This window comes from Sphingobacterium sp. DR205, assembly GCF_011064245.1.
GTDB classification, from domain to species: domain Bacteria; phylum Bacteroidota; class Bacteroidia; order Sphingobacteriales; family Sphingobacteriaceae; genus Sphingobacterium; species Sphingobacterium athyrii.
Genome location: NZ_CP049333.1, coordinates 6,286,192 through 6,343,862, shown reverse-complemented (window position 1 = coordinate 6,343,862; position 57,671 = coordinate 6,286,192). Strand labels below are relative to the sequence as shown.

The 57,671-nt window shown below is 40.1% G+C and carries 54 protein-coding genes (2 of these 54 only partly in view); 26 read left to right on the top strand and 28 right to left on the bottom strand.

Features of this window, described 5'->3' with window-relative positions; genetic code table 11:
* The 3 genes in view from G6053_RS27070 to rsmA are tightly spaced (at most 1 nt apart) and all read right to left on the bottom strand, a layout consistent with a single transcriptional unit that may run on beyond the window.
* Positions 1-412 carry the 5' portion of an NAD(P)-dependent oxidoreductase gene (locus G6053_RS27070; RefSeq protein WP_165309154.1) on the bottom strand. It extends 533 nt beyond the left edge of the window, so only the first 412 of its 945 coding nucleotides appear in the window; it begins with the start codon at positions 410-412; its stop codon lies beyond the left edge, outside the window.
* Positions 402-1,580, bottom strand: coding sequence for an FAD-dependent monooxygenase (locus tag G6053_RS27065; protein ID WP_165309153.1), 1,179 nt, complete (start codon positions 1,578-1,580; stop codon positions 402-404). The genes G6053_RS27070 and G6053_RS27065 overlap by 11 nt, the downstream gene beginning before the upstream one ends.
* Before the next feature lies 1 nt (position 1,581).
* Positions 1,582-2,361, bottom strand: a complete 780-nt coding sequence (gene rsmA / locus G6053_RS27060; RefSeq protein WP_104383896.1) for a 16S rRNA (adenine(1518)-N(6)/adenine(1519)-N(6))-dimethyltransferase RsmA — start codon at positions 2,359-2,361, stop codon at positions 1,582-1,584.
* A 174-nt stretch (positions 2,362-2,535) separates the two neighbouring features.
* Between rsmA and pdxA the strand changes: the two genes are divergently transcribed.
* The 4 genes from pdxA (at position 2,536) to miaA (ending at position 6,824) form a co-directional block, all read left to right on the top strand.
* Positions 2,536-3,591, top strand: a complete 1,056-nt coding sequence (pdxA, locus tag G6053_RS27055) for a 4-hydroxythreonine-4-phosphate dehydrogenase PdxA (RefSeq protein WP_108635003.1) — start codon at positions 2,536-2,538, stop codon at positions 3,589-3,591.
* Positions 3,592-3,780: 189 nt separating this feature from the next.
* Positions 3,781-5,214 (top strand): HD domain-containing protein, encoded by a 1,434-nt coding sequence (locus tag G6053_RS27050; protein ID WP_108635004.1) that lies wholly within the window; start codon positions 3,781-3,783, stop codon positions 5,212-5,214.
* A 46-nt stretch (positions 5,215-5,260) separates the two neighbouring features.
* Positions 5,261-5,851, top strand: a complete 591-nt coding sequence (locus G6053_RS27045; RefSeq protein WP_108635005.1) for a hypothetical protein — start codon at positions 5,261-5,263, stop codon at positions 5,849-5,851.
* 46 nt (positions 5,852-5,897) lie between these two features.
* Positions 5,898-6,824: a tRNA (adenosine(37)-N6)-dimethylallyltransferase MiaA gene (gene miaA / locus G6053_RS27040; protein ID WP_165309152.1), complete on the top strand. Its 927-nt coding sequence runs from the start codon at positions 5,898-5,900 to the stop codon at positions 6,822-6,824.
* 69 nt (positions 6,825-6,893) lie between these two features.
* On the opposite strand, the gene G6053_RS27035 is transcribed toward miaA, so the two are convergent.
* Positions 6,894-7,964 carry a branched-chain amino acid aminotransferase gene (locus G6053_RS27035; RefSeq protein WP_165309151.1) on the bottom strand — a complete coding sequence of 357 codons (1,071 nt, stop codon included), beginning with the start codon at positions 7,962-7,964 and terminating at the stop codon, positions 6,894-6,896.
* Between the two features lie 320 nt (positions 7,965-8,284).
* Here G6053_RS27035 and G6053_RS27030 point away from each other — a divergent pair, with 320 nt between their 5' ends.
* Entirely contained in the window at positions 8,285-8,443 is a 159-nt protein-coding gene (locus tag G6053_RS27030; RefSeq protein WP_165309150.1) for a hypothetical protein, read from the top strand.
* A 65-nt stretch (positions 8,444-8,508) separates the two neighbouring features.
* Here the strand turns inward: G6053_RS27030 and G6053_RS27025 are convergent, their stop codons facing one another.
* The 3 genes from G6053_RS27025 to recJ all read right to left on the bottom strand — a co-directional run bounded on the left by G6053_RS27025 (position 8,509) and on the right by recJ (position 12,699).
* The gene (locus G6053_RS27025) at positions 8,509-10,023 is read right to left on the bottom strand and encodes a GH3 auxin-responsive promoter family protein (RefSeq protein ID WP_108635008.1); all 1,515 of its coding nucleotides are present in this window, start codon (positions 10,021-10,023) and stop codon (positions 8,509-8,511) included.
* A gap of 17 nt (positions 10,024-10,040) precedes the next feature.
* On the bottom strand, positions 10,041-10,775 hold the full coding sequence (gene lptB / locus G6053_RS27020) for an LPS export ABC transporter ATP-binding protein (protein WP_108635009.1): 735 nt from the start codon (positions 10,773-10,775) through the stop codon (positions 10,041-10,043).
* Positions 10,776-10,998: 223 nt separating this feature from the next.
* Positions 10,999-12,699 (bottom strand): single-stranded-DNA-specific exonuclease RecJ, encoded by a 1,701-nt coding sequence (gene recJ / locus G6053_RS27015; protein ID WP_165309149.1) that lies wholly within the window; start codon positions 12,697-12,699, stop codon positions 10,999-11,001.
* 114 nt (positions 12,700-12,813) lie between these two features.
* On the opposite strand from recJ, the gene G6053_RS27010 reads away from it, so the two are divergent.
* Entirely contained in the window at positions 12,814-13,593 is a 780-nt protein-coding gene (locus G6053_RS27010; protein ID WP_165309148.1) for an MBL fold metallo-hydrolase, read from the top strand.
* Positions 13,594-13,662: 69 nt separating this feature from the next.
* Here G6053_RS27010 and G6053_RS27005 read toward each other — a convergent pair whose 3' ends face one another.
* Positions 13,663-15,285, bottom strand: a complete 1,623-nt coding sequence (locus G6053_RS27005; RefSeq protein WP_165309147.1) for a RagB/SusD family nutrient uptake outer membrane protein — start codon at positions 15,283-15,285, stop codon at positions 13,663-13,665.
* Positions 15,286-15,298: 13 nt separating this feature from the next.
* A complete protein-coding gene (locus G6053_RS27000; protein ID WP_165309146.1) occupies positions 15,299-18,328 on the bottom strand; it encodes a TonB-dependent receptor in 3,030 nt (1,009 codons plus the stop codon).
* 355 nt (positions 18,329-18,683) lie between these two features.
* Between G6053_RS27000 and G6053_RS26995 the strand changes: the two genes are divergently transcribed.
* Both G6053_RS26995 and G6053_RS26990 read left to right on the top strand, forming a co-directional pair.
* Complete coding sequence (locus G6053_RS26995) at positions 18,684-19,163, top strand: cation:proton antiporter regulatory subunit (protein WP_077438826.1); 480 nt, start codon at positions 18,684-18,686, stop codon at positions 19,161-19,163.
* A 3-nt stretch (positions 19,164-19,166) separates the two neighbouring features.
* Positions 19,167-20,408, top strand: coding sequence for a cation:proton antiporter (locus G6053_RS26990; protein WP_165309145.1), 1,242 nt, complete (start codon positions 19,167-19,169; stop codon positions 20,406-20,408).
* 117 nt (positions 20,409-20,525) lie between these two features.
* On the opposite strand, the gene G6053_RS26985 is transcribed toward G6053_RS26990, so the two are convergent.
* Both G6053_RS26985 and G6053_RS26980 read right to left on the bottom strand, forming a co-directional pair.
* Positions 20,526-20,855 (bottom strand): iron-sulfur cluster assembly protein, encoded by a 330-nt coding sequence (locus G6053_RS26985; RefSeq protein WP_108635015.1) that lies wholly within the window; start codon positions 20,853-20,855, stop codon positions 20,526-20,528.
* Positions 20,852-22,021 (bottom strand): glycosyltransferase family 4 protein, encoded by a 1,170-nt coding sequence (locus G6053_RS26980; protein ID WP_165309144.1) that lies wholly within the window; start codon positions 22,019-22,021, stop codon positions 20,852-20,854. The genes G6053_RS26985 and G6053_RS26980 overlap by 4 nt, the downstream gene beginning before the upstream one ends.
* 110 nt (positions 22,022-22,131) lie before the next feature.
* On the opposite strand from G6053_RS26980, the gene G6053_RS26975 reads away from it, so the two are divergent.
* From G6053_RS26975 to G6053_RS26965, 3 genes are all read left to right on the top strand, one after another.
* Positions 22,132-23,100 (top strand): polyprenyl synthetase family protein, encoded by a 969-nt coding sequence (locus G6053_RS26975; RefSeq protein WP_165309143.1) that lies wholly within the window; start codon positions 22,132-22,134, stop codon positions 23,098-23,100.
* Between the two features lie 83 nt (positions 23,101-23,183).
* Positions 23,184-23,960 (top strand): amidohydrolase, encoded by a 777-nt coding sequence (locus G6053_RS26970; RefSeq protein WP_108635018.1) that lies wholly within the window; start codon positions 23,184-23,186, stop codon positions 23,958-23,960.
* 285 nt (positions 23,961-24,245) lie between these two features.
* Positions 24,246-24,689 carry a MarR family transcriptional regulator gene (locus G6053_RS26965; protein ID WP_108635019.1) on the top strand — a complete coding sequence of 148 codons (444 nt, stop codon included), beginning with the start codon at positions 24,246-24,248 and terminating at the stop codon, positions 24,687-24,689.
* Between the two features lie 138 nt (positions 24,690-24,827).
* Here the strand turns inward: G6053_RS26965 and G6053_RS26960 are convergent, their stop codons facing one another.
* The 4 genes from G6053_RS26960 to G6053_RS26945 all read right to left on the bottom strand — a co-directional run bounded on the left by G6053_RS26960 (position 24,828) and on the right by G6053_RS26945 (position 30,219).
* Positions 24,828-26,384, bottom strand: a complete 1,557-nt coding sequence (locus G6053_RS26960) for an FMN-binding glutamate synthase family protein (RefSeq protein WP_165309142.1) — start codon at positions 26,382-26,384, stop codon at positions 24,828-24,830.
* Between the two features lie 186 nt (positions 26,385-26,570).
* A complete protein-coding gene (locus tag G6053_RS26955) occupies positions 26,571-27,332 on the bottom strand; it encodes a Rossmann-like and DUF2520 domain-containing protein (protein WP_165309141.1) in 762 nt (253 codons plus the stop codon).
* Positions 27,332-29,791, bottom strand: coding sequence for a cytochrome c biogenesis protein CcsA (gene ccsA, locus G6053_RS26950; RefSeq protein WP_165309140.1), 2,460 nt, complete (start codon positions 29,789-29,791; stop codon positions 27,332-27,334). The genes G6053_RS26955 and ccsA overlap by 1 nt, the downstream gene beginning before the upstream one ends.
* 20 nt (positions 29,792-29,811) lie before the next feature.
* Positions 29,812-30,219, bottom strand: a complete 408-nt coding sequence (locus tag G6053_RS26945) for a cytochrome c maturation protein CcmE (RefSeq protein WP_104383916.1) — start codon at positions 30,217-30,219, stop codon at positions 29,812-29,814.
* 457 nt (positions 30,220-30,676) lie between these two features.
* Here G6053_RS26945 and G6053_RS26940 point away from each other — a divergent pair, with 457 nt between their 5' ends.
* Positions 30,677-31,636 carry a lipid A deacylase LpxR family protein gene (locus tag G6053_RS26940; protein WP_108635023.1) on the top strand — a complete coding sequence of 320 codons (960 nt, stop codon included), beginning with the start codon at positions 30,677-30,679 and terminating at the stop codon, positions 31,634-31,636.
* On the opposite strand, the gene G6053_RS26935 is transcribed toward G6053_RS26940, so the two are convergent.
* Positions 31,633-32,892 carry a dicarboxylate/amino acid:cation symporter gene (locus G6053_RS26935; RefSeq protein ID WP_165309139.1) on the bottom strand — a complete coding sequence of 420 codons (1,260 nt, stop codon included), beginning with the start codon at positions 32,890-32,892 and terminating at the stop codon, positions 31,633-31,635. The genes G6053_RS26940 and G6053_RS26935 overlap by 4 nt on opposite strands.
* 211 nt (positions 32,893-33,103) lie before the next feature.
* Between G6053_RS26935 and mnmD the strand changes: the two genes are divergently transcribed.
* Together mnmD and G6053_RS26925 are read left to right on the top strand one after the other, a co-directional pair.
* Entirely contained in the window at positions 33,104-33,784 is a 681-nt protein-coding gene (gene mnmD, locus G6053_RS26930) for a tRNA (5-methylaminomethyl-2-thiouridine)(34)-methyltransferase MnmD (RefSeq protein WP_346774514.1), read from the top strand.
* Positions 33,781-33,993, top strand: coding sequence for a hypothetical protein (locus tag G6053_RS26925; protein ID WP_165309138.1), 213 nt, complete (start codon positions 33,781-33,783; stop codon positions 33,991-33,993). The genes mnmD and G6053_RS26925 overlap by 4 nt, the downstream gene beginning before the upstream one ends.
* A 222-nt stretch (positions 33,994-34,215) precedes the next feature.
* Here the strand turns inward: G6053_RS26925 and G6053_RS26920 are convergent, their stop codons facing one another.
* Positions 34,216-34,632 carry a helix-turn-helix domain-containing protein gene (locus G6053_RS26920; RefSeq protein WP_165309137.1) on the bottom strand — a complete coding sequence of 139 codons (417 nt, stop codon included), beginning with the start codon at positions 34,630-34,632 and terminating at the stop codon, positions 34,216-34,218.
* Between the two features lie 168 nt (positions 34,633-34,800).
* Between G6053_RS26920 and G6053_RS26915 the strand changes: the two genes are divergently transcribed.
* The 3 genes from G6053_RS26915 (at position 34,801) to G6053_RS26905 (ending at position 37,125) form a co-directional block, all read left to right on the top strand.
* Positions 34,801-35,928, top strand: coding sequence for a hypothetical protein (locus tag G6053_RS26915; protein WP_165309136.1), 1,128 nt, complete (start codon positions 34,801-34,803; stop codon positions 35,926-35,928).
* Positions 35,929-35,931: 3 nt separating this feature from the next.
* Entirely contained in the window at positions 35,932-36,732 is an 801-nt protein-coding gene (locus G6053_RS26910; protein ID WP_108635028.1) for a HEPN domain-containing protein, read from the top strand.
* Between the two features lie 135 nt (positions 36,733-36,867).
* Entirely contained in the window at positions 36,868-37,125 is a 258-nt protein-coding gene (locus tag G6053_RS26905; RefSeq protein ID WP_108635029.1) for a hypothetical protein, read from the top strand.
* Positions 37,126-37,214: 89 nt separating this feature from the next.
* Here the strand turns inward: G6053_RS26905 and G6053_RS26900 are convergent, their stop codons facing one another.
* The 5 genes from G6053_RS26900 to G6053_RS26880 all read right to left on the bottom strand — a co-directional run bounded on the left by G6053_RS26900 (position 37,215) and on the right by G6053_RS26880 (position 42,708).
* Entirely contained in the window at positions 37,215-37,955 is a 741-nt protein-coding gene (locus G6053_RS26900; RefSeq protein ID WP_108635030.1) for a hypothetical protein, read from the bottom strand.
* A 539-nt stretch (positions 37,956-38,494) separates the two neighbouring features.
* Positions 38,495-39,184: an SMUG2 DNA glycosylase family protein gene (locus G6053_RS26895; protein ID WP_165309135.1), complete on the bottom strand. Its 690-nt coding sequence runs from the start codon at positions 39,182-39,184 to the stop codon at positions 38,495-38,497.
* Positions 39,185-39,282: 98 nt separating this feature from the next.
* Entirely contained in the window at positions 39,283-39,780 is a 498-nt protein-coding gene (locus G6053_RS26890) for a peptidylprolyl isomerase (RefSeq protein WP_104383926.1), read from the bottom strand.
* Positions 39,781-39,817: 37 nt separating this feature from the next.
* Positions 39,818-41,818 (bottom strand): thioredoxin domain-containing protein, encoded by a 2,001-nt coding sequence (locus G6053_RS26885; RefSeq protein WP_165309134.1) that lies wholly within the window; start codon positions 41,816-41,818, stop codon positions 39,818-39,820.
* A gap of 50 nt (positions 41,819-41,868) precedes the next feature.
* On the bottom strand, positions 41,869-42,708 hold the full coding sequence (locus G6053_RS26880) for a hypothetical protein (RefSeq protein ID WP_108635033.1): 840 nt from the start codon (positions 42,706-42,708) through the stop codon (positions 41,869-41,871).
* A gap of 182 nt (positions 42,709-42,890) precedes the next feature.
* On the opposite strand from G6053_RS26880, the gene G6053_RS26875 reads away from it, so the two are divergent.
* The 4 genes from G6053_RS26875 to G6053_RS26860 are packed head-to-tail and all read left to right on the top strand — an operon-like array spanning position 42,891 to position 47,934.
* Positions 42,891-43,505 carry an RNA polymerase sigma-70 factor gene (locus tag G6053_RS26875; protein ID WP_108635034.1) on the top strand — a complete coding sequence of 205 codons (615 nt, stop codon included), beginning with the start codon at positions 42,891-42,893 and terminating at the stop codon, positions 43,503-43,505.
* A 2-nt stretch (positions 43,506-43,507) separates the two neighbouring features.
* On the top strand, positions 43,508-44,521 hold the full coding sequence (locus tag G6053_RS26870) for a FecR domain-containing protein (protein ID WP_108635035.1): 1,014 nt from the start codon (positions 43,508-43,510) through the stop codon (positions 44,519-44,521).
* An 18-nt stretch (positions 44,522-44,539) separates the two neighbouring features.
* Positions 44,540-47,110 (top strand): TonB-dependent receptor, encoded by a 2,571-nt coding sequence (locus G6053_RS26865; protein ID WP_108635036.1) that lies wholly within the window; start codon positions 44,540-44,542, stop codon positions 47,108-47,110.
* Between the two features lie 5 nt (positions 47,111-47,115).
* Positions 47,116-47,934 carry a DUF4249 family protein gene (locus G6053_RS26860; RefSeq protein ID WP_108635037.1) on the top strand — a complete coding sequence of 273 codons (819 nt, stop codon included), beginning with the start codon at positions 47,116-47,118 and terminating at the stop codon, positions 47,932-47,934.
* A 215-nt stretch (positions 47,935-48,149) separates the two neighbouring features.
* Here G6053_RS26860 and G6053_RS26855 read toward each other — a convergent pair whose 3' ends face one another.
* Positions 48,150-48,641 carry a histidine phosphatase family protein gene (locus G6053_RS26855; RefSeq protein WP_165309133.1) on the bottom strand — a complete coding sequence of 164 codons (492 nt, stop codon included), beginning with the start codon at positions 48,639-48,641 and terminating at the stop codon, positions 48,150-48,152.
* 272 nt (positions 48,642-48,913) lie between these two features.
* On the opposite strand from G6053_RS26855, the gene G6053_RS26850 reads away from it, so the two are divergent.
* The 3 genes from G6053_RS26850 to G6053_RS26840 are packed head-to-tail and all read left to right on the top strand — an operon-like array spanning position 48,914 to position 51,217.
* The gene (locus tag G6053_RS26850) at positions 48,914-49,762 is read left to right on the top strand and encodes a glycosyl transferase (RefSeq protein ID WP_241254851.1); all 849 of its coding nucleotides are present in this window, start codon (positions 48,914-48,916) and stop codon (positions 49,760-49,762) included.
* Positions 49,762-50,163, top strand: coding sequence for an FdtA/QdtA family cupin domain-containing protein (locus tag G6053_RS26845; RefSeq protein ID WP_108635040.1), 402 nt, complete (start codon positions 49,762-49,764; stop codon positions 50,161-50,163). The genes G6053_RS26850 and G6053_RS26845 overlap by 1 nt, the downstream gene beginning before the upstream one ends.
* Positions 50,164-50,170: 7 nt before the next feature.
* On the top strand, positions 50,171-51,217 hold the full coding sequence (locus tag G6053_RS26840) for a DegT/DnrJ/EryC1/StrS family aminotransferase (protein WP_241254850.1): 1,047 nt from the start codon (positions 50,171-50,173) through the stop codon (positions 51,215-51,217).
* 63 nt (positions 51,218-51,280) lie between these two features.
* Here the strand turns inward: G6053_RS26840 and G6053_RS26835 are convergent, their stop codons facing one another.
* The 3 genes from G6053_RS26835 to G6053_RS26825 are packed head-to-tail and all read right to left on the bottom strand — an operon-like array spanning position 51,281 to position 54,334.
* On the bottom strand, positions 51,281-52,138 hold the full coding sequence (locus G6053_RS26835; RefSeq protein ID WP_165309131.1) for an alpha-1,2-fucosyltransferase: 858 nt from the start codon (positions 52,136-52,138) through the stop codon (positions 51,281-51,283).
* 1 nt (position 52,139) lies between these two features.
* The gene (locus tag G6053_RS26830; protein ID WP_165309130.1) at positions 52,140-53,144 is read right to left on the bottom strand and encodes a glycosyltransferase; all 1,005 of its coding nucleotides are present in this window, start codon (positions 53,142-53,144) and stop codon (positions 52,140-52,142) included.
* 11 nt (positions 53,145-53,155) lie between these two features.
* On the bottom strand, positions 53,156-54,334 hold the full coding sequence (locus tag G6053_RS26825) for a glycosyltransferase family 4 protein (protein WP_165309129.1): 1,179 nt from the start codon (positions 54,332-54,334) through the stop codon (positions 53,156-53,158).
* 167 nt (positions 54,335-54,501) lie between these two features.
* On the opposite strand from G6053_RS26825, the gene G6053_RS26820 reads away from it, so the two are divergent.
* Positions 54,502-55,329, top strand: a complete 828-nt coding sequence (locus G6053_RS26820) for a glycosyltransferase family A protein (RefSeq protein WP_165309128.1) — start codon at positions 54,502-54,504, stop codon at positions 55,327-55,329.
* A gap of 33 nt (positions 55,330-55,362) precedes the next feature.
* Here the strand turns inward: G6053_RS26820 and G6053_RS26815 are convergent, their stop codons facing one another.
* The gene (locus tag G6053_RS26815; protein WP_165309127.1) at positions 55,363-56,394 is read right to left on the bottom strand and encodes a hypothetical protein; all 1,032 of its coding nucleotides are present in this window, start codon (positions 56,392-56,394) and stop codon (positions 55,363-55,365) included.
* A 141-nt stretch (positions 56,395-56,535) separates the two neighbouring features.
* On the opposite strand from G6053_RS26815, the gene G6053_RS26810 reads away from it, so the two are divergent.
* Entirely contained in the window at positions 56,536-57,537 is a 1,002-nt protein-coding gene (locus tag G6053_RS26810; protein ID WP_165309126.1) for a hypothetical protein, read from the top strand.
* Positions 57,538-57,547: 10 nt separating this feature from the next.
* On the opposite strand, the gene G6053_RS26805 is transcribed toward G6053_RS26810, so the two are convergent.
* Positions 57,548-57,671, bottom strand: the final stretch of a protein-coding gene (locus G6053_RS26805; protein ID WP_165309125.1) for a hypothetical protein. 908 nt of this gene lie beyond the right edge of the window; the window shows 124 of its 1,032 coding nt (coding positions 909-1,032); its start codon lies beyond the right edge, outside the window; it ends in the stop codon at positions 57,548-57,550.

The following is a 57,671-nucleotide window of genomic DNA, read 5'->3' as shown; positions in this document are numbered from 1 at the left end:
CATAGCCTCGGTTGGCCTCACGCAACCATTGGCCGGCCCGCACTTGTTGATCGCTGCGGTTGAGGTTGTTCATCAGGCTTAACAACATGCCGATCATGTGTTCGCCCACCGCATCCCGGTTACCTTCGTTGGCGGGAATTAATGTAATCTGTCGCTGTGTGGCAATTTCATCATCGATATTATCCATTCCAGCCCCTGCCCGGGCGATGAAACGCAAGTTAGGAGCCAGGTCAAAGAAAGCTTTGTCGACCTGAAATTTAGAGCGGATGACCATGCCTGAATAGTTTGCAATGATTTTTTCAGCTTCTTGGCGGTCAATGTCAGGTTGGTAGTCATAGGGAATCCCTGCCTGTTCAAATTTCTCCAACATAATTTCGTGGATATCGTCGACAATCAAAATATTAGCTTTCATGATTACGGTTGATTTGCATAAAGTCTACTGACAGTAACTTGTTTAACTGTTGTTGCTTGAGTCTATTCGGCATGATTTTCATGATGAAATTGCGCATACCGATTAAAAATGGGTTCTCCCATTGAGCGATCTTCCCGATCTGCCAAGAGGTATTGCTGATATAATTAACACGGTCCAACCGTCGCGCTTCAAATCGGGCGAAGGCCTGCTGGACGGAGGCAGCTGTTTTCAGTTCATCCAATAGTACGGCAACATCCTCTATGGCTTGACAGGCACCTTGTCCTAAATTCGGCGTTGTGGCATGACCGGCATCTCCGAGTAAAAGGATATTGTCAAAAGCAAGCTGTTGTAAGGGAGCAATATCTATAATATCATTCCAGATCAGTTCGGTTGCCTGCGTCTCTGATAGAATAGTTGGGATCGGGTCATGGTAATCCTTGAAATTATTTAGCAGATCCGACGGGGTCCAATTCTTTAAAGCAGGATTTTGTTGTGGGCTGTTGATACAAGCGTACCAATAAATGCGGTCGCCTACAAGCGGTGTCATGCCAAATCTACCCTTTGCACCCCATGTTTCGGTGCTTTTTTTGAGCTGGATGCTACTGTTATCTATTGTTGCGCGCCAGCAGGTGTAGCCTGAATAACGGGGGGTGGATGTGGGGATCAGATGCTGACGTAAAAGTGAATGTACGCCATCGGCAACTAATATTGCGTTACCTACTGCTTGGGTACCATCGGTAAAATGAACATGGATCTGTTCACCTAGTTGATCAAAAGACAGCGCACGCTTGCCAAGATGAACTTGACTGTCAGGAATCTTTGATAGAAGAAATTGATGTAGGTCCGCCCGATGTATGGCGAAATTGTCCTGTTTGTATTTTTTGCTGATTGATCTGGTATCCGGTTCGACCAAAATATTCCCTTTTTGATCCAGGACATTGTAGGATTCAAGATAATGTCCGATTTGGCTGATTTCTTCTTTTAGGCCCAGGTGATCTAATGCCTGCATGGCATTGGCAGCAAGGCCAAATCCTGCTCCTATACCTTTAAGTTCGGATACACTTTCATAAACATGGGCTTCAATACCCAGTTGCTGGAGGCCTATTGCTGTGCATAATCCAGCGATTCCGCCACCGATAATGATAAAAGTGTTATCTGCCGGCTTCATATTAAAGGCAGTTTGCAATCTCGTTTGTCAAGCTGACGAAGTCATCTACGGTCAATCGTTCGGCCCGCAGCTCATACAGCGGATTGTCCGACATTTTATCTTTTGGGACAACACCCGAAAGGGAGTTGCGCAAGGTTTTGCGACGTTGATTGAATCCCGCTTTAACGACCCGCCAAAACAGCTTCTCGTCGCAGGCTAATTGTTCACGGTCATTTCGCGTCATGCGAATGACACCTGACAATACTTTTGGTGGTGGATTAAATGCGCCTGCCTTTACGGTAAAGAGATATTCTACTTTGTAGTATGCCTGTAAGAACACGCTCAGGATACCATATTCTTTACTGCCCGCTTTCGCTGTACAGCGCTCAGCGACCTCTTTTTGAAACATGCCTGTCATCTGAACAACACGTTGACGCTCGTCCAGAATTTTGAAGAGGATCTGAGAAGAAATATTATAGGGAAAATTGCCGATGACAGCCATTTTTTCACCGAAATATTGTGAAAAGTCAAGGTTTAGAAAATCGCCATGGATCAATCTTTTGCCCAATTGTGGGTATTTGTCATCCAGATAGGCGATCGATTCATCGTCAACATCGATCAGATAGGTCTCATATTCTTCTTTCTGTAATAGAAAATCCGAAAGGACACCCATTCCCGGACCGACTTCGAGTACTTGGCTAAAACCCAATTTAGGATCCAATGCTTCTACAATACGTTGTGCGGCATTCTTATCGTTTAAGAAATGCTGTCCTAAATGTTTTTTTGCTCTAACTGTACTCATGATGCAAAATTAGAAATTTAAAAGCTTTATAAAGTAAAAAGTCAAAAGTAAAAATTCAAAAGGACAGAAAGTTTTTAGGCCAGAGGCTTGTTCGCCCAAAATCTTAATACGCATATCTAACTACTCAATACTAAAAAAAAATCCCTATTTTTGAGTCAAAGCATTTAAAAAAGGATGAGTGATAAACTAAAAATCGGAATTACCGTAGGGGATATTAACGGCATTGGACTTGAAGTAATTATTAAGTCATTGGTAGATCAACGTATGTGCGATTTTTTTACGCCGATTGTTTATGGAAATACAAAAGTGGCCTCTTTTCACCGAAAAGCGATAGGAGTAAACGATTTTAGTTTTAACGTAATCAATGATGCTGAACAGGCCCATTCCAAACGGGCGAATATGATCAATTGCTGGCAGGAAGATGTTAAGATCTCCTTGGGTGAGGAAAATGAAATCGGCGGCAAATATGCTTTTTTGTCACTCGAGCGAGCGATAGATGATTTGAAAGCCGGTAAAATTGATGCATTGGTGACCGCACCAATCAACAAACATAATATTCAACAGGAAGGATTTCAATTTCCTGGACATACCGAATATTTGCAGGCAAAAGTTGAAGCTGACGATGTACTGATGTTTATGGTCTGTGATGAGCTGCGCATTGGTGTGGTGACGGGACATATCCCATTACACGATGTGGCTACGAATATTACGGAAGAGGCAATTTTGAAAAAGCTCGTTCTGATGAACGAATCTTTAAAAAAGGATTTCTGGGTTGAGAAACCGAAAATAGCCGTTTTGGGACTTAACCCACATGCTGGCGATCACGGGATTATCGGGACGGAAGACGACCAGATAATTCGACCAACGGTTGAAAAAGCAAATGAACAGGGGATTTTCTGTTTTGGTCCTTATCCTGCAGATGGTTTCTTTGCAAAGGGTGCTTATGAGAAATTTGATGCCGTACTGGCCATGTACCACGATCAGGGGCTGATTCCTTTCAAACATATCGCCAAGGGGGGCGGTGTAAATTATACTGCTGGATTACCCATTGTGCGTACTTCGCCGGATCATGGTACAGGCTACGATATCGCAGGGAAAAACCTGGCCTCACCGAGCTCATTTGTCGAGGCAATTTTTACTGCGGTCCATATTGTGAAACGTCGCCGGGAACAAGCTGAATTATTGAAGAATCCATTGGCCTTCCGCAAATTGTCCAAAGACCGGGATTAGGCCTGTAATAGTTGCTGATTTTTTTGATCTATAGCGGTTATGTGTCAAGTTAAGCAGATGACGAGAATCATATTGTCATTAAGGGGACTATAATGATCAAAATCTCAATTCTAATAGCTCAATACCTAATACTAAAAAAAAGTATTACTTTTGCAAACTGTTTGGTTTTTTAAACCCACTGTTCTAACTATGTGCGATAATTTACAACATCCAATATTTTCTATCATCAGGGAGCTCGCCGAGCAGACAAACACAACATGTTATGTCATCGGAGGTTATGTGCGCGACTATATTATGCAGCGCCCATTCAAAAATGATGTGGATATTGTTGTGGTGGGAAGTGGTATTGAATTTGCAACTTTACTCGGTGAGAAACTTCATGCTAAAGTTGCGGTCTATAAGAATTTTGGAACCGCGATGTTGGTTTTTGAGGGGCTTAACGTGGAATTTGTGGGGGCAAGGAAGGAATCCTACCGTGCAAATTCCAGAAAACCGATCGTAGAGGATGGGACCTTGAGCGATGATCAGAATCGTCGTGATTTTACCATCAATGCTATGGCATTTTCACTGAATAAGGCCGATTATGGAACCTTGGTGGATCCATTTGATGGTGTACAGGATCTCGAACACCGTGTTATCCGGACACCCCTCGATCCAATTGAAACATTCTCGGATGATCCATTACGTATGATGCGTGCGATCCGTTTCGCAACGCAACTAAATTTTAAGATCGATATTGAGGCTATTAAAGCGATAACGGAGACTAAGGAACGTATCAGGATCATTTCGAAAGAACGGATTATCGACGAAATCAATAAGATTATTCTTTCAGCTAAGCCTTCGGTGGGATTTAAATATCTTTTTGATACCGGCCTGTTGGAATTAATTTTCCCCGCCATGTACAACCTGCATGGTGTTGACATTATTGACGGAAAAGGACATAAGGACAATTTTTACCATACATTGGAGGTTTTGGATAATGTATGTGAACTGTCAGATGACCTCTGGTTACGTTGGGCTGCCATCATGCATGATATTGCCAAGCCGGCGACAAAACGTTTCGATAAGAAATTGGGCTGGACGTTTCATGGACATGAAGACCGTGGCGCACGGATGGTGCCGAAGCTTTTTGCCGAACTGAAATTGCCATTGAATGAAAAGATGAAATTTGTACAGAAACTTGTACAATTGCATCTTCGTCCGATAGTGCTGGCACAGGATATTGTCACCGACTCTGCCGTTCGACGTTTACTATTTGAGGCCGATGATGACATCGATGCCCTGATGATGTTGTGTCATGCGGACGTGACAACGAAGAACGAGTTTAAAAAGAAAAAGTACCGCCAGAATTTTGAACTTGTCAAGCAAAAGCTGAAGGACGTTGAAGAACGTGACAAGATTAGAAATTGGCAGCCACCCATCAGTGGCGAAGATATTATGACACTTTTTGGATTGACACCTGGACGTGTTGTCGGACAGTTGAAAAATCTGATCCGCGAAGCTATTTTGGAAGGTGATATCCCCAATTCCCGGATCGAAGCCTATCACTATTTAGTTCGTAAAGCTGGAGACATGGGCTTGGAGGTCAAGCAAGAAATCCCATTGGAAATTTCCAATTCTTAAAATATAGTATTAATTTTAAACTGCTAAAAAGAAGAATACATAAAAGATGGCAATTTATAGATTTAGAGTTACTTTTGAAGATTATGAAGATGTATATCGCGAAATTGATATGCCTTCCAAAAGTACATTTTTAGACATGCATGAGGAAATCCATAAAACGACAGGCTACGCACCAGATGCTTCTTCCTCTTTCTACGTGAGCAATGATCAGTGGAAAAAAGGAACAGAAATTGCTTTTAAACCCACGCAGCGTAAGAAAGATACGGAAGTTTTGTTGATGGAGAATATTCGCCTGAGCAAGTTTATTGATGATCCACACCAAAAATTTTATTACATCTATAACTTTGACCGTCCTTATGATTTTCAGGTGGAACTGATCAAAATTTTGAAGGAGGAAGCAGGTAAAGAGTATCCGGCTTTGTTCAAGTCGGTCGGTCAGGTACCTAAAACCATGACTGCCGCTAATTTCCCTGTAGCCGATGCTGTTGAGGAGGATGAGTATGTTGAGGAGGATGAAACACAATACGGTGTGGATGACGAAGATGAATTGGATGGCTTTGACAGCGAGGATGAAGATGAAGAGGGAGAAGGCGAGGAGGAACGTGAAGAATCTACTGGCTACGAAGACGAATATTAATAGAAAATGCCTTTGGATGCTTATTTGAGCATCTAAAGCACATATTATGGCAAATAAAAAAACACTGATAGCCATTGTAGGTCCGACTGCTGTTGGAAAAACTGCAATGGCTATTTCATTGGCCCAATACTTTAAGACTGAAATCATTTCTGCCGATTCCCGCCAATTCTATCGGGAGATGAGCATCGGTACGGCAAAGCCGGATGCAAAAGAATTGGCCGCTGCTCCACACCACTTTATAAATTCGCATTCCATTAGTCAGGATTATTCTGCGGGCGATTTTGAGCGGGAAGCATTGCTCAGGCTGAATGAACTTTTCAGGCAGCATGATGTCGTTATTATGGTGGGCGGATCCGGACTATTTGTTCGTGCACTCTGTGAAGGATTGGATGACCTTCCCAAAGCCGGGGAGGAGGTGCGTGAAAGACTCAACAACGAAATGGCGCAATTGGGTATTGAAAAGATGAAGGAACGGTTAAATGCAATTGATCCTGTTTATTATCAAGTCGCCGATGTGGACAATCCACAGCGTGTCGTTCGCGCCCTGGAAGTATTTGAGGCAACAGGCAAACCGATGTCCTTTTACCATAAGAAAGATGTCGATAAAAGACCATTTGATATTTTGACGATAGGGTTAAATATGGAGCGTTCCCAATTGTATGCACGGATCAATCTTCGGGTAGATCGTATGATGGAAACTGGTTTGCTGGAGGAGGTAAAATCGTTGATTCCTTTTAGAAGCAAACCAGCTTTGCTGACGGTAGGGTACGCCGAATTGTTCGACTATCTCGACGGAAATATCTCTTTGGGAGATGCTGTGGACAAAATCAAACAGAATTCAAGACGTTACGCAAAGCGTCAGATTACCTGGTTTAAAAAATATGGTGATACTGTTTGGTTCCAGCCTACTGAGACGGGGGACATCATTGATTTTATACAGGCTAAACTTCATGGCAGCAACAAGGAGAATTAATCAAACCTATTTGCACAAAAAAGGGCAATTGGTGATCACCAACTGCCCTTTTTTGTATGTATTATTCCTTTATTTCACCAAGTAGTTCCAGCCAAATGAATCAGCTACTTTACCGTAGCGCAATTCATTCAGGTAATTTAAGACTTTATTGGAGAATTCGCGGCCTTCCACCGGAGGCAAGTTGTAGTCTTGTCCTTCAAAACCGATACGGCTGATGTGTGTTATCGTTGCTGCTGTTCCAGCGGCAAATGCCTCGGTTACTGTTCCCGATTTGATGCCATCGATAAGCTCCTGAACGGATACTTTTCGCTGTTCGGTTTTATATCCCCATTTATCCGCTAACTCCATAATGGTACGACGGGTTACACCATGTAAGATGGTATCACCATGTGGTGTGATAATGGTATCGCCAATACGGAAAATAAGGTTTGCAGTACCGGCTTCTTCAATATATTTGTGTTCGGCTGCGTCAGTCCACATAATTTGATCGTAGCCTTCATCATTAGCCAATTGGGTTGGGTAAAGCGACAATGCATAATTACCGGCATTTTTCGAGAATCCAACACCGCCTTCGGCTGCACGCGTATAGTAAGTTTCAACTTTTAAGCTAATGGGTTTACTATAGTAAGCACCTACCGGTCCCGTAATAATGATAAATTTGTACGATTTGGATGGATGTACACCCAAAGCGGCTTCCGTACCGAACATAAATGGGCGGATATATAAAGAAGAGCCTTCTTTAGCAGGAACCCAATTCCGGTCAATATCCAATAGCTTGCTCAGTCCATCCATGAAGATTTCCTCAGGGACTTCAGGCATCTGAAGACGGGCTGCTGATTTGTTGAATCTTTCCCAGTTTCTATCCGGACGAAAGATACTCACCGTACCATCTGCAAATTTATAGGCTTTAATACCTTCAAATATCGCTTGACCATAATGTAAAGCAGACATCGAAGGACTGATACTGATGTCTCCGTAAGGGACGATGCTGACATCTTTCCATTCACCATCATCATAGTCTGCGACCAGCATGTGGTCGGATAATATCTTTCCGAATTTTAGATTGTCGAAATCTACTTGCGAGAGTCTTGAATTTTGAGTTGGCTCTACGCGAATTGAATAGTTCTCTGTCGCGTTCATCTTATTTTTTATATTACTTAGGCTAAGTTAGGAAAAATTGAAATATAAACCGCACTTTGTCCGGATAATTTCCCGTTTGGCAAAATGCCTTTTATTTCGGACAGTCATTCTCCAAATGACTACACTTTTTATATAAAAATGAAAGATTTGACTTAGAAATTTTTAGAATCAGTCCATTATTAATTAAATGTATTAATTTTATATTAATTAACAATCAGCTTGCATTTATGGCATAAAGTTTGGCAATAAAGAATGCGGCCATCGATGGGCATCTGGTTCGCTTTACGCTATAAAATCACTTATCATAAAATAAACTTAGTATGGAATTGACTCACAGTCTTAACAAAAGCAATGAAGTAACATCGGGTGAAACTCGCGAATTGTTACAGCGTGATGTTGAAATTCAAAAGAAAGGTATTTCTGTGAATTTTATCCTTGGTTTTTTTGTGTTTTTGTATAAAACCGCAATTAAACCCTAAACAAAGAGATTAGCCAAAAATGTATTGGAAAATTTTGGCTAATCTCCACTAGGACAGACCTCCGGTCAATCTTGTAAAATCTTCAGAAGCGGATCGAGATACTCTCTATTATTGCTCAGCCTTGGAACTTTATTCTGTCCACCTAATTTACCCCTAGACTTCATCCATTTATAAAAAGTGTCTGACGGCGCGTTATGGACAATGGGCGATTGGAGTGCCATATTCTTAAAGCGTTTCGCATCGTAATCCGAATTGATTTCCCGCAACTTTGCATCCAATATTTCACAAAAACGGTTAAAATCATTAGGCTGCTGTTCGAATTCGATAACCCATTCGTGTGCGCCAGCTTCTGCTTCCCGAAAATATACCGGGCCCGCGGTATAATCTTTAATTCGGGCATCTGTCAATTTGCTCGCTTCTGCCAATGCTTGTTCGGCATTGTCTACGATTACTTCTTCACCAAATGTATTGATGTATTGTTTTGTGCGGCCTGATATCTGAAAACGGTAAGGTGAGAGCGATGTAAACTTGATCGTATCACCTATCTTATAACGCCATAGTCCAGCGTTGGTGGATATGATCAGCGCATAGTTCTTGCCGATTTCCACTTGATCCAAGCGTAGCGTTGTTGGATTTTCATCATGCATTCTTTCCACCGGAAGGAATTCATAATAGATCCCATAGTCCAGCATCAGCAGCAGATCTTCGGAATCAGATCTGTCTTGTAAACCAAAATATCCCTCTGAGGCATTGTAGTTTTCCAGATAATACATTTTGTCTGAAGGTATCAGCTTGTGAAATTGCTCGCGGTAAGGCTTGAAACTCACGCCACCGTGACCATAAAATTCCAGATTTGGCCATACCTCCAATAAATTATCCTTGCCCGTGATTTCCAAAATACGCTTGGCCATCACTATATTCCAGGTTGGCACACCTGCTAGACTGGTTACATTTTCCTTAATGGTTATTTGAGCTATCTGTTCAATTTTCTCTTCAAAATTGGGATTTAAGGTCACCTCCATATTCGGGGTCCGCTTGAATTCTGCCCAAAAAGGGAGATTACGGATCAGGATCGAGGATAAGTCCCCATAATAAGAGTCGGGACTGAAGTTGTTGATCTGGGAAGAGCCACCGATGACAACCGATTTTCCCGTGAAAACACGGTTTTCGGGTCTATTGTGGCAGTAGATGGTCAACATGTCCTTACCGCCCTGAAAATGACATTCTTCCAAAGCCTCTTCACTGACGGGGATAAATTTGCTACGGTCAGAGGTTGTTCCCGAAGATTTTGCAAACCATTTGATGTCCGAAGGCCACAGAATATTCTGCTCACCTTTGATCATGCGGTCTACATAACCTTTGATATCATCGTAGTCCTGTATAGGGACACGTTCTTTAAATATTTCAGGTGTGAGTATACTGGTGTAATCGTATTTCTTTCCCCATTCTGTTGCCTCTGCGGTAGAAATTAAACTTTGGAACCATTCTTCTTGGACATCGTGTGGATATTTCATAAAAAGTTCGATCTGGTGAATCCTTTTTTTCATGAACCAAGTAAAAATGGAGTTTAATAAGGCCATAGGGTATTCTTTTTGCTTTAAAATTTTTTCCTTCTCAATTCAAAATGACGACCAAGGTAGAATTTTCGCGCGAGCTCATTATCGGCAATCTCTTCAGGTGTGCCGGTCAGCATGATTTTTCCTTCGGTCAAAAGATAAGCTCTATCCGTAATGGATAAAGTTTCCTGTACGTTGTGATCCGTAATTAGGATGCCAATATTGCGCGTTTTGAGTTTGGCAACGATCGTTTGTATTTCCTCTACGGCAATAGGGTCGACCCCTGCAAATGGTTCATCCAAAAGGATAAATGCTGGATTTGCCGCTAATGCCCTAGCGATTTCCGTACGGCGGCGTTCACCCCCCGACAAAAGATCACCTCTGTTTTTACGAACGCGGTGGAGACTAAATTCGGATAACAACTCCTCCAGCTTGGCCATACGTTCTTCTTTGTTGGGATAATGGATCTCCAGTACTGCAAGAATATTATTCTCCACGGATAACTTGCGGAAAACAGAAGCTTCCTGAGCCAAATAACCTATTCCGCGTTGTGCACGTTGGTACATGGCGTCTTGTGTGATTTCTTGATCATCCAAGAATACTTTTCCTTCATTGGGTTTGATCAGACCCACAATCATATAGAAAGAGGTCGTTTTACCGGCACCATTTGGTCCCAATAATCCCACGATTTCTCCTTGCTCAACATGAAAGGACACGTTGTTGACAACCGTGCGTTGCTTATATTTTTTTATGAGATGTTCTGCCTTTAAAATCATCTTCTTGCTTTATCTTGTCACTATAAACTGCTGCTCTATGTGTTCCCTCAAAAAACAGATCAGACTGAATTTGATGCGGAAATCGCTGTTGGAGCATTTTGATGCAAATCTATGGTAAATATATTTAATATCTTCTTAGTATTAAGTATTTAGATCTTAGTATTTAGACCACTGTGGTGCTTTATGCTTAAGAAGCTAACTACACCTTATTCAAATAAAAAAACTAGTATCGTATTCCCTTGATGTTAAGCTGTAAGTTTCTCTTGTTGCGCCACACGTTTTCCTCGATACTATAACAGATATCGAAACTCTGGCCTGAATTGATAAGACTGATATGTTCGGCCAATCCGAAACCGATGCAGTCAAAAGAGGCAGAGTCTTCCTGAACCACGGTCATTTTTAAATGATTTGTACCGACGGGGAAAGCCGAACCTACCGCACTTACCTTTTTGCTCAGGAAAATCGGTGCTTCATTCTGTGGGCCAAATGGTTCAAACTGCTGGAGTATGCGGAAAAACTTTGCGTCGATATCCTTTAGGTGAAGTTTGGCGTCGATCAGGATTTCCTGTGTCAGCATCTCCGGACTGATTCTTCGGGCGACAACCTCTTCAAAGCGATCTTGAAACAGACTTACATTATCAAGAGACATGGTCAGTCCGGCAGCATATTTGTGTCCGCCAAACTGTTCAAGCAGATCGGCGCATTCGTTTAAGGCTTCATATAGGTCAAATCCAATGACTGAACGACAAGATCCTGCAATATGACCATTGGTCTCCGTCAATATAATGGTCGGGCGGTAATATTTTTCGGTCAATCGTGAGGCAACGATACCGATAACACCTTTATGCCAGTCTGCTTTGTATAATACGGTAGATTTTCGGCTTTTGAGCACGACGTTCTCCTCAATCAGCGCCAGCGCCTCCTCGGTTATCTTCAGGTCAAAATCCTTGCGGACATTATTTTGGTCATCGATACTCGAACTGAAATCTTTAGCCTCCTGTAAGGATTTTGAAATTAATAATTTAACAGCATCCTTGGCATGGTCTATCCTTCCGGCGGCATTGATGCGTGGGCCGATCTGGAAGACAATATCATTGACCGTGAAGGTCTTTGTTCTATTATTGGAAAGGTCAATCAGGGCTTTTAGTCCAACACAAGGGTTGGTATTGAGCTTGATTAATCCAAAATGGCTTAAGATTCTGTTCTCTCCGGTGATCGGAACAATGTCTGAAGCGATACTGACCGCGACCAGATCCAAAAACTGATAACAGGCATTGATATCCATGCCATTGGTCAGGATGAAAGCCTGAATGATCTTGAATCCGATGCCACAACCCGAAAGTTCTTTATACGGATAATCACAATCGGCACGTTTTGGATCTAACACGGCAAAAGCCTTTGGAAGTTTTTCTCCCGGCAGATGGTGGTCGCCGATGATAAAGTCTATCCCTTTGCTGTTGGCATACTCAATCTTATCGATGGCCTTTATGCCGCAATCCAATGCGATAATTAAAGTAAATCCATTTGCAGCAGCATAGTCAATACCTTGTGTAGATATACCGTATCCCTCCGCATAACGGTCGGGAATATAAAACTCAAGCTGACTATGGAATTCTCTGAAAAAGCTGTAGACTACGGCAACGGCTGTTGTGCCATCGACATCATAGTCACCATAGATTAGAATTTTTTCTTTGTTGCCAATGGCCTGGATGATTCGGGATATGGCTTTTTCCATATCTTTCATCAAAAATGGATCGTGCAAATCGGACAATTGTGGTCTAAAAAACTGTTTTGCTTCATCAAAACTTCCAATTCCCCTGCTGACGAGCAACTCTGTTAATACAGCGTTGATATTTAATTCCTCGCGCAGTTTGTTGGTTATTTTGACATCAGTTTTAGATTTTAGTACCCACCTTTTTTGCATATCTTTGCACAATATTTTAAGTGTAAATATACGTTTTAAGGCTGGACTTACCTAATTCCTAAACCTGGTATTGACCATCTGTTGCTTAACGTGCATATTCCCAATGTTTTAAATATGGTGCAGGCTTATTCTCTATATGAAGGTTCTTTTTCCGTTGATAAAAGTAGAAAATTCGTTCCCTTTGATCCGGCTGTAGATGATCCGAAAGATCGTCCCGGATCCATGTTTATCCATGTTCATCCTTTTTTGATCAAAACAGAATCAGGTATTGTGATCTGTGATACCGGCCTGGGGCATACGGATGACCAGGGTGTGCTGAAGCTGTACAATAATATTCGCAAATTAGGTTATGAGCCCGATGATGTAAAATATGTATTGATGTCACATCTGCATAAGGATCATGCCGGTGGTATGGTAAAAATGGAAGAAGGCTCGCTCCGTATTGCATTTCCGGAGGCTGAATATATTGTGCAAAGAGGCGAATGGGAGGACGCCTATTCTGGTATCTCCAGTTCCTACCGTACAGAGATTTTTGATGTCGTCCAACGGAGCGGAAACCTTGTGTTGGTGGAGGGGGAAGGAGCGGTAAATACTGAAATCAGCTATGTGCATAATGGCGGACATACACCAAATCACCAGGCATTTCACATCCGTACAGGGGGAGAGCACTATTTTTTCGGAGGCGATGTGTTGCCTGAACCCGAGGAAATTTTTCATAATTACGTGGCTAAATACGATTTTGACGGACGACGCTCGAAAGAGCTCCGACAGCGGTATTGGACAGAGGGGGCTCCAGAAGGCTGGATTTTTCTGTTCTATCACTCAAAAAATATAACCATGGGCCGTAGCCAGCTGCGTTCGGATGGAAGTTACAAGCTTATTGAAGCGGGGTAGAAAAAAAATGATATGTCAATAAAAAGCCTCGTGGAATTTGAATTCCACAAGGCTTTTTTGACGTCAGGTTTAATATCCAGCATTCTGCGGAAAAGCAGCCTCAGTATTGCTGTCGATGACTTCCTGTGGAATAGGCCAAAGAATAAATTCCTTCTTGACAACATCTTTTGACTGAGGATTAAGTGCCTGTACACGGCGTAGGAAAACGTCGGCACCAAAGCGTGCTAATGTCATCCTGCGCATTTCTTCGCCCATAAGCTCCCTCGCACGTTCATCCAATATAAAATCTACATTGATTGCCGAAGCATTGACCGGAGAGGCTTTGGCCCGGGCGCGCACCGCATTGATGGCATCCTTCGCCAGTTCAGGTTTATTGGCGCGCATATATGCTTCCGCCAATAAAAGATAGGTCTCGGCCAATCGTATTTTGACACGGTCTTTCATATTGCCTTCAAATGCAGGGTTTGCCGCTGTTTTTCCATAAAAAAACTTCGTGATTGTAGGAAATACATTGCCAGAAGCAATGATTGCATCGGTCAATACAACCTTCTTACCATAGAGTTCCGGAACAGAAGGATCATTATAATACCAATCCCGTTTGATATTGTAAGGGGAATTTCTGACGTCTTGTTTTTCATAGCTATCCAGCCACCACTGGTACGGACGCACGTGACCGAGGCCCCTTCCTCCGAGTGAGTCGGCAAGGACAAAACCTTTTTGTTGGGAATAAAAAGGAACCCATGCGCGTTTGCTCCAATCTGTATAATTGTCACCGCCTCCCTGCGTATTGTATTCTAATTGAATGGCCCAGATAGTCTCTTGATTGCCAGACGAACGATTCTGATTGTTTTCGATAAACATGTCGTGGAAATAGTCGCCGGGTTTGTCTTTCTCGGCTCCAAAGCGTTGATCGTTTAATTTAAAATAACCACTCTGAACCACTTTGTTAGCTGCTTCCGCAGCCAAATCTGGTTGACCAGCTTCAATATAAGCCTCAGCAAGATAATGCAATGCGGCCCATTTTGTCAATTTCCCTTCTTGAATTGGGCCTGGGTCCTCAGGCAAGTTATCTCCAGCGTATTTAAGGTCCTCGATCATATGCGCCAAGACTTCAGCTTTAGGTGTACGGGTAAAATCGCGGCGCGGTGTTACCGAGACCTTGTCTACCCAGGGCACATCTCCGTAGAGGTTGATCAAATAACGATAGCTGTATGCGCGGAAGAAACGGGCTGTAGCTTCCACACGTTTTGGATCATTCTCTTTATCTGTCCATTGGATTGTATTTTTTGTTAATGCTTCCAGGATAATATTGGCATTTCCAATAAAACCATAGGCATACTTCCAGTAATTACGTACATAAGACGAAGCTGGGTTGAGGCTATAGTTGCTAAAAGGCGCTAAAGTTGCATCAGTTCCTGTGGTTTTGATCGCGACAATGTCTGTACCAACTTGTAAAGCTTCCTGCGGTGTTGCTCCCTGTGAAAATATACTGCCGTTCCAGGTCAGAAATTCCATCCGAGCGTACGAGTATAGACCGTTCAGACCCGTTTCAAAACCTTTGGTATTAATGTAGGTATTGTCAGGCGATTGAAAGCTGCTGGTATCTTCATTTAGAAAATTTTTGCTACAGCCGGTAAAGAATAGGCTAAGGCCAGCTAAAAGTGTATATAAAGTTGTATTTCTTTTTTTCATGATATTTAACTGTTTAGAATTGAACATTTAGCCCCAATGAGAATGTTCTTGCTACCGGATAAGGGTAGGCAATATTTGTTGATGTGGGGTTTCCTGTCGTCGAACTGACACTTAATGCTTCTACATTGTACCCCTTTATTTTGGAGAACGTATAGATATTGCGTGCATTGATAAATGCCCTGACGGACGAAAGATTCAAACGTTCTAGAAAATCGCCTTCAAAGGTATAGCCCAAGCTGAGGTCGCGAATCCGCCAGTACGCTGAATTGATGTAATACGTATGGTTATTGACAGGTGTGTAACCCGGTGACGGTATATCTGTGTTTGGGTTCTCTGGTGTCCAGTAAGGCATATCAGCGAGATAATTTGCGCCATTATTGGGTAGGAAACGCTCGATATTTTTAAAGTCGTCCACTTTTGTGCCGCCAAAAGCACCGTTCATAAATATAGAAAGGGAGAAATTTTTGTAGGTAAAATCATTCCCAATACCGAGGGTATAAGGTGAAATTTTATTTCCCATGACGGTACGGTCGCTGGCATCGATTTTACCATCGTTATTTAAATCAGCTAGTTTAGCATCGCCTGGTTTTGCTTTTGGTTGATAAGAGTTGGCGATATCCTCACCTTCCTGCCATACCCCGATTACTTTGTAATCATAAAAAATGCGTATTGGTTTGCCAATAAGCCAGGCATTGGTCAAATCATCCTTTCCATCTGCCCGCAATTTCGTTATCTTATTGTTGTTGTATGCAAAATTAACCGTTGTATTCCATTGGAAATTGTCATTTTTGGTGGTAACGGCGTTCAAAGTGACTTCAAATCCCTTGTTGGAGGTTTCACCAATATTATTCAAAATGGTATTATAGCCATTCATCACCGGAACTTGCTCGCTCAGCAAAAGATCTGTTGTTTTGGAAGTATAGTAGTCAATTGTTCCAGAAAGACGATTTTTAAGAATGCCAAAATCCAAACCTGCGTTTAAGGAGGATGTCGTTTCCCAGGTCAGGTTGCTTCCTCGTCCATTGAAATTCATCACTAGTCCTTTTACGGGGTCTAGTCCATAGATATAATCCACATTGGTCAATCGGTCATAGGTTTGATAAGGAGATACGGCTTGGTTCCCGTTTTTACCATAAGAAACCCGTAGTTTTAACTGATCAAAGTAATCTTGGACGTTCCCTTCTTTGGAGATTACCCATGCTCCGGCAATCGAAGGAAAGAAGGCATACCTGTTATCAACAGAAAAAGCGCTATAACCGTCCGAACGACCGGTTAATGTCAATAGATAACGATCTTTGAAGGAGTAGTTGATCCGTCCCATATAAGAGATCATCGCTGTATTCTCAAGCTTGGATTCCAATTTCAGATTTTTGGAAGCTGAAGCCATATTGTTGTACCCGGCATCGGAAACGAAATCATCGCCGGTCATTTTAGACGTTTTGAAGTTGGTCTTTTGTGAGGAATAAAGTCCGACCACATTAATTTTATGATCGCCAAAAGTCCGGTCATAAGTCAGTAAATTCTCCCAGGTCCAATCCCAAAAATGTTCATTATAAATCTCTCCCCGACCATTTACACCGCGTCCTGTCAACGTATTTGATCCATAATAGGAGTTTTCATTGATATTTCTGTAGTTCGTGCCGAATGTTGACTTGAAGCTTAACCCTTCAATTGGAAGTTTGACATCTAACCAGGAGTTTGCATATACAGTCCGTCGTGTATTGTCCCATTGACCATTTTCATCGGCAAAAGGGTGACCCCATAATGTTTGGGCATACATCGGATACGTCTCCGCTACACCGTTTTCATTCCGGTTTTTGCTATAGGGAGCTAGTTTTACTACGCTTTCTAAGTTGGGTTGTACACCATCACGATTGCCTTGTGATGCTTGCATGGTCATTCCCAATTTTAACCATGAATTTAGGCTTTGATTGAGATTTAAGTTGACATTGTAGCGTTCGTATGGTGTGTTTTTGACCACGCCATCTTGATTGAGATAGCTTACTGATGCATAGTAATCAGATTTGTCAGTTCCGCCCGAAAAACTGAGCTGATGTTCGTGAATGGGAGCCGCATTGTTAAAGGCTTCATTTTGCCAATTGACTTCTTCGCCTTTTTTATACTGTTCCAGTACATTCGCAAAAAGGTAGTTTTCGGGATTAAGCGCATCACCAGTTTTACCTTTAGCGGCTTGATAGTCGCGCATAAATTGAATGTATTGTGGGCCATTCATCAATTTCAGAAGACGTTCTACACTCTGTAGCCCAAAATAACCATTGTAATTGATGCGCGCTTTTCCAGCCGCACCTTTTTTGGAGGTGATCAAAATGACGCCGTTTGCCGCACGTGATCCATAAATGGCCGTGGAAGAGGCGTCTTTTAATACAGAAATACTCGCAATGGTATTGGAGGAAATATCACCCAATGAGCCGCTGAAAGGGATTCCATCTAAGATGATCAAAGGATTATTGGAAGCAGATATGGAGTTTTCGCCACGTATATTGATCGCTGCGGTTTCCCCGGGTTTAGCATTTCCAGAATTGATTGCTAGACCGGAAATCTTGCCCTGCAGTTTGTCCACGATGTTTGGCGAATTGATCCGCTCGAGGGATTTGGCCTCCACTGTAGCGACACTCCCTGTCAGGTCACTTTTTTTCTGTTTACCGTAACCAACAACGACAACCTCGTCCAACATGTCCTCGGATTTTGTCAGTGTAACTTGAGTTGTTTGGGATACTGGTAGCTCCCGTGCAATAAATCCGATTGAATTAAAGACTAATGTGGCATTTTTTGATGTGACTGTCAGCGTAAATACCCCATCTTGACCAGTGGTGGTTGCTACTGTTGTTCCCTTTTGTTGTACGGTAACCCCGCTGACAGGCTTTCCGGTTTCATCCACCACCTTTCCAGAAACGGATTGTTGTTGGACGACTTGGACAATGGCTGTCTTCGCATTATTAGGGAGCGCTGCAACATAACAAGGTGCTGCTACTGAAAGAATTGTTAAGGGCGTCAGTAGAATGAAATGACTCTTTTTGACCATAGTGTGTAATTTAGATTCGCTAGTTTTAATGGCGGCAAGTATAAAGAAATTCGATGGAGTCATTTCTTTGCTGAGCTGAACAAACGATTGCACGAACTACGAAAACGTTATAGAAATTCAATTTTGTAATAACGTTTTCACCAACAAACGGGGTCGCTGACTGATGTTTTAAATGAATTAAGCGGCCTAAAACTCGTTTTTCTGATCTTTTTTTAGTATTTTGGGGTAATCTGCTTGTTCATGTCCCCTGCTGTCGCGCGGAGAGGATTCGTTTAAGATTGAATTTTTGGTTAAATTTGTTTTTGATAAAACGGCGCTTTGCTGTTATTATGGGTATTTATTTAAATAGAAGATTATGTCTATTGTAAGAGAATCCGATCTGATTGGAATTGGAAAGAAATTTCAAATTGAAACTGATGCGGGAGACAATATGGTTGTTGTGATTCACGATGATGGTCGGCGGGAACTGTATCGTTATGATGATGAAGAGCATGAATCACGGTGTGTGATGACACTTAATGATGATGAGTCTCGTCAGATAGCGGGTATTATAGGCGGTCTATCCTATAAGCCCAAGGCATTGGAAACAATTGAAGTGGCTTTGGATGACTTGCGTATCGAATGGTACAAGCTTGAAGGCAAATGGGAAGGAGCAGGGAAAACGATCGGAGAATTGGAGGTACGGCAACGTACAGGAGCGTCCATTATTGCCGGGATCAGAGATGATGAAACGGTCATCAACCCGGGACCATCTTATCTGATCACTCCGGGAACGACTTTGGTCATCGCCGGAAAGAAAAACAACATCAAACTTTTAAAGGAAATTTTACTGTAATCTATGCTATCACATACCCTAATATTGGAAATTGGAATCGCTGTCGGACTTGTAGCTATTGTTGGATTGATTGCCAACAAGCTTAAGTTTTCCGTTATTCCTTTTTTCATTATTATAGGGATGGTTTTGGGACAACATGCACCGCAGATAGGGTTGGTAGACCTCACATTTACCGAAAGCAAACCCTTTATAGATTTTATGGGCCGGCTAGGGGTGTTGTTCCTCTTATTCTATCTGGGACTAGAGTTTTCAGTTAATCGACTGATTAAATCCGGTAAGGCTATCGTAACCGGAGGAACAATCTATGTACTGCTCAATTTTACCTCGGGACTATTGATCGGTTGGCTGATGGATATACCCTTTAAGGAGATGATGGTGCTGTGTGGTATCATGACCAGCTCTTCGACTGCGATCGTTGCTAAGGTGCTCACTGACCTTAAACGAACGGCAAATCCAGAGACAGAGGTTATTATGGGAATGATCATGTTTGACGACCTGTTTATTGCCATGCACATTTCCTTTCTTTCGGGACTGATATTAACAGGTAGCAGTTCGTTTTGGACCGTAGCAGGGACCTCCTTGCTGGCATTGGGCTTTATCTTAGCCTTTTTGGTTTTGGGCCGTAAATTGGTGCCGGCCATAGACCGTTTATTAAAAGACAAAACTTCCGAACTTTTTATATTGGTCATCTTTGCACTGCTATTTATCGTTGCAGGATTTTCGGAGACCATTCATGTTGCTGAGGCGATCGGTGCTTTGATGGCAGGATTGGTGCTGGCAGATTCACAGTATATTAAGAAAATTGAAGCGATGGTACTGCCTTATAAGGACTTTTTTGGGGCAATGTTTTTCTTCAGCTTCGGACTATCCATAGATATGATGTCGCTGGGGGGAGCCGTGTTGTGGGCTTCTATAGCCGCTGTGGTGACCGTCATGGGTAATCTTGCTTCAGGTTATTTTGCAGCCAAATTCTCGGGAATGAAACCGAAAACTTCTTTTGACATCGGCTTTACCCTGTCCGCCCGCGGAGAGTTTTCGATTATCATGGCCAATATCGGTAAAGCAGGTGCTTTGCTTCCTGTAATTCAGTCATTCGTCGTGGTGTATGTATTGATCCTCTCCATTGTATCGCCGCTTTTGACCAAGGAATCCCGCAAGCTATGGAAATTGCTCTTTGGAAGTGATGCCAATACAGCCAAACCGCTGAAGAAACTGAGCGACCTGGAAAATAATAGTACCGGTTAATGCTAATGTTACTTTTTTGCACTGACCATTAGCAGTTACGATATATTTAAAATAACATCACAATAAAAATGCCTCCGAAAGACTATTAGGAGGCATTAAATATTTCTCAAACGATTTCTACAGGAACCCAAGTTCAAGCTTTGCTTCTTCAGACATCATATCCTTGGTCCAGGGCGGATCAAAAGTCAATTCCACCAAGGCTTCTTTGATCCCCGCTATTCCGGCAACTTTCTCCTGCACTTCATTCATGATTTCACCTGCCACCGGACAGCCGGGTGCGGTGAGTGTCATGACAATTTTTGCAATGCCATCCTCTTTAGTAATAATTTCGTAGACGAGACCCAGATCGACGATATTTGCCGGTTTTAATTCGGGATCATAGATTGTTTCCAGTGTAGCTTGGATCTGAGATGCCAAACCCAGCTTATCCATTACAATAATGCTCATTTGTTCAATTTTTTATCTTCAATAGCGTCTTTATAGATCGCTAATAATTCGCTTTCGTTTATTTCGGGAGTAAATTTACTAAAATAATAGGCAAGACAGGTCTTTCTTATCTCATCTTTTTCATCCGCCGGCTTGGCATTCCACTGCGTCAGACATGCAGTAATTTCTTTATTATTATGCGGATCAAATGTCTGTCCGGTTCTCTGCGGGATGATCAATTCAGGTAAAGGTCCTAATTTTGAACAGAGTACGGCCGTTCCGACGGAGTAAGCTTCAAGGATCGTGATTGGCATTCCTTCGAAACAGATGGAAGGAACGATCAGCGCCTGTGCTGCGGCAACGAGGGGTAAAATTTCCGTCCGGGATTTAAAACCGAGATAGCTGATATTGGAATGCCCGCTTATGCTTTTCACGACCTCCTCTTCCAGTGGTCCGCCACCGATGATACGGAGTTCCAACCTAGTTCCTTTGACGGACTCAATCAGTTGCAATATTCCTTTTTCGTCGGAAAGCCGCCCCACATAAATAAAATAAGACTGGGAGATTTCTGAGCCTATGGTGGCGGGAAAAACAAAATTGGGTTTTACCTCAAACTTTTCGGTAGATATGCTTAATGTTGACTCCGCAAATATAGACTTGGCAAAGCTGCTTAAATTAATATAACGATTCACCTTTTTCCAAGTACCCATTCGACGGTGAAGCCAGTAATTCAGTGCAAGCAGGAATGTTTTGACTGTAGAATTATTAAATGCCTTTTGTCGAACTGCTGTCCAGGGAAATTCTTCATGCAAAGAATCCAGAAATAAATGATTATGATGGTATAGCGTTGCCGAGGGGCAGAGCAGCCTAAAATTGTGCAGTGTCATTACCTGTGGTATACCCAGTTTGGCGATCGTACGTATCAGGAGCGGGCCAGAGGCATAATGCGTGTTATGGAGATGGACAATGTCTGGTTTAAACGCGCGAATTGATTTCTTCACACGCTGTGCTGCAAAGATATTCCAAAAAGATCCTATCGTCTGAAGGGCCCCGCGCCAACCTTTTTTATTTTGAAAGGTCAGGGTATGTACCTCGTGCTCCCGGGATAGGAGCGATGATTCCTGTTGAAAAACAGTGTCTTCACCGCCAGGTGCTTGATAAAATGTATGGATAATCAGTATGCGCATAACAAAAGACTTATACAAATGTACAATTTTGAGCTGACTTGCTTTGGTGGTACAAAATTGCCATTTCTATATGTTATTGCTATATTCGCATGATTCGATCGTAAAGATATATGCAACACTTACAAAAGCTCGTGATAGAGGCGATAGAGACAAGTCAATTTCCTGAAACTCCAACAAATTTATATGATCCGATACGGTATATATTGACTTTGGGCGGCAAGAGGGTTAGACCAGTGCTTACATTGATGGCGGCCGAGTTATTTGGCATGCAAGAAATGGAACAAATTATTCCGGCGGCAAAGGCCGTGGAATTTTTTCATAACTTTTCCCTGATACATGACGATCTGATGGATCAGGCACCCTTGCGAAGGGGAAAAACCACCGTTCATGAAAAATGGGATGCAAATATTGCCATTCTGTCCGGAGATGGACTATTGGTCAAGGCTTACGAAGAAATCTCCAAATGCAATCCGGTCTATTTGCCGGCAACTTTGCGAATTTTGAGTAAGGTGGCCATGGAGGTCTGTGAAGGCCAACAGCTCGATATGGATTATGAAAGCCGCGGATCATTGCTTATGGACGACTATTTGGAGATGATCCGTTTGAAAACATCTGTCCTCTTAGGAGGGGCATTGCAATTGGGCGCTATTCTTTCAGGAGCGAACGAACAGCAGCAGCAACTGATCTATGATTTTGGGGAAAATGTTGGTTTGGCTTTCCAGCTGCAGGACGATATATTGGATGCCTACGGTGATCCCGATACTTTCGGTAAAATCGTTGGCGGTGATATTATAATCAATAAAAAAACCTTTTTACTGGTTAAATTGATGGAGGTTATTGCTCCGGAGGATGTGTCCATGATGCAACATTTATTACATGCAACTGTCGAGGCGGTGCCGACCAAAGTCGAAGATATGCTCAAATTATACGATAAGTATCAGGTCCGAAAATCGGCAGATGAACTAAAGGATGTCTATACCCAGCGTGCATTTGAAAAAATGAGCGCATTGGATGTACCAAAGGAACGTAAGGAAGCGTTATTACTGTTAGCAAATAACCTTTTGGTTAGACAGCAATAGATAGAAAATTCCATTAAAATTCGTATTTTGTCAATAAATGGCTATTTTGTACTAAATAATTAAATAAATTTTAGATAACGTTCATGGATCCTTTAAAAATTACCGTATTTCAAGCATATTTATTCTGGGAAAATATTGAAAAAAATCTGAATAATCTGGCATTGAGGCTATCTGCGTTACGTGAAAAAACAGATTTGATTATTTTACCGGAGATGTTTAATACGGGGTTCACGAACAACGTCGAAAAATGTGCCGAACCAGCCAATGGTCCTACCACGAGATGGCTGTTTGAAATGGCAAGTTCATTAAATTGTGTTGTCGCCGGCTCATTGATCATTGAAGAGGGTGGAAAATACTACAACCGCTTTCTATGGATGTTCCCTGATGGCAAATATGTGAAATACGATAAACGTCATCTTTTTGGCATGTCAAAAGAAAGCGAGTATTTTGAACCCGGCAACGAACGGATTTTAGTCGATATCAAAGGTTGGAAAATATGTCCTATGATCTGTTATGATCTCCGGTTCCCGGTTTGGTCCAAGAATCAAAATGCAGCATACGATATTCTTGTTTATACAGCTAACTGGCCTGATAAGCGTTCGGCACATTGGAGAGCACTTATCCCTGCACGTGCTATTGAAAACCAAGCTTATGTTGTCGGTGTGAACCGGGTGGGGCACGATGGTAATGATATTTATTACTCAGGAGGATCAATGTGCATATCACCGTTAGGTGATGTTGTCTACTATAAGCCCGAAGATGAAGACTTATACACCTTTACTTTAAACCCGAATGACCTGCTAGAGGCTCGTGAAAAATTCCCGTTTCTAAAGGACTCTGATTCGTTTACAATCGGATAACACTTTCTTGCTGCGGGAGAAGTCCTCCTAAAATTAGGTATAAAGACAAGCAATTTTATTTTGTTTGTATCCCTTTTTATTCCTAAATTCAGTCTACTATAAATCGTTTATGATGATTTATTAACATCTATTTATTGCATGTTGATAAAATTTGTTTGACACAACTGTAGAAAAGCGTACTTTAGGCTAAGTATTAGCCAAAATAAGTTTAGTTTTTTTTATCTTGATTTGAGCATAATATGATTAGCAACATAAGTTGCGTAAACAACCATAACCATAATTTATATGTTAGACCAAGATTTAGTATCGCAAGAGTATTTTTATAATTTCCTGACGGGGAAATATTCAATTGCCGTTATGCGGAGATTGCAGCGTAATCTCAAGGAGGCAGGCTTAAGTATTACTTCGGAGCAATGGAGTATTATGTACAATCTTTGGGTAGAAGAGGGACTGACCCAACAGGAGCTGGCAATCCGCACATTCAGAGACAAGCCAAGTGTAACGCGCCTGATCAACAATCTGGAGCGGCTTAATTTGGTTATCCGTGTTAATGATAAAAACGATAGACGTTCGAATTTGATCTATTTGACCAAAACTGGCCGCAAAATGAAGGATGAAGGTATGAAACAGGCCAATAATACGATCGAACAGGCATTGGGAGGGTTGACCGATGATCAAATAGCACTTTCGCATACCGCTTTGCATCGCGTATTATTCAATTTGAAATAGTTATCGGGAATATACTTAGGAATCACATGGATTATGAAATTAGCTGAGCCAAAAGGCCAATAGGGGAAAAGAAAAATAAGAAGCCCTCAGTGTTAATAACGACTGAGGGCTTCTTGTATATAGTTGCTAGACCAAAGATTAATCTTCGAAAAGCTTGCTTTCAAAGTCCGTGTGGCTATTGACCAATTTTCCTTCGGTGCCAAAATAGATCTCCTGAAAACTTAAGGTCCGTATTGCATCCACTTTGCGATAGAATTTGTCAGCGGATACGTCGGCCAAGGTTTTGAACCCACAGGCTTCCATGATCTCAACAGTGGCGCGTAGTGTATTGCGGTGGAATTGAGCAACACGTACGTACTTGTCGTTCACATCCAGTCCTTTGTACAGATGCGGTTGTTGCGTGGCAACACCGACCGGACAAACGTCTTCGTTACATTTCAGGGCCTGAATACAACCTAATGCGAACATCATTCCACGTGCACTATAACATGCGTCGGCACCCAGAGCAATCACTTTTAGGATATCAAAACCAGTAACGATACGGCTTGATACAATGACCTTGATGTGTTTTTTCAGACCGAATGCAATCAGGGTTTTGGTTACAAACGCCAATGCATCATATAGCGGCATGCCGAGGTTGTCCGTAAACTCCAGTGGTGCGGCCCCAGTACCACCCTCAGATCCATCGATAGAAATAAAGTCCGGGAAGATCTGCGTATTTTGCATGGCATTGCAGATGTCCATAAATTCGTGCTTATCACCGATACATATTTTAAATCCGATAGGTTTTCCTCCCGAAAGATCGCGCATCTGTTGGATGAAATGCATCATTTCCGTTGGTGAAGAAAAAGCACTGTGTGCGGGTGGGGACATCACATCCGTGCCGGGAATGACATGGCGTATTGCAGCCACTTCGGGTGTATTCTTTGCGGCCGGTAAGATACCGCCATGACCGGGTTTTGCACCCTGTGAAAGCTTAAGTTCAATCATTTTCACATTTTCACGGTTTGATTTCTCCCTAAAAAGTTCAGGGTCAAATTTACCTTCCGAATTACGACAGCCGAAATAACCGGTACCTACCTGCCAGATCAAATCACCGCCGTTGTTGTGGTAATCACTGATACCACCTTCGCCGGTATTATGCGCAAAATTCTGTAGCGCAGCACCTTTGTTTAAGGCGGTAATAGCAGTTTTGCTCAACGCACCGTAACTCATTGCTGAGATATTGAATACACTTAAGCTATAAGGCTTTTTACAGGCTTCATTCCCAACTTTAGTCCGTAAATCATGGTTTTCAATATGACAGGGAAATACGGAATGCGCAGCCCATTCATTACCAACGGCCTGGGGATCTGTTTGCATACCAAATGCAACTGTCTCGCGCTGATTTTTTGCCCGTTGATAGACAATGGAACGCTGTCTCCTATTGAACGGACGACCATCCATATCGGATTCCCAAAAGTATTGTCTTAATTCGGGACGAATGGATTCAAAGATATAACGAAAGTAACCAACCAAGGGATAATTGCGTAAAATTGCATGTTTGGTCTGGAAACTATGGTATAAGGCGATCAACAATAGCGGGAATGGAATGATCAATAACCAAAACCAGCTCGATGTAAATATAAAGCCAAATGATACAATGATTAAATTAATCACAATCATTATTGAAATAATGAGTTTTCTAACTTCCATAGAAAATACGATTGTTTAGTTTTAATTCGCTATTTTAATGTTTAGTCCAATTGAATATACTATTGCTCAATTAGCATTCCAAAATGCGCTTTTGGACAGAGCAAATGTACTAAAGTTCCCTAAGTAAATAGTTATATTTACTATGCTAGAATAAGTTTTGATAAGTTTATAACTGTTTCTAACAAACTATTTTCTTTTAGTAATCTGATGCGACAAAAGTTGATAGATTTGCTGTAAATCTGGTTTATTGCTAATAAATTTCAAATGTTTTTGCTGTGTTGCTTCATCTCCCCGGATTGCCGGACCTGTCTGAACTGTTATCGGAACGTGATTTTGAACTTTTTCTGCCGTTTCCAAGATGATCGGTCTGACCAGATCAAAGGAAAGATTATGCTCTTCTAATAGCTCATAAGCGAACTGATATAAAATATTTGAAAAGTTGTTGACCATGACTGAAGACAGGTGGATCGCCAATCGTTGCTGTGAATTACACAAGATGCTTCGGGAAGAAAACCTGCGTGTCAGCTGAAGTAAGCTGTTCGCAATGCTTGTATCGCTGCCTTCTACACAAAATGGAATGAGCGAAAAGTCAACGGCTTTGTTTTTGGAGAGTGATTGCGGCGGGTAGATGACACCATAATTCCTGAAGCGGTTCAAAATAGCCATATCGGTAGCTCCAGAGCAGTGCACAACAATCCCTTTGATGTCCTGTGGCATTGTTTCTACAAGTGTGGGAATAGCCTCGTCGGAAACGGCGATAAGATAAAGATCGGCATTGCGCAGCAGTTGGGATAGATCGTCCGTACCCGGGCATTGAAGCGCAAAGGCCAATGCATCCGCATTGGCCTTTGTTTTACTATAGATTTGAACGATCTGATGTCCTAGTTGTTGAAATGCTTGTCCAAAATGCGTTGCGGCATTTCCGCTTCCTAAGATGACAATATTCATTATTTTGCTAGTTTTCGTTTTTCCTCTTTATTTCTTCTGACAATAGACATGATAAAACCAATGGTCATGACAATCGTTCCACACCAAAAGAAATTGATGTAGGGGAATTTGATCGCTTTAAAGACCACCCATTTTTTCTCAGGCAATGGTTTTTGGTAGACCATGATTTCCAGTTTATCCTTGTCCGGTTTGATTCCAGTAAACCTAAATTTAAGACCTTGATCAGTGACATCTTTATTGAAGTCATAAACTCCTCCGTCCTTGATCAAATAAACCGGTTGTACCTCATATTGTTTGTTGTCAGCCGCAAAGACCTTTATTTTCAAACCTACCATCACATCGTTGGGGCCTTTCGGGATTTTTTCTAATTGCGCTTCTTTATTCAGCCCCTCAATGACATAATATCCGTTGCGATAACGTAAGGTATCACCGATGCTGACTTGATAGGTCGCAGGTTCTTCATAATCTTCAAAACCTGTTTTTTCCTCGTCCGCTACTTTGGCGTGCTGCGCCTGACTTTCAGCTGCAGCAGCAGTGATCAGCGTATATACGTCATGTGTAATATAGTGTTTGGTTGCCGGAGTACCGATCAGACCGCCCATCTTGGCATTGTTTTGCGCAAAGGGCTGTAGGATAAATTCTTCTTTCACTTTACCGGTTTCCTCGTCAACACGTTCGTATTTGATTTTGTAATAGGTATTTGGTGCTACAATACTGTCACCGATATAGGTGATTTTATATTCACCCATCTGCACGGGCTGTCCTTCGGTTAGGAATAGGTTTTCACCCGGCTTTTCAACTTTGTCAAATCCCGATACGGCGATGTATCCTGTATTGTTGACCGATATGACTTCATTTGTTGCAGCAGCGACCATTGCGCCGATCAACAGCAGTCCAAAACCAATATGGGCAACCGAAGAACCGGCCAATTTCCACTTACCTTTGACTGCATCACCCAGCACCCGGATATTCGCCAGGATACAAAAGATGCTGGCAAAAGTGATCAGGATATAGATCAGGTTGGTATATGTCTTGGTAAAATAGGAAATAATTGCCGTCAGGATAATGGCTACAGCCAGCGATGCTACAGTAGATGCTAAAAATTTGCGGCTATCCGTGCGTTTGTATTTTAAAAACTGCGTAAATCCGGTCATAATCATAACGATAACCGCAAAACCGGATTGCCATTTATTATAATGTTGGATTGGTTCCAGGGGCGGCGCTACCTTGGTGCCAAAAATCTTGTTAAATACGGGAATGGAGGTAGAGGCAATGATCTGTGCACAGGCAACAGTCAGTACCAAAGCACCAATAAATAACCAGAATTCGCGCGAATAAATATCTTCGTCTTTTTCAGTGATCGGCATCTCTTTCTTTTTAACAACAAGAAAGACAACCATAATCGCTAAAAATGCAACGTTGAATAAGATCAGCTGTCCGCTCATACCTAAGTCGGTGAAAGAGTGGACGGAGGTTTCGCCAAGAACACCACTACGCGTCAGGTAAGATGCATAGATCACCAGCACAAAGCTGATCATCGCTAGAAATGTTGCTGTAAAATATGAATGGCCCGAGTTTTTATAGGCAATCATGACGTGTACCGCCGCGATCAAGGTAAACCAAGGAATAATGGATGCATTTTCTACAGGATCCCAAGCCCAGAATCCGCCAAAGTTAAGCGCTTCGTAAGCCCAGAATGAGCCCATAATAATACCGGCTCCAAGAATCATGACCGCAAATAGCGCCCATGGCAAAGCCGCATTGATCCATTCTTTGTAACGCTTGGTCCATAGGGCACCTGTCGCATAAGCAAAAGGAACAATCATCGATGCAAAACCAAGGAATAAGGTCGGCGGGTGAATCACCATCCAATAATTTTGTAGGAGCGGATTTAAGCCGTTACCGTCTTTAAGTAGTGATAGATAGTTTGCTTCCTTCAGGATAGGGAAATTCATTGCGTCACGTAATAGGATGAATGGGGAACTTCCAATACGTAATCCCAATAATTCAACGCCTATGATCATCGAGGCTAAAAAAGCTTGACAAAGCATCACAAAAGTCATCACGGAAGTTTCCCAGCTTTTGGCTTTGAATAGCAATATCGCTCCTAATACCGTTTGCCAAAAGGTCCACAGCCAGAAACTTCCTTCCTGTCCTTCCCAAAAGCTCGAAATAATATAATAGGTAGGTAGGTCTCTCGAAGAGTGTGCAAACGCGTAATTATATTCAAAAAAGTGGTTGTAAATAATGTAAAATAAAGTTGCGCCGACTGCTACCACAGAAACTGCATTAATCCAGAATGCGATGCGCGCGATCTTTTTCCATGAAGTCTCTTCAGGGTTTTTAGTCGCAAAAAAGTAAGCGATACAAGATAAAAGTGCAGCACCAAAAGAAAGAACAATAAAGAACTGTCCGATCTGCCCAGGGAGCAGGTGCTCACCAACGTAATTAACGTCCATTGAAAAATTGATTTTACAAATTAATTATTGAAAGCTGTGGCATTGATTTCCGTCACGACCGATTTATCGTTATATTTCGAAGGACATTTCATCAATATTTTACTCGCTCTAAACACATTCCCGTCCATTTTACCAGTCAATACAATCTGTTCTGAACGCTCGATGTCCTGCGGTTTTGCACCTCTGAAGACAACCTCGCACTCTGTACCATCATTGTCGTACATGAAAAAGCTGAATTTGTTGGCATCTGTCTTTGGGTCATAGTGGAGCGCCTTATCTTTGTTGAGCTGGCCGACCACATATAGTTCTGTTTTCTTTTCTTTTGCCTCGGAAAATGTCGAGTAGGTACTTGAATCCGTATAGATAACAAGTATCATGGCAATTGCCACTGCAATAATAGCGATTAGAATGATGGAACTTTTTTTCATCCGTTAATTTGTTTATTCATTTAGTCAATTTTCTCTTTTAAGGCATTCATGCTGCCTTCGGCGGTTTCGTTTGCGATGAAGCTATCATGAGCAACTGTTCGGGAAATGATCTGAACAAGTGAGCAGTTATGACAGTTTCGTTCGTAGTATTTGTTTATGTATTTGCGACCACCTTCAGAGATTTTATGTTTCCCTTAAAATAAATTAGCTGTCAATAGCAAAGAGCGCTTTACATGCGGTCATTTTGACAATAACTGACACTTAATCGAATGCAAAATTACAAATAGATTTGCGAAGAAAGGAATAATGCAACTTTTCGACATTATTTATATTTGTTCTAAATAGGTTGTTGTGTCTGAAAAAATGAGGTATATTTGGATGCTTTTGAATAATTTAAGTCGAGATTTAATATTTTGTCGCAGTTTATATCGCATGAATTTTACAATTGCCTGTTAATATGAGTGTTGCTTTGCGGTCGTTACTGCTCTTATATGGAATTATATTTCCATTTTTTTTGGTCTTTGGGCAGGTGAGGTTGCGCAATCAGGAACTTTCTATTCAGAATGACAATGATGTCTATCTATTGATCGGCCAGGACAGGTATTATACCAATGGCATCAATGTCAACTATCGTATTGCGCTACCGCCAAGTGGCACTTCAGAAATTTCAAATACAGTACTGGACTTTGAACTTGGACAACGGATCTACAATGGTATTAGCATGATGGATTACCGTCGGCAAAATAAGAAATATGACCGGCCTTTTGCGGGGTACCTGTATTTGAGTGCCGCGGCGACCCATTTTTTGAAGGCGGAGCAAGTTGTTGAACTGAAAGTGGAGTTTGGGCAAATCGGATCCCGGTCATACGGTGAGGAAGCACAGAAGTTTATCCACCATCTTTTTGGAATGTATGAGGCCACAGGTTGGGAAACGGAACTGCGCAATGCCTTTGGTGTGGATCTGCAGGCAAAATATCTGAAAGGAATTTACCGGAATGAAACGCAGTCCTTTGATCTTGGTGTGATAGGAGAAGGAGTTTTGGGCATGAACAATACCAATATCGAAGCTGGAATTCCGATACGTGCAGGTAAACTTAAATCGTACCACGCTTCGACCTTTACCCATGGACATTTGACGCAAGCCCGCAGTGACAACGAGAAGGAATGGTATTTTGTTTATCAACCTAGTTTTGCTCGCGTTTTTTATAATTCCACCATACAGGGCGGATTGGGGAAGGATGATCCTATCGGCGCATTATATCAGATTGAACCTTGGATGCTAAGTCACCGGATAGGCTTCAGCTGGTCCAACCACAAGGTCAATTATGGCATTAATTATATTTTCAATTCCAAGGAACTTAAGTCTGTCTTTCATCGGCATCAATACGGACAGATATTCTTTACTTATCGCTTTTAGCCGTTATTTACTGTTGTTTCCGTGATTGGATCAGAGAGTTTCTGTCCGATGAGTCTGGTGGTCAACATCGCAGCCACGCTGTCGCCGGTCGCGTTGAGCATCGTCGCCAACGGATCTACTAAAGTCGCAATAATCATAATCGAGGGGATGACTTCTGTCGGCATTTGATAAACTGATATGATGAGCATCTCGCCGATATATCCACCGTTTGGAATACCACCGGCAACGATGCTGACCAGCAAGGTAATCCCGACAGCCATAACCAAATTGGTTGGTTCAAAAAAATCTTGTCCACTCAACAGCAGTGCAATGTAAATTTTAAAGATACAGGCGATGGCTGAACCATGTTTATGCAGGGTCGTGCCTAGCGGGATGACGACACTGGCGACGGTATCGGGTACGCCAATCTGTTTTGCTGCCAATAAGTTGGCCGGCATGGTGGCGAGGCTGCTGCAACTGCTGAGCGCAGTCAGAGAAGGTAAAATATTGTTTTGCCAGTATCGTTTGACACCTTTGAGACCAAATGCAAGAAAGGCAAAAAGACTAAATATCGTGAAGAAGTAGAGTAAACCAAAAATATAATAGAGACCGATGGGTTTGGCATAAAAGCCAAAGAGCTGTGGGCCAAGCGTACCGACTTGATAGGCAAAGTAAGCGCCAAGACCAATAGGGGCCAGATTCATAACCATGACCAATAAATTGCCCATGACAGCATTTCCGGAATTGATAAATTTTCGGAACATATCAGCGGAATCACCCGATCTGCGTGTGGCGATCCCCACTAAAAATGAGAATATCACAAAGGCCAGCATATTCTGGCGGGATAATAGACTGGAAAATTCACTAACAGTCAGGAACCGGACCATTTTCTCGCCCCAGGAATCCTGTGTAGCTGTATCGATGACATCTTTGGCCTGCTCAACCGGAAGGTCTGAACTGACGGGAAACAGATAGAGGAAAATAACACTGCTAACACCGGCAACGACAATCCCGACCACAAATACCAGCGACATCATGCCAATGATACGACCCAACACACTGTCACCTTCGATATTGGCGACCGATGAGGCTATTGCAAAAAATACCAGGGGTATGACACTGACAAAGAGCAAGTTTAGGAAGATATCCCCAATTGGCTTCAGGTTATTCACAAAATGTGGAAAAAATATGCCGATTAAACTTCCGATACTGATGCCAAGGAGCAACAATAGGATGCTGCCATAGTTCTGTATAAAAGTTTTTGCCGAGTATGCCATTAGGTTCAGTAATTGTTTCGTGTTTACGACGCTAAAATAATCTTTTTATCTATTATTTTCATTTAACACTTCGATAAAGATTAATCGGGATTTATTCAAACCAGCTTTTTATCTTTGAACGAATCTTCTGATGGAAGACCGCCGCCGTATGGGGCCTTATTCATGGCTTGTTGGGCTGAGGGGGCGTAAGGGATATTTGATTTTTTTAATAATGAGTATGACGAACATGGATTTTGTAACAACGGGAGATGGCTCGAAGACATTGTACAATGCGGAGATCGGTGAATGCTACCATTCAAAGCACGGTGCTGTCCAGGAAAGTAGGCATGTATTTATCAAAACCGGTTTGGATCACTATGTGCAAAAGACAGGAGCTTCGGATGTCTCCATTCTGGAAGTAGGATTCGGTACCGGACTTAACTTTCTGCAAACAGCAGACTACATCCGGGATAAGTCAATTCAGGTAGACTATGTTGGAATCGAAGGTTTTCCGTTACCGCTAGCGACCGTTGCCGCAACGGGATACAATGAGACCGTCGATGCAGCAGTTTGGTCAGCCTATGTGAATAATTATGAAGGCGCATTGCAGCGGTCGGTCCGAATTCACGAGCGTTTACAGTTCTACATTGCTCATACTTTATTGATGGATTTCCAATCCGAAAAAGGGTTTGACGTGGTGTATTTTGATGCTTTTGCTGCCATACATCAGCCCGAAATGTGGAATGATACGGCATTGGCGCATGTGGCCCAGTTCGTTAAACCGGGCGGCGTTTTTGTTACTTATGCCATTACGGGCAATCTCAAACGCAGTATGAAATCTTTGGGCTTTTCCATCGAGAAAGCTCCCGGGGCACCGGGAAAAAGAGAAATGTTGCGTGCTACAAAGCAATGAAAGATAAGCTAAGATTCTTGCGTGCTATTGCAGCTCATGTACAGATTGATTATCGTACCGATCCATCCGAACTTGAACAACTGATTCTGAAGATAATGGAAAATTATGAAAGCGATGTGATCAAGCTATTTTTCAAACCAGACTCGTGGTCGAGCCATCAACGAACTTTTAAGGCAATGGTCTATAGTAGATTGGAGGATTTGAGGTGATTTGTACTTCCACCGACTGAGTCCGTCTTAAATAGGCGCCTTTATTGACCAAATCTGTAATATCACGCAATGCGGTATCAGTAGATATGATCAATAAGGAATATTTACCGCAAAAAAAGCGGAGAATAAACTGCTTATTCTCCGCTTTTTTATAAACTTCAATGATTTATATCATTACTTCCGTCTAATAACATTCCATATCAGATCGCTTTAGATAATAGATTATTTATCCTTTAGCAGCCTCTCTAAATACTCCACCTTGGATTTTTCGGCTTCTAAAAGGCGTTCGTAGAGTCTTTTATTTTCTTCATATGCTTCGATGAGTTTATCAAGCGGATTAAAGGTCGGATGTATATTTATTGCATTTAGTGTAGATGTGTCGTGGCTTGTAAAAGTGTTATTTATTATATTAAACACAGCTTCTTCATCAAAATTCTCAATAGCTTCTGGAGTAACACCTAATGCTTCCGCTACCTGAGCCAATAGGCTTGCTTCTATCTCAGCACTACGTTCCATATTGGATACTGCTTGTTGACTTACACCCAGTTCGAATGCTAAAGCCTCTTGTTTCATTCCCCTAAGTTCGCGGATACGACAGATTTTTCTTCCTATATGGTTTGTTGTGTTGGTTGTACTCATAAGTCCAAAGTTAACAAATATTCAGTGTTTAAGATACGAAATATCTTTAGATGGTACAAAACAAGGAATCCTAGTGGGATACAAACTGTGCTAGGTATTTTACAAGTGGTTTTGGTTCGGTACGTAGATGATACTGTGTTTATTTGTGTAATTCAAATCCATTTCACTATGCATCATGTAGAATATCAAGGTAGTTACATCACATTACTAACCGAAAAAGAAATACTAAATCCATATTCCGTATTAAAAAAGACATTCAACGAGTTTTCATCCCCAACGCACATACAGGATGAACTATTTGAAATCTTGACATTGGCAATACGTCGAAATTATTGGATGACTTATGAGTCTCCATTGGTAATCTATAAAAAGTATAAGAAATTATTACGTCTGTTTGAAGCGGGATGGCTGATCGAGAAAATAAGACCTGATCTTAGTTTATCTGAAAAGTTCAGTATTTCTTATACAAATATTAAAATCAAGACGCGGGAAAGGGAAAGAATTATTACGAATTCTGATCCCATTTCCAATGCTTATCAAGCACTGGTCAGTATATACAGTTCGGATCCTTTGTATTCATTAAGAAGTGACCTCTTCAATCTGTTGTTTGAAGGATTAATGCCCACTTGTGTTAATTATTCTTGTGAATTCGATGATTATATGGCGAAAGCGGTGCAGCAAATGAACATTTTGATCAGTACCTTACATATCATTGACAGGCACGAACAGAGGAACGTGTTATCTCCCCGAGATGTGGAAATATTGACGAAGGAAAGAGATAAATTTATAGCAAGGGACACGCTTTATGATTACGACGTTGACTTATATCATGTATTCAGATATTCGAAAAAGGAAGATTTAATAACAGCGATACTTATTTCGAAAGAAATTTTGAATACAAACAATTTCTGGAAGCTACACGGCAATCCTGCGAATATATTGTATTATTATCACGATCTTCTTTTTATTCTTGATGGTTATTGGGGGCATTATCAAAACATTCTTGAGGATGGAAAGGATATCAATACCAAATGGAAATATCCTAAGGATAAAAAGCAAGAGTTGTACAGTATGGGATATAAATGGATTAAAAGGCCTTGGAAATATCTACACGACCAATTTGAAAAAAAATCTGTTCAAGAATGGCGCGGTATGCTAGAATTATGTTTGGAGGATGTATTTAGCAATCGGCAAATCGGATATAGAGTTGATCGCAACAATAACGAAGTACTCGATTTCATCAGGGAGCTGCTGTATTTGGATGAACTTAATGCCTATGAGCCAAAAATCTATTAAGACATGGAACCACTAAATAAGGAGGAGGGTTTGGAAAATATAGTCTCCCAAATAACTTCCAAATACAATATCGAGCAGATTTATCTGAATTCCTATGAAAGGGAAATATTGCCATACGAACTAATTATCCTTGTATCCAACAAGTATGTTAATAATTTAGGCGATCTTGTTCCAAAGATTATGAATACTATACGGGAATATCCGCAATATAAAGTAATGTGTTATGTGGCTTTTCAAGCAAAGGATAAGATTAGGGAAGGGAATCTATTTCTGTTTACGTCTTGTCAGCCCCAAAAACGCATTTACACCAAGGAAAAATCTGAATTTGTGCCGTTACCCAAAAATTTTGATTTCACAAAATGTAAGGGGCTCGCCATTGCCTTGAAAAATAGGGAACAACAGAAAATAGATGAATTTAAAGAAGGATATTACCATTTTAGCGTAACGGGAAAATTTTCTTTGGCTTCTTTCATGTTGCACCAAGCTATCGAGCTTACTTATCGTTATCTAGAGCTTTTGCTTGTTGCAAAGGAGAGAATTACGCATTCGATCCGATACCATCATCTGTATCTGAAGGAAATCAGTTCTATTTATGCTGGCGTGTTTGATGAAGACGATCACAATGATATCGTTTTGCTCCAAGTTTTGGAAGATATATACCGCTCAACCCGTTACGAAGACAATTTTGAGATCGACCTCGATACCTTAAAACGATTAGAGGTCAAGATGGAAGCATTACATGCAAATGCTGAACAGATTTTTGAAGGTATTATTGCTTTGTTTGAGCGGAAAGTTATTTGTTGAATTAGGAATTTTATGAACGTAATGGATATCTTACCGATTACGAGGTTAAAGAAGCCAAAGAAGATGTTACCAACGGGAAAATAATGTAAATTAGCTTTTACAATGAGAGTTAAAGAAATAGAGGATTATTAAGATATGAAAGCATACGAATTGAGCCTTAAGGATAAGAGGGATGCGGAAAGTATTCGCCTTACAGCGGAACGTATAGGCATGGAGAAAGGTATGGAAAAAGGCATGAAAAAGGGAATAGAAAAAGGTCGGCAAGAGGAGCGAGCGAAAGCTGAAGCCGAGAAACGAATCTCAGCCTTAAAGATGTTAAAGAGCGGTTTTGATTCCAAGGTCATAGCTGATATTATAGGATTGTCAATTGAGGAGATTGAGAAATTGAAATAGTGTGTTTAATCGAATCGCCCTTCGGTGATATCAATAATAAACAATTAAGGTATTTCTTTCTCTATCGTGCCCATGCCTATATTTTGCTTTTAAGATTCAATAATAAATGCACCGACAATTGCCGCGGGATGCAGTTCTTTATTATTTAGTAGGGAATAATCTTCGCGAAATCTTTCATAGTATTCGATATTCATTCCAATAAGTACGGTCTCAGCATCTTGATCGTTCACATCAAACCGTAATTCTTCCAATTCAACAGTTCTAGAATCTGCCTGTAAGCATAAAGAAATCTGGTGTTTGTGCCTACGGACATAGATCTGTTTTTCGAAATTGAATACCACAATCATCAGATTTATTTTCATGAGATTACAGTATTTTGGACGATGAATATCGTTTTGCATGTCAAATTTTGGGAATTGTATGGCAATTTGTTTTGTATCCAACAATTTTATTTCTGGGTCGAAATGCATGTAGTCGTGCATATGGCATTTGTCGTTGAATTGAAAGTTTACCAGCCGATCGATCTTTCCGCCTCGAATTGTCTTTTCACCCACGGGCGCTCTGTTTGGCCGGGTTACTCTTTTTAATTGGTTGATCAGGCGATTGTGCATATTGCTATCGTGCAATTTGAGATGAACTTCTCCCATTATATGTCGTATGCGGGATCCTGCAGTACTCGCGTGACCAAAATCTATTGCAGCTGCTTTTGTGGCCTTCGTTTGTTTTGTCTTACGCCCTGGGCCAGTCTGCACAATAGTTTTTTCATTTGATTTTCGAAAGACAAGGTTCCCAACCAAGCCTTTCAGATTACCGTTTTCTAGTATAGCCATAGGTTGAATTTAGGGAATTAAAATGCTGATAAACAAATATTTGTTTATTTTTAAGGAATTTGAAATAGGCTTTTACCAGCAATTATTAAATTCATAATAGCTAGTAAAAGCCTATTATGAAAATTGCATGGATATTTTTATCAGTGACGTAGGCAAGGATCTTTTTCGAATTTGGTATGGGTGTAAAACCGCTGCTTCGATGGAGGTTCGATGCAGCATCGTATCTGCTTCGATACAGCTTCGTACCATAGTCGAGATGAGTCTGTGGTGAGAGCGACATGTGTCCGTGGTGAGTCCGAGTTAAAGTCGGAGCCATGAGGGTAAGACTTCTTTCTCAAGCCGCTATTACTAGGGCGCAGTGTCGAAGAAGAGGCGAATAAGTGTCGTATGAAGGCCGAATGGGAGTCGAAGGGGCCTCGAATACCGTATATAACACGGACTCCAGATCGAAGTAATATGAATCCGGTCTATCGTTCGAGGGTAATGCTTATTAACAATTTTAGTTCTGAATTACAGTTTATTAACATAGTTACTAACATTTATAAGCCACTCAATGAATGAATATAATTGTCTATATATAGTTGTTTGTCCTTGGATTTATATTGTTGGATATAGCGTGGGTGATCCAGAATAATCATCTCTCCAAATAGTTTTTCTTCTTTGTTGATTTTTGCGAGGAAAGTAGCATTTTTCTTTCCCAGAACGAAGACTTCGTCAGTTTTCAGTCCCATTGAAATATGTTGTTTTAGCGATTCCACCATAAATGGCTTTACCATTTCAAAAAGCTGCTTATTGTCATAATAGTTTGCATTAATCCAGTTGTTGGGCTTTTTATGCTGGACTATGGCCAGCGGAAAAGGGGAATTGATGTAAAACTGTTGATAGAAGATATCAGGCCCGCCGTAGGCTTCAATCATATCATACATAAAGACCGAAGAGATTTCATGGGTATGAGCGGATTGCATTTTTATCCCACAGGCACTGTATAATCGTTTGGTATCGGTAAAAGGAACACCGGTGACACCTGCACCATGCCTACTTGGATTGATCCCGATAATAAATTTACGTTTTAGATTGTCGTGATAGTATTTATGATAGAATTGTCCCATCACAACTAGTGTCTCCGGGTTATCGAGGTAGGGATTGATGACATTAAAATCGGAAGGAAGATTTCCGTGATAGTGAAGTTGTTTGTTAAATGTAATTACTTTCTCGGCAAATGTGGGCATAAAGGATGTTTTGGAAACAAGTTACATATTTTGAGTTAAGTAAAATAAAAAAAGAGCGTCAATTGACGCCCTTTTCCTGTTTATATTTTGATCCCTGATTAGTGACCTTGCGTTCCATCTACACCATGAGAATGTCCGTGGGACAATTCTTCTTCAGTAGCGGGGCGTACAGTTAAGATTTCGATATCGAAATTTAACGTTTTACCAGCCATTGGGTGATTTAAGTCAGCAATAACAATTTCTGGAGTTACCTCAGCAACTACCGCGCGGAATTGGTTTCCTTGGTTGTCCTGCAAAGGCAATACTTCACCAACTGGAGGTAAACCTGTCTCTTTGAACATGTCTACAGGTAATTGAGCGAATGCTCTTTCGTCTTTTTCGCCGTAAGCATCTTCTGGTACCAATTCGAAAGAAATTTTGTCACCCACGTTTAAGTCAGCGATGTTTTCTTCAAATTTAGGCAACATCATACCTACACCATATAAGAAGTCTAAAGGTTGTTCTGCAGTTGTTTCTTCAACGAAAACTTTTTCACCGTTTTCTACTGTGTGAAGTCTGTACGTCAATGCTACGACGTCGTTTGCTTTTATAGCCATCTGATTTTGATTTTTGGAGCCCTAAGGCTACCGTTTATTAAATATAATTTATTAACGCTGTTATGGAATCTTGTGGAAGACTGCACGTCTTATTTTTACAAAGATATGCTTTTGTTTCCTTTCCGATTCTATTCTCAAGGAGAGGAAGACTTTCTTCCGTGCCGCCGAGTACAATTTTGTTTGGGATATAATGTTGATCTAGTTCCTCACGAAAAGCTAATGCTCCCTCGCCTGTCAATGCAATTTCATTGATCCCATATATTTCTTCTAGCAATAATATTGCCCAATTTGAATAAGCGGAGCCGTAAGTTTTGATTTGAGGAAATACATTCGCCAGCAATTGATCAGCTATGGCGGTATAATTCTCATCATCAAAAAGTAAACCCAAACGTTTCAACTGACGGACCATCGTGGAGGAGGAGGCGGGAATGACGTTGTCCATGATTTCACTTTTTCGGGCGATCAGCTCCTCGGCTTCGGATGAAGTATAGTAAAATGTTTTCTGCTCCGCATCATAAAATAATCCGATTGCTTTGTCAGCCAATTGCCGTGCAATGGTCAACCATTTTTGATCAAATGTGGCTTCATATAAAGTGATAAAGGCTTCTATGGTGAAAGCATAATCATCCAAAAAACCCAATATCGCACGGTTTGCATCTCGTGGCTGATGCAATATGGAGTTATTATCCTGAATCAGTTCCGTGCAAATAAACTGTGCATTGTTCAGGGCGAGATCCAGAAAATGATTGTTTCCTAGACTGCGGTAAGCATCAATTAGCCCTTTCAATAAGAGGGCATTCCAGGTGGTCAATAGCTTATGATCCAAACCCGGCCGTACGCGTTGTTCACGATAATCAAATAGTTTCCGCTTGGAAGTTTTTAAAAAATCTGCCCATTCGTCAGCTGACATATTGACCTTCGTGGCAAGTTGGTCTGCATTAATGGCGCAAATGGGAACATTCGTATGTTCTTCTTCCCAGTTACCTTCTTCGGTAATATTAAAATATTGACTAAATAGCTCGGCGTCTTTGCCCAATACTTCATCGAATTCGGCTTTTGAAAAAGAGTAGTATTTTCCTTCAATACCTTCACTATCGGCGTCCAATGCGCTGTAGAAACCATGGTTGGGGGCAAGCATCTCCCTTTCGGCCCAGACAATCGTTTCTTCTATTATTCTTTTATAAAATGGGTCTTTATTCTGTTGATAAGCTTCGGCATAAAGGGAAAGTAATTGACCATTGTCATAAAGCATTTTTTCAAAATGGGGGATATGCCAGTAGTGGTCTACTGAATAGCGTGCAAAACCACCCCCAATCTGGTCATAGATTCCCCCGGAACCGATTTTTTTCAAGGTAAAATGGACATGGTTCAGGATTTCTTGATCATTCGTAAGAACTGCATACTTTAAAAAGAACAGCCAGTTGTTGGGCAGCGGAAATTTAGGCGCTCTTTCATAGCCACCTTCTTTCTGGTCGAATGTTTCGCTCCAGGGTAAAACGATAGCTTCGAGATCTTTATGCGTATATTGCTCGGGAATAGGATGGATGGGAAGTTTCTCCGCCCGTTGGATCCCATTCTCCAATTTGTTGGCATAATCCAAAGCGACCTCAGGCTTTTCTTCCCACATTTGTACAATCTGTAACAGGATATTCTGCCAGTCATGGGGTTTGAAATAAGTGCCGCCATAAATTGGACGACCATCGGGCAGGCAGATGCAATTCAACGGCCATCCACCGGCATTGGTCATCAGTTGGACAGCGAGCATGTATACTTGGTCGATATCAGGGCGTTCCTCGCGGTCGATTTTGATGGGCACGAAAAACTTGTTCATGGTCTGTGCAATAGCCGAGTTCTCAAAGCTCTCCCGTTCCATCACATGACACCAATGGCAGGCTGAATAGCCAATGCTGACAATAATAAGTTTATTTTCTTCCTTCGCCTTTTTTAGGGCTTCCGCTCCCCAAGGCATCCAATCCACGGGATTGTGCGCATGCTGCTTCAGGTAAGGAGAGTTTTCAAACTGCAGTTGATTCGCCATAGGACGAAGGTAGGAAAAAAGCCTCCAGAATGGAGGCTTTAATGTATTTTTTAATATTTAGGTTCTGCAATGATGAAATAAGTTTCAATGGCATCTTTCGGAGAACCTACTAAGGCGATTGAAGAAGCTCCGTTTTCCCAAATCGCTACTGGAGTGTAATTCAACTTGTTTTTGAAAAGCATGATATACTTTTCATCAAGTTCGGCTTGTTTATTTTGTGCAGAAACAAATTTAGGTGTACCAAACGTCGTTTGTGCCACTTCCATTAAATACTCTTTTCCTTTTTCCGGAGTTTGTTTTGGAAATTGATCTCCATAATAAAGACTCACATAACTATATGGATATTGCCCTTTCACATAGGTTTGATCTATACGATAGCCTTTTTTGTAGGAATAAGACTGTCCGACAATGTTACTTGCCGGTGGATTTTCCCAATTGACATTAAAAAAATCTTTTCCTGCAATAGCTCTGAAGGTCAAACTAGATCTTTTTATAACTTTACTATCTTTATAAAGGAGAAGGTTGAATTCATAATTACCAGGTTTGTTGAATGTAATCCCTCTATATGCCAGATTTCTCTCAGTGCGTGTATTGTAATGAAGAACATCGTCAATATGCCATACTACGGAATCCACAAAAACGTTATCCCAATCGATAAATGATCGGTAATCCTTATGGTTTTCTTCGTCATATACTCCAACTAGTGTTTCTTTAAAAATATTAACCGTATTGACTTCAGTATGAACATTGATATTTTTAATCAACTTATCACTATAGGATATTGCTTCTTTTTCTGGTGTAACTACTTCTGGCGTTTCAGGATAATTGTCTTTAGCGCAAGAAAATAAAATGCAAGCAATACAACTCGCAAGGAAATATTTTTTTAACATTAATTTGATTTTTCGTAAAAATAAAAAATATAATTGAAACTTACTTGTTGTGTGGCGTTTTGTTTTTTTTTACGTTAAGCTATTGCTTGGGCTTCATTCGTTGTAAATTAGATAGATTGGATGAAATCTCCGGGGATTTGATTACTTTTACATACGATTATTATTAGCTTTACCAAAGTCCTATGTCAAACGACGTTGACCTGCTCAAAAAGATAGTTCATAAAGATAGAGATGCTTTTGAAACTATTTATAAAGCCTATTTCCGTAAATTATATACATTGTCTTTTCGGTACCTGAGAGATGAAGCTATCGCCGAGGAACTGACCAATGATGTATTTATGATGTTATGGGAGAATGCTGGAAAGCTGGCTATTAATCAATCATTGGGGGCCTATCTATCGCGGAGTGTCATCAACCTTTCACTTACTCACCTCAAAAAGAACCAGCGCCTGAAGGATCACAATCAGAATTATTTGAAGGATTTGAATCCGGCAGACGATTCGGACCAAACCGATCACGCGACTTTATATGAATCCAAATTGTTAATGATCGAAAGTATATTAAAAGAGTTGCCTCCACAATGTAGGAAAATTGTTCTCATGAGTAAATACGATAAGATGAAACAGCAAGAAATTGCGGATCAATTGGGAATCTCCATTAAAACCGTCAAAAATCATTTGACCATTGCCTATGATAAAATTCGGGTTGCATTGGCAAAGCGAGAAGCATATGTGCTGTTCCTAATAGGCTTTTTATTTTTTTCATTAGGACTTTTAGTTCAGTTTGTTATCATATAGATATGGAAGAAAACAATACGTCAAGATTTATTCCTTATGACTTGATCCAGAAAGATTTGGATGGGGTTATTTCCGCTGAGGAAAGGCTGTTGCTTGAACGTTGGCTTTCTGAGGATGTGGAAAATCCGAAACGATATGATGAAGTCAGAACGCTATCCGATGACCTTATTGTGCTGGAGCATTATAAAAATGTGGATACCAATAGCCAGTGGGATAGATTTAAACAAGGCTTGGATCGGGTACAGGCAACTGATGAAGTAACGTTGCCTACACCTATGAAAACAATCTTGAAACCTTGGATGAAACTCGTAGCTGCGGCAGTGTTGCTGATGATTGGATTTGCATGCTACCTGAACTTTGACCGTTGGGTGGGGTATGAGAGCCAATTATATGGAACAGCCGAACAGGAGCGTATATTATTGCCCGATAGCTCCATCATGGTGCTGTATGCAGGTGCAGAAGCAAAATTCAATACACGCACATTTAATCAGCAACGTATTGTTGAATTAAAAAAAGGAAAGGCATTTTTTGACGTAAGGCATGGCCGAACCTCTCCTTTCGTGGTCGAACTGACCCATAATTACGTGCGTGATATCGGTACATCCTTTGAAGTTAATTTACTCGCAGGGGATGTAGAGGTGCTGGTGAAAGAAGGTACCGTGGCTTTGAGCGGTGGAAAAGGAGCTGCAGCAAAAGAACTTATCCTGCAAAAGAACGAGAAGGGCTTCTTTAAAAAAGAGACCGCTGTACTATCAAAAGTTACCGTCGATGATTTAGAAAATGACTATAAGGTAGCACAGAAACTCAGTTACTCCAACGAACGCCTGGACAGTATCTGTTCGGATCTTGAAAAGCGTTTTCAATCTCATATTGTTGTGGTTGGTGACAATTTGAAAGCACGGAAGCTAAGCATGTATTTCGATGGCCAATCACTGAATGAAATTGTGCAGATTCTTTCCAAGACTTTAAATGTGAAATGGAAAGCGAGTAAAAAAGGATACAGTATCTACGAATAGAGACTGGGGAGTATTGCTATGAAGGGTATTGTTCTGTCTCGTTTTCTCTTGTTGTGCTGGCTGATTATTTTCACTTATTCAAAATCATCTGGCCAAAGCAATCTCTCGGATTTGCAAGTTTCCATCGATACAAAAAATAAAGAGATCATTCAGATTTTGACAGAAATCAATAAAAATTACGGGATTTCTATGTCCTATGATGAGCAGATCTTTAACAGAAATATTGTTTATGGTAGGAACTTCAACAAATCCAGCCTGGAGGATCTTCTTGCGTATCTGCTGAAGGACTCGAAAATTGGTTTTACAGTGATCAACAGGGCATTGATTCTTTATCCTGAGGATAAAACTTTCACCATCAAAGGGCGTGTTGTTGACAGTTTGAGCGGAGAGAGTCTGATTGGCGCCAATCTGGTAATTGCTGGAAAAAATAGAACCGGTTTTAGTAACAACTATGGTTTCTATTCATTGACGCTTCCTAAAAGCAATCATGACTGTGTGGTTAGTTACCTTGGCTATCGCACAAAAAATATGCGCTTTACACCCGAAATGGAAAATGGTTACCTTGTCATTAAGCTATCACCTATGGATATGAACCTGAAAGAGGTTGTTATTGATAGTGATTCGATTGTTGCTGATAGAGAGCAACAGCGTCTCAATGAGAAAATAAACTGGGCCCGCTTCCGGAATAATTCATTTTATAAGGGTGAAGCAGATATTATAAAAGTTTTGCAGATGCAAAACGGTATTAATGGACTCACTGAAGGAGGAAGTAATCTTTTTGTACGTGGTAGTGGAAAAGATCAGAACCTTATTCTGCTTGATGAAGCTGTTGTTTACAATCCCTCACATTTATTTGGCCTGACGTCTGTATTCAATTCGGATATTTTAAAACACACGCAGATTTATAAGGATGGGATACCTGCTAATTATGGTGGCAGACTAGCGTCCATTATGGAAATGAACACAAGAGATGGCGACAATGGGGCTATGCATTTTTTTGGTGGAACAAGCCTTTTGGTTGCTCGTTTAGGGGCAGAGGGGCCATTTATCAAAAGAGGTAAAGGATCTTTTTTGGTTACAGCACGCTCCAGCATTTCAAATCTATTAAATACGGAGTATCGGTTATTTAATGTCAAGGGAACCTATAGTGATTATAATGTCAAATTGAACTATGCTTTCTCAGAACGGAATAAGATCTATCTTTCAGGGTATGTCGGACAGGACGAGGTAGTAGCTCTCAATAAAAATACAAATCGTTGGGGTAATTGGACTTCAACGTTGCGGTGGAATTATGTACATAGTCCACGTTTGTTTATGAATATCTCTGCAATTCTTAGTAATTATCGCAACAAACTGGATGTCAGCAAGCCAGAATCTTCTGATAATAGAACCTGGCTGACGCAAATCAGGGATAAAAGCTTAAAAGCAGATTTTACCTATTTTATGGGATTAGAGCGAACACTGGATTTTGGAGCTCAGGCTACCCTTCATCGCTTTAAACCAGGCGAGATTGCTCCCGTGGATGTCAACAATGAGGATAATATTTTTAGAGCACAAACGTATGAATATACCGGATACGCCTCGTTTAACTGGAAAATAGATTCCTCCTTCCGAGTCGTATTGGGTACTCGCGTGAATGCATTTTCCAGTACTTCTTTTGGAAGGTATTACTTACTGAATAACAATCAGTATAAAATGTTGGCTGAAGAGGCCGATAAAAGGAAAGCCTATTATGGGCTGGAACCTCGTATTACAATGATGTATAGATTTGGTTCAGGATATAGTGTGAGATTGTCTTACAATAGACTGTATCAATACCTCCAACTTCTACAAAATGACGAGTTGGCATTTTCCTCGTTGGAAGCTTGGATACCTGCAGGACAGAATATCAAACCGCAATACGCGGATGCATTCTCTTTTCGGATACATAAAATGATCTATAAAGGAGCTATTAGCATAGAAGGATATTGGAAAAAGATGAAAAATCAAGTTGAGCTGATTGATCATGCACAGCTTATCTTAAATCCTTTTATCGAAACGCAGGTCAAGCAAGGGAATGGCCGTATGTATGGTGTGGAATTCTCACTGAATAAAAGAATTGGAAGCTTTGATGGTACATTTTTTTATAGCTGGTCTCGTTCTTTTCGTACAATTGCTGGAATTAATAAAGGTCAGGAATATGTTGCAAATGCTGATATTCCTCATGTTTTAAAAAGCAACTTATCCTATAGTATCAATCGTTTTATGCATTTAAATGCATTTTATACGGTGCAGTCCGGCCGTCCCTTGACGTATCCTATGGGTTTTACCGAATATGAAGGAATAGTCGTTCCGATTTATTCTAATAGAAATTCGCATCGAATGCCCTTGTTCAGCCGTTTAGATATCAGTTGTTCAATAGATCTAGAAACAAAAAAACAAAGAGAAACGGGGCGACGGAACACGCTGAACATCGGCCTCTACAATGTGCTAGACCGGCGCAATCCACTTTATTATAGCTTTTCCGAAGATGATAGTGGCAATCCGGCTGTTCAGCAGACTTCCTTTTCTGGAATTGTTCCGGCTATAAATTATGCAATTAGATTTTAAGAGTCATGAAAATAATTATTTTGTTTCTTTTCCTTTCTGTTCTCCTATCCTGCGAAAAACCTGTAGTTGACAGGGATCAATCCTATGATATGATTGTTGAAGGCGGAATTAATACGCTCTATCAAGAACAATATATAGCGCTGAAGCGACTTAATATATCTTCGTCCGGAAGTAAGACTGAGGGAATAAGTGGCGCTGCAGTGACAGTAACTAATGGTCCCAATAGTATACTATTTGAGGATCTTGGAGATGGCCTTTATAAAGGCAGTTTATTTAATCTGAAAGATACAGTCAACAACCTTTTTCAGTTAAAAATTGAGTCAAATGGCAAGATATATGAGGCTCAAGATCAGCTTATTCCCATCGTGCCAGTAGAAAAATCTTTTATTCCTGTAGAGAAATCGGATGCTCGTCAGAATTGGCATGTAAAGGTCTCCACTTATTTATTTGGCATGCGAAACTCAAATAAATGGTTGATTTTGCCAAAAAGGGAACTTTCGAATGAAAGTATTACGGTATTTAAAGCGCCCTTCAGTTACAGTTTTAAGTTCGGAGCGCCGAATGTGTTAAATACCTTGCTGACGTCAACTTATAGTTATGAAATGAGCAAAAAGGATAGCTTATTCATTGCAAAATTTGCTATTTCTCCCCGATATGCTAAGTTTCTTTACAATTTATTCCAAGAGACAAAATGGAAAGGGCTGCTGTCTGCCGTTCCGGCAAATGTACAGGGAAATATTTCGGGCAATGCGCTGGGCTATTTCTATGTAATGGATGGTGTAGAAAAAACGGTTTCAATGAAAAATATCAGGGATAGTAAATAAACGTTGTAGCAGATAAAAAGTGAATTAAAAGCCTTATGCAAGTCGAAATTGCATAAGGCTTTTTCTATATGTCAAATTGCTGGAATCATATTTTTAATTTTTTTTTAAAAATTGACCAGATTGACTAGGACTTTTTTAGCCATCAGTTGTCACTATTACAAGATTGGACTATTCAGGAGATATGTTCCGGGACCTATCGTTCTTTAATCTATATTTTAATCAACAATCTGTACAAGATCGGCACAGTTGCCACTAAGCATTTGAAAGGTAAAGCCGGCATCGATCTTAACCTCTGCAAATGATGAGGTGCGGAGATAAGCTGACTTTCTGGTTAGGTATTCCACCAAGTCCGTCAATGTCGGGTTGTGCCCAAAAAGTAAGACATGATCAATATGATCGGGGATGGTGTTGATGACTGAAAGCAAATGCTTGTAGGTGCACTCATAAATAGACTCTTCCATCTGAATATCAAATGATGAAGCACCCATAACGTCTAAAAAAACACGGGCGGTTTGTAAGGCTCTATTAGCTGGCGAACTGATCACAATGCTGTTTTCATCGAGTGTGAGTTTGGCTGCAAGTTTCTCTGCGACCTGTTTTGCGTGTTGTATGCCCTCGGAAGTCAATGCACGATCAAAGTCATTGACCCCGGGAATGGTTTCGGCTTTAGCATGTCGGATGATATAAAGTTTTTTACTGTTGTTCATGATTAAAATTTTTGATTCTATACTATTAACGTTTTTGTTCTCCATTTCATTGTGTTTGTGGCAGGGAGACAGCAGGTCTTGCATATGAATACAAATAATCGTAAACGAAGTTTTGAAAAAGTATATAATATATGTATAATTATTGCACCTTATTTAATTCATTGTACCTTTCACGCGGACTGGCCTTGTATCGGTCGCTTGAAAAGTGCGTAAGGAACTTTCATCTTTATATTTTTGCATTTGATGATGAATGTTATAACATTCTGAAGCGTATGGAGCTGTCTCATGCTACCATCATCTCTTTGTCGGATTTTGAAGATGAGCAATTATTGGCTGTCAAACCCACACGTACAGTAGGAGAATATTGTTGGACCTGTACACCGTCTATTATTTTATATAGCATCCGTAATTATGATCTGTCAAACTGTACCTATTTAGATGCCGATTTATTTTTTTATGCGGACCCTGCCGTTTTAATAGAGGAAGCTAAAGGGGCGTCAGTAATTATAACCCCACATCGGTATAGTGCGATGTATGAAGATAGTGAATCGGGCGGAACTTATTGCGTACAGTTTGTTTACTTTAAAAACTCACCTGAGGGAATAGCAGTCTTGGAATGGTGGCGTGCAGCCTGTATCGAGTGGTGCTATAATCGGAGAGAGCCTGGACGATTTGGGGATCAAAAATATTTGGATGTGTGGACATCGAAATTTACTGGGATACATGTATTGGAGCATCTCGGTGGCGGAGTTGCGCCCTGGAATGTTCAGCAATATGAATTCGAACATAAAATAGGGCAAGTTTGGGGAAGGGAGCTTTCGAGCCAACAGTTGTTTCCAGTGATATTTTATCACTTTCATGGATTAAAATATGCAGAGAAGAATTCTTTTACACTATCTAACTACTATACATTAAACGATAATGACATCGAATTTCTCTACAAGCCATATATCAAGATGTTAACATGTGCTGACCGGGAGATCAAAGCATTATCGCGTAAGATTGTTTCGCATGAAATCAATGAAATTCCACGTATCAGAACTTCACTGCGCCGTATGTTTAAATTATATGCACTCGGCAAATTTAGAGAATACTATCACAAATCCTATTTTTTAAGATAATGGCTTATCAGATTGACCTAAAAACATTCACCGATGATCGTGGGCATTTAACGGTGATAGAAAAAGTTATTCCTTTCGATGTGCGTCGGATATTTTACATTTATGGGGTAGATGGATCCACCCGCGGCGGACATCGACATCATCAAACGGTCCAAGCTGCGATCTGCCTGAAAGGGAGCTGTGCTATTTATAATCAGGATGGAACCAATGAGCGCGTTTTCGAATTGAATTCACCAGATCAATGCCTTATTTTGGAACCTAAAGATTGGCACCAGATGTTCGATTTTTCAGAAGACGCTATCCTCATGGTACTTGCTTCTGAATACTTTGATGCAACAGATTATATTTACGAACCTTATTTTATACATGATCCCTTACGAGAGCTTACAGCAAGTCAATAAAGAATTTATGGATGAATATACCGCGGCATTCCGAGAAGTGTTGAATGGAGGTTGGTATATTTTGGGAAAACAGGTGGGGCAATTTGAACAATCCTTTGCGAGCTATTGTGATGTACAGCACTGCATTGGGGTGGCCTCCGGATTGGATGCGCTTGTACTGTCATTACGTTATTTTGGCTTTAAACCGGGAGATGAAGTGATTGTCCCTGCTAATACCTATATCGCGTCGATACTCGCTGTTATGCAGGTTGGGTTAAAACCTGTTCTTGTAGAGCCCGATATACATACTTATAATATTGATCCTAGGAAAATTGAGCCCGCTATTACAACACGGACCAAAGCTATTTTAGTTGTCCATCTTTATGGAAAGATGTGTGACATGGATCCCATTCTTCAACTGGCAGATCAATATGGTTTAAAGGTTATTGAGGATTGTGCGCAAGCGCATGGCGCTAGTTATAAAGACAAAAAGGCGGGCTCATTTGGTGATTTTGGTGCATTTAGCTTTTATCCAACGAAGAATCTGGGTGCATTGGGAGATGCCGGTGCCATAACTTGCAAGGATGAGGAACTGAATAAATCTATTCGTACACTACGGAATTACGGCTCTTCGGCTAAATATGTGTTTGATGAGGTGGGGTACAACTCTAGGCTGGATGAGTTACAGGCAGCTTTTTTATCTGTAAAATTGAAGTATTTGGATAAGATTACTGTACATAAACAGATGCTGGCCGCAATTTACCGAAGTGAACTGAAGTCTGATTTTATTCTTCCGGTGGTAGAAGGTGGTTTTGAGGATGTTTACCATATTTTTGCTATACGCCATGCTGAGCGAGATCGACTAAAAACGTATTTGGTAGACAACGGTATCGGAACAGAAATTCATTATCCAATAGCTCCACACCAACAAAAAGCGATGCAGGGGATTCTATCCGGCGCAAACTATCCAATCTCAGAAGAAATTCACCGAACAATACTTAGCCTTCCGATTTCCTATGGCCACACGGAAGCGGATATTAGTCGAGTGGTTGAGGTAATGAATAAGTTTTCTTAAAGTTTTCTTATCAAGGCTGTATCTGCTTAATAAAATGTACGGAAGAGAAAGAGTACTTTTACATCAAAAGGTAATGAATTCAGATAAAATCAATCCAGAAGTATCTATTGAAGTGTTGTTGATCCATTTTTTAGGAGAAACGACAACTTTGTCTGGATTACCATTTAACCAAGCTCCCCACCAACTAAAGCTGCTATTGGCAATAATGTGATGTTTACACAAAGACATAAGCTGTAGATCCCGAAAACTATTGAGGCCAATATTGTGATCGACGAAAATTGCATTTATATCTTTAAATTGAGATTTACACCAAAGAATGTCGTTGGAGAATATGACAAATACAGGTGAATCCTGTGTTTCCTCAATGTATTCTATACTTTTTCTATAGTAGTCTTCCGTACAAATATCTTTAAAAAGAGGTTCTAGTAGATAATCTCCTCTACGGACATGCAATGAGACTGCGTTTTCCTTGTGAATTAAATTTTGAATACGGATATTCTCGCTATTTTCAAATGGCGGGAATTGAAGGGTTTGCCGAAGGAGATCTTCTACTCTGTTAAGGTAATGTATGTGCTGCCAATACCCCCAGTAGTAACGATTTTCATGATCTTCAAAGATCTTTTGAGAATAGGCAAACTCCGGTGATTCTTCAATGTATGCATTTGTTGTGTTATAGATCTGCCTCAATTTTCTCCAGATCCATTTGTTATTATTTCTTAAATAGAGCTTGTGTTCAAAGGAGTTGATTTGGGGGAGATTTATATTGAAAATAGTATTTAATTCGAACCCATTATGTAATTGATAACTTTTGAAGTCACTAAGATCAGCTTTTACTGTTTTAAACTTTTGGTGCAGTGCTAATAAGAAAGCGTATTGAAATAGTTGATTGCCTAATCCACCTAAGAATTTTACTATTTTCATTTTATTTAAATAAATTTTTAACAGAATTTTTTAACGCTCTTCGGAATTGTTTTGCTGTGAAATACCGCCAGCCAAAAAATGGCCTGTTGAAGAAATAGAAAATTGTCATTTTTCCTCCGTTGTTCATGATTACTTCATACCATCGTTGGAAAATAAACCGTTTAGCATGGGTTGACGATGAATGAGGAGGCGCATAGATTCGATCGAGCAGGTCAGCATGGAGTTTCTTGTATGCGGCGATATTGATTTCGTCCCAATTGATGGGATGAGTGATCATTTTTTGGTAACTGATGTCAGCAGGCAGGCGGAGACTGCGTAGAATATTTTCTTTTATAGGTAAGACTTGATTGTAGAGATCCTGTGCATATTTCTTTGATATTCCTGAAGCATGATCACGGTAAAAAATTAGGACTTTGTCAAGGTTGCCGACAGGATATTTTGTTGAAATCCGCAAAAATAAATCGTAATCCTCAGCAAGAGGAGTGCGATATCCATTAAACTCTCTAAATACTTCAGTTCTCATCATGATCGAAGAATGAGTGAAATTGTTTCCCAAAAGTAGACGATACCGGAGTAAGCTAGGTTCTGTTTCTACCGTAAATTGTTGCCCCGTCGGTATTCCGTAGGGGTCTATGACGTCTGCATGACCACCTATTAAGGCATACTCGGGGTGAGCTTTAAATTCGTTTAATAAGGATTCAATCCGATCTGGAACGGCAATATCATCGCTGTCCATGACAGCGATAAATGCTCCATTAGCTTCTGCTAATGCTCTGTTTCTGGTGATAACAACACCTTGATTACACCCATTTTGCAGCAATCTGATTCTGCTGTCTTCGAACTTTTTAATCTCATACAAAGTATTGTCTGTCGAGCAATCGTCGATGATTAGCAGCTCAAAGTTTGAATAAGTCTGATTCAGAATGCTTTGTATTGCTAATGAAATGTACTTCTCCGTATTATATGCGGCCATAAAGACCGTTACCAGAGGGTGTTGTGAATTCATTTTAAAAGAAATTATTGAGCATTGGGAATATTTGCTAATAGCAGATTTCTGTAGTTCTTTTTAAATAATTCATAATTGAAGTCGTTTTTTACGATCTCAATTGAATTTTGAGATATAATGGGTAGTAATTCGCGATGGTTCGCAATAAACTTCAATTTATCGATAAAGTCCCTAACGAGAGATTCCTCTTCTGAATAATTTTCTATGATAAATCCAGTGTTAGTTGTCTCATTGATTTTACCTGCAACTTCTCCGACATTTGTTATTATTGGAATATTGCCTAAGGCCATCCCTTCTAATAAGACCATGGGAAAACCTTCGAAACTCGATGTTAACATAACGAAATGGCTCTTGGCATACTCAATATTTAATAGCGATTTATCTGCTATTCTGGAGATGAATTGTATATTCTTGGTCGATTGATGCTGATAATTTTCAAAATCGCCAATCATTGCAAATTTATAGGGGAGATTTAATTCCTCACTTCTACGAGCTATCTCTAGAAACACAGGTACACGTTTTTCGGGAGCATTCCTTGCAATGAATAGTATACGCAAATCATTTTTGAAATTTTTGTCTGCTGGAATTGATGGAATTTCGACTTGATTTGAAATAATTTTTATTCTTTCCGCATACTTCCGATCGACATTCTTTTGGACATAATAAGATGTTAATTGTTCTAAATGTTTTGGTCCTAAAACGACCCTGTTGTCCAATAAAGGAACTAAAGGCAAGGATATCTCTTCAAAAGAATGATCCCCGATAAAATAATGGATTAGATCTATCTTTTTGACATTTGGAGACAAGAATGGCAATAGATAATAAAAAAGATGGCTATTGCATCCAAATACGACAGCATTTGGTGTGTTGTTTATTTTGAATGCAATTTTTTTTGCAATATGTTTTTTGAAGCTTGTTTTCTTGGACCAACGAAACAATTCAATAAGCATAGCATGTTTTGTAAACTCATTTTTAAAGTCGTTGCTGGTAGAGTGTTCAGTAATAAAACAAACTGGATTTTGGTCTTTTATGGAATTTAAAATATCTAAATGCACGCGCTCTGCTCCTCCAATGTGATAAACGGGGAAGAAACAATAAACTGAAGTTTTCGATTTATTTATTTTCTTTATAATAGATGGATACTTCAAGATGGAGGTAATTGTCTGAAGCCATTTTTTGGTTTTTTGCATAAAGTATGATCAAGCCTGTTACGAGGGCAAAATACAAAAAAAATGGTAGATTGGTAGAAAAGATGAGTCAAAATAGACGTATTATGAAGTGATTGAAGTAAAAAAATATTAACTTTGTCAACGATAATAACTAGAATTTATCGCATATTATTTAGTTTATAATCCCGATGTTTCAAAAAGATTTAGTGAGTATCGTTATACCCGCATATAACGCTGAAAAGACAGTGATAGAGACCCTAGAATCTGTCATTAACCAAATATATAAAAATATTGAAGTGATTGTTGTCAATGACGGTTCTACCGATAATACGTTAAATATTGTCAAGGAATTTGCTGAAGCTTATCCCAATATAAAGGTCCTTTCAAAAAATAATGAGGGATTGCCCGCGACAAGAAATTACGGATTTAAATATGTAACTGGTGAGTATCTTGTTTTTCTTGATGCCGATGATTTATTAGATGCTACTTATGTCGCCTCTTGTGTAGAACAGTATCACAATAATAGCCAGTTAGATATTGTATACACTCAAACTCAACTTTTTGAACGAGAGACAGGCCTTATGGAATCTTGGGATTATTCTAAGGAATCCATATTATGGACAAATTGTTTTACGGCAACTGCCATGATGAAAAGTGAGAATCTTAAGACCATCGGCCTATATGATACAAATCTAAAATTTGCCGAAGATTGGGAGATGTGGATCCGAATGACGGCACAATTTGATAACGTCTACAAAATCAACAAGCCCTTGTTTTATTATCGAAAAAGACATACGAAAGATTCAATGACCGATGAAAATCGGAAACAAAATATTTCAGATGAGTCTTGGTTGTATATTTATAATAAGCACTATACTTTATACAAGAACAATAATTATGGAATAGAGAGGCTGTTTGATAGAGTACATTCTGAGGATAGAATAAGGAAGAAGTACTACAATGTCTGGTACAGAAAGCTGTTTTATTATCTTAAAGGACGTAAGAAAGGGGGGTAGTTTTTATTGATAACAGATGAGTAAGCTGTCGTGTTACAGGATTTTCGGTAATGTAATTGGGCAAAAGTTGCCTAATTTTAAAACAAACTTTATCCAGTTATCTAGTGCGTATTTTTCTTTGATTTCCTGTGATAAAGGGCGATATGGTGCATTATAAAAATTCAAAAATTCCTGTGTTGACTGATTGTCCCAAATTAGCATGTTATTAGGATCATAAAATTCATAATTTGCAACCTCTTTATTGGTCGTAATTAGTTTTTTATCATAACCTATAGATTCGAAAATTCTAAATGACAGACCAGATTGACTTTGTATTTGGACATCTATTAATAAGGAAGAGTTCAAAACATGGTTTAAATTTTCTTGATAGGTCGTCATGCGAGAGCTTGTTTCGAAGCCTAATTTATTCGCTTCTTTTATTTCTCTACTATTCTTTGAATAAATAATAAAATTGATAGGGAAAGATACATCTTCCAATGTCTTTTTTATCTCAATCAACGCTGTAATTTTATCTTTTTGATAGGAATTGATACTAAAAGCTTTTGTTTTACCCTGCATCGATTCTAATTGAAGTATTTTACTTGAAAAGTAAAAATTAGTACAGCCTGTAATATTTGTATTTGCTTCGAGATCTTTGGGATCAAATGCATAAAAATGGTTGAAATATGGTATATAATCCGTGACATTAACATAACGATCCATTCCATCCCATTGGTAAGCAACTATGGTATCAATTTTATTTTTTATCCTTTTAAAGAAATCTAAGGGGAATAGATCTGGTCGAATGAATAATGCATAACGAATTTTATCATATTTGTTCAATTCCTTAATTAAATTTTTTGTGATGACTTCAGAACGAACTTTTGATTTGTATTTTTTATCCTTTAGAATTGTCTTTCGAAAGAAATTATTGATCCTCGTTGAAAAATTAGGATATTTAAAGTCATTGTTTATTTTAGAAAGATCTATCACATCATATCCTATAGCGGTAAGCTCATTTTTGATTGAATCTGAAAAACCAAAATCCTCAGGGGCACCAAAGACTATCGTCACTCGCTCTTGCATTCTTTTTGTTTGATAACGGATATGGATAAATAAACGCGACAATATCAAAGACAAATCGTCAATATCAATAACAAATTTAGAATTTTATTTTATTTTATTTAAATCAAGCGGTAGTTTTGGGATCAATCAAGTGAGGTAAGTATGAAAACTAATCGAAAAAAAAGTATTATTCTTGGCATGCCAAGAACGTTCAGTATATATGAAGTTTTGGTGAATCGCTTAGAACAGCTTGGATTTGAGGTTATTGATATTAGCTATGATGATGATGTTTTTAAATATCGAAATATCTGGGATAGGCTGGTGAATTTATATCATAAGACTATCTTAAATAATAAAGGATATAAGAATAAATTGAAGTTTAAAGCATTAGGAGTTGAGGTTGTAAAGCGTTTACAAGCGATAGAAGATAAAGTAGATTATTGTTTATTGATTCGCGCTGATATATATCCTGAGGAAGTGATTGATCAAATTAAGATGAAAACAAATAAGATGATCGCTTATCAATGGGATGGTGTTAACCGTTACCCAGCTGTAAAGAAACTTGTATACAAGTTTGATCGTTTTTTTGTTTTCGATAGTAAAGATGCAGAGCAGGAAGACGAAAGATTTATAGCGACTACTAATTTCTATTTTGGGCATTTAGATAATATTGAAATAAAACCCAAGCCGTCTACGTTCTTTTTCGTGGGAACTTTTATGAAAGTAAGATGGCAGCAAATTTCCGATACGATCCAACTTATAATTCAAAACAACGGTGCTCCCAATTTCTATTTATATACGGGTGAGAAAGATATGGCTAAGGAATATCATATAGATGGGATCAACTTTATTAATAATCCGCTTACATATCAGGAAAACATAAATTTAGCTTTACAAAACGAAATATTTGTAGATTTTTTGGTGGATGCTCATAATGGGTTGTCTTTTCGAGTTTTTGAAGCAATTGGTTATGGTCGAAAATTAATTACCAATAATAAGGAAGTAATGAACTATGACTTCTATCATCCACATAATATCTATGTCCTAAATCATGAAGAGCGTACTTTAAGCGAATTTCTAAATATACCATACAGTCCAATTAATACCGAGATATTGAACAAGTATAACTTTGACAACTGGATTTATCGAATTTTAGAAAATTGATCCAACTTTATTAGTTGGAGATATTCAATGGAGGATAGACAATTTTTGAAAAATCATCTGTTGTTGAAGAAATCCCGAAAACGTGGTTCACCCAATGATTAAGCGAGTATTTTTGATATAGGTTTTTGGAAATC

Excerpts from the sequence above, each read along its gene's own strand:
- G6053_RS27065 (WP_165309153.1), bottom strand. The coding sequence starts at position 1,580 with ATGAAGCCGGCAGATAACACTTTTATCATTATCGGTGGCGGAATCGCT.
- rsmA (WP_104383896.1), bottom strand. The coding sequence starts at position 2,361 with ATGAGTACAGTTAGAGCAAAAAAACATTTAGGACAGCATTTCTTAAAC.
- pdxA (WP_108635003.1), top strand. The coding sequence starts at position 2,536 with ATGAGTGATAAACTAAAAATCGGAATTACCGTAGGGGATATTAACGGC.
- G6053_RS27050 (WP_108635004.1), top strand. The coding sequence starts at position 3,781 with ATGTGCGATAATTTACAACATCCAATATTTTCTATCATCAGGGAGCTC.
- G6053_RS27045 (WP_108635005.1), top strand. The coding sequence starts at position 5,261 with ATGGCAATTTATAGATTTAGAGTTACTTTTGAAGATTATGAAGATGTA.
- miaA (WP_165309152.1), top strand. The coding sequence starts at position 5,898 with ATGGCAAATAAAAAAACACTGATAGCCATTGTAGGTCCGACTGCTGTT.
- G6053_RS27035 (WP_165309151.1), bottom strand. The coding sequence starts at position 7,964 with ATGAACGCGACAGAGAACTATTCAATTCGCGTAGAGCCAACTCAAAAT.
- G6053_RS27030 (WP_165309150.1), top strand. The coding sequence starts at position 8,285 with ATGGAATTGACTCACAGTCTTAACAAAAGCAATGAAGTAACATCGGGT.
- G6053_RS27025 (WP_108635008.1), bottom strand. The coding sequence starts at position 10,023 with ATGGCCTTATTAAACTCCATTTTTACTTGGTTCATGAAAAAAAGGATT.
- lptB (WP_108635009.1), bottom strand. The coding sequence starts at position 10,775 with ATGATTTTAAAGGCAGAACATCTCATAAAAAAATATAAGCAACGCACG.
- recJ (WP_165309149.1), bottom strand. The coding sequence starts at position 12,699 with ATGCAAAAAAGGTGGGTACTAAAATCTAAAACTGATGTCAAAATAACC.
- G6053_RS27010 (WP_165309148.1), top strand. The coding sequence starts at position 12,814 with ATGGTGCAGGCTTATTCTCTATATGAAGGTTCTTTTTCCGTTGATAAA.
- G6053_RS27005 (WP_165309147.1), bottom strand. The coding sequence starts at position 15,285 with ATGAAAAAAAGAAATACAACTTTATATACACTTTTAGCTGGCCTTAGC.
- G6053_RS27000 (WP_165309146.1), bottom strand. The coding sequence starts at position 18,328 with ATGGTCAAAAAGAGTCATTTCATTCTACTGACGCCCTTAACAATTCTT.
- G6053_RS26995 (WP_077438826.1), top strand. The coding sequence starts at position 18,684 with ATGTCTATTGTAAGAGAATCCGATCTGATTGGAATTGGAAAGAAATTT.
- G6053_RS26990 (WP_165309145.1), top strand. The coding sequence starts at position 19,167 with ATGCTATCACATACCCTAATATTGGAAATTGGAATCGCTGTCGGACTT.
- G6053_RS26985 (WP_108635015.1), bottom strand. The coding sequence starts at position 20,855 with ATGAGCATTATTGTAATGGATAAGCTGGGTTTGGCATCTCAGATCCAA.
- G6053_RS26980 (WP_165309144.1), bottom strand. The coding sequence starts at position 22,021 with ATGCGCATACTGATTATCCATACATTTTATCAAGCACCTGGCGGTGAA.
- G6053_RS26975 (WP_165309143.1), top strand. The coding sequence starts at position 22,132 with ATGCAACACTTACAAAAGCTCGTGATAGAGGCGATAGAGACAAGTCAA.
- G6053_RS26970 (WP_108635018.1), top strand. The coding sequence starts at position 23,184 with ATGGATCCTTTAAAAATTACCGTATTTCAAGCATATTTATTCTGGGAA.
- G6053_RS26965 (WP_108635019.1), top strand. The coding sequence starts at position 24,246 with ATGTTAGACCAAGATTTAGTATCGCAAGAGTATTTTTATAATTTCCTG.
- G6053_RS26960 (WP_165309142.1), bottom strand. The coding sequence starts at position 26,384 with ATGGAAGTTAGAAAACTCATTATTTCAATAATGATTGTGATTAATTTA.
- G6053_RS26955 (WP_165309141.1), bottom strand. The coding sequence starts at position 27,332 with ATGAATATTGTCATCTTAGGAAGCGGAAATGCCGCAACGCATTTTGGA.
- ccsA (WP_165309140.1), bottom strand. The coding sequence starts at position 29,791 with ATGGACGTTAATTACGTTGGTGAGCACCTGCTCCCTGGGCAGATCGGA.
- G6053_RS26945 (WP_104383916.1), bottom strand. The coding sequence starts at position 30,219 with ATGAAAAAAAGTTCCATCATTCTAATCGCTATTATTGCAGTGGCAATT.
- G6053_RS26940 (WP_108635023.1), top strand. The coding sequence starts at position 30,677 with ATGAGTGTTGCTTTGCGGTCGTTACTGCTCTTATATGGAATTATATTT.
- G6053_RS26935 (WP_165309139.1), bottom strand. The coding sequence starts at position 32,892 with ATGGCATACTCGGCAAAAACTTTTATACAGAACTATGGCAGCATCCTA.
- mnmD (WP_346774514.1), top strand. The coding sequence starts at position 33,104 with ATGAGTATGACGAACATGGATTTTGTAACAACGGGAGATGGCTCGAAG.
- G6053_RS26925 (WP_165309138.1), top strand. The coding sequence starts at position 33,781 with ATGAAAGATAAGCTAAGATTCTTGCGTGCTATTGCAGCTCATGTACAG.
- G6053_RS26920 (WP_165309137.1), bottom strand. The coding sequence starts at position 34,632 with ATGAGTACAACCAACACAACAAACCATATAGGAAGAAAAATCTGTCGT.
- G6053_RS26915 (WP_165309136.1), top strand. The coding sequence starts at position 34,801 with ATGCATCATGTAGAATATCAAGGTAGTTACATCACATTACTAACCGAA.
- G6053_RS26910 (WP_108635028.1), top strand. The coding sequence starts at position 35,932 with ATGGAACCACTAAATAAGGAGGAGGGTTTGGAAAATATAGTCTCCCAA.
- G6053_RS26905 (WP_108635029.1), top strand. The coding sequence starts at position 36,868 with ATGAAAGCATACGAATTGAGCCTTAAGGATAAGAGGGATGCGGAAAGT.
- G6053_RS26900 (WP_108635030.1), bottom strand. The coding sequence starts at position 37,955 with ATGGCTATACTAGAAAACGGTAATCTGAAAGGCTTGGTTGGGAACCTT.
- G6053_RS26895 (WP_165309135.1), bottom strand. The coding sequence starts at position 39,184 with ATGCCCACATTTGCCGAGAAAGTAATTACATTTAACAAACAACTTCAC.
- G6053_RS26890 (WP_104383926.1), bottom strand. The coding sequence starts at position 39,780 with ATGGCTATAAAAGCAAACGACGTCGTAGCATTGACGTACAGACTTCAC.
- G6053_RS26885 (WP_165309134.1), bottom strand. The coding sequence starts at position 41,818 with ATGGCGAATCAACTGCAGTTTGAAAACTCTCCTTACCTGAAGCAGCAT.
- G6053_RS26880 (WP_108635033.1), bottom strand. The coding sequence starts at position 42,708 with ATGTTAAAAAAATATTTCCTTGCGAGTTGTATTGCTTGCATTTTATTT.
- G6053_RS26875 (WP_108635034.1), top strand. The coding sequence starts at position 42,891 with ATGTCAAACGACGTTGACCTGCTCAAAAAGATAGTTCATAAAGATAGA.
- G6053_RS26870 (WP_108635035.1), top strand. The coding sequence starts at position 43,508 with ATGGAAGAAAACAATACGTCAAGATTTATTCCTTATGACTTGATCCAG.
- G6053_RS26865 (WP_108635036.1), top strand. The coding sequence starts at position 44,540 with ATGAAGGGTATTGTTCTGTCTCGTTTTCTCTTGTTGTGCTGGCTGATT.
- G6053_RS26860 (WP_108635037.1), top strand. The coding sequence starts at position 47,116 with ATGAAAATAATTATTTTGTTTCTTTTCCTTTCTGTTCTCCTATCCTGC.
- G6053_RS26855 (WP_165309133.1), bottom strand. The coding sequence starts at position 48,641 with ATGAACAACAGTAAAAAACTTTATATCATCCGACATGCTAAAGCCGAA.
- G6053_RS26850 (WP_241254851.1), top strand. The coding sequence starts at position 48,914 with ATGGAGCTGTCTCATGCTACCATCATCTCTTTGTCGGATTTTGAAGAT.
- G6053_RS26845 (WP_108635040.1), top strand. The coding sequence starts at position 49,762 with ATGGCTTATCAGATTGACCTAAAAACATTCACCGATGATCGTGGGCAT.
- G6053_RS26840 (WP_241254850.1), top strand. The coding sequence starts at position 50,171 with ATGGATGAATATACCGCGGCATTCCGAGAAGTGTTGAATGGAGGTTGG.
- G6053_RS26835 (WP_165309131.1), bottom strand. The coding sequence starts at position 52,138 with ATGAAAATAGTAAAATTCTTAGGTGGATTAGGCAATCAACTATTTCAA.
- G6053_RS26830 (WP_165309130.1), bottom strand. The coding sequence starts at position 53,144 with ATGAATTCACAACACCCTCTGGTAACGGTCTTTATGGCCGCATATAAT.
- G6053_RS26825 (WP_165309129.1), bottom strand. The coding sequence starts at position 54,334 with ATGCAAAAAACCAAAAAATGGCTTCAGACAATTACCTCCATCTTGAAG.
- G6053_RS26820 (WP_165309128.1), top strand. The coding sequence starts at position 54,502 with ATGTTTCAAAAAGATTTAGTGAGTATCGTTATACCCGCATATAACGCT.
- G6053_RS26815 (WP_165309127.1), bottom strand. The coding sequence starts at position 56,394 with ATGCAAGAGCGAGTGACGATAGTCTTTGGTGCCCCTGAGGATTTTGGT.
- G6053_RS26810 (WP_165309126.1), top strand. The coding sequence starts at position 56,536 with ATGAAAACTAATCGAAAAAAAAGTATTATTCTTGGCATGCCAAGAACG.